The following is a 57,671-nucleotide window of genomic DNA, read 5'->3' as shown; positions in this document are numbered from 1 at the left end:
GATTTTGCTTATTTAATAATGTAGCAATCGCAGCAAAGCATGCTAAACGAAAATATAATTTAGAGCGTATTCTTGTACTTGATTGGGATGTCCACCATGGTAATGGTACAGAACAGGCATTTTACGAGGATGACAGCACATTATTCATCTCACTACATCAAGATCGCTTATTCCCTGCCGAGCGCGGTTATGTTGAGCATACCGGTGAAGGCAAAGGTGAAGGCTATAATGTCAATATCCCATTGCCAGCTGGTACTGGGAACGCTGGATATATGAATGCATTTGAGAAGATTGTTGGTCCAATTGTTGATCAGTTTAAACCTGAGCTTATCATAATATCCGCAGGACAAGATCCAAACTTCTTCGATCCATTAGCGCGAATGATGGTGACAGCAGACGGTTTCGGACGCTTTGCAAATTTTATGAAAAATCTTGCTGAAAAACATTGTGATGGCCGTCTAGTATTGTGTCATGAAGGAGGATACAGCGCTGCATACGTTCCTTTCTGCTCATTGGCTATTGTAGAAGCAATAAGCGGAATAAAAACAGATGTAGAAGATCCATTCATGGAAGGCTTCGGTTGTCCAGTTGAGACGTTATTTCCTCATGAAGAAGATGCAGTTCAAGCAGTAATTAAAGAGCAATCAAAATACTGGAAATTTGGATAATGCAATATCTTCTTATGTTCACTTGGTCCTAAAATATATATGTTATTAGTGCGTATATAGATTGCTCTATAATGAAGAAGTCGTTGTAAAAATTGGTAAGTATTCGATTTATTTTATTTATTAGAGGCCTTATAGTTAGTATGATTATCGAGTTATTAACTGTAAAAACTATAATTTTCCTTTAATATATTAATTTTATTTTTTTAAAATATTTATTTATATAAATAGATGATGCTTTCTAATTCACTTCGGAAAGCAACTTATTTGGTGCTTAGCGATATTTTAATGCTGCAAATGGAATTCAGCAATATAGTCAAACAAAAACAACCAAGGAGAGGGATTTTATGACTACTCAAAAATTAGACAATGAGTTGTCCGCAAGCCAACAAGTCACTAATTGGCTGCAAGATTTTGATCAAGCTTTGAAGACGAAAAATATAGACAAAGCAGTTGAGTGTTTTGAAACAGAAGGTTACTGGCGTGATTTAGTCTCATTTACTTGGAATATAAAAACGTTAGAGGGGCAAGATGACATTAAAGATATGCTTTCACATACCTTGGAAACTACTGAGCCGTATGAATGGCAGCTTGATGGAGAAGCAGTAGAAAGTGATGGTGTAGTAGAGGCTTGGATTAGCTTCAACACTAAAGTAGCTAGAGGATACGGCCACTTGCGCTTGCGTGATGGTAAAGCTTGGACGTTATTAACCACTATGACTGAGCTTAAAGATTTCCCAGAAAAGCGTAAGAAATTACGCTCAAAAGGTGCTGAGCATGGTGTTAATCCTGATCGTTTAACATGGCAGGAAAAACGTGAGCTTGAAGAAAAAAATCTTGGCTACAGCGATCAACCTTATTGCTTGGTTATTGGTGGCGGACAGGGTGGTATAGGTCTAGGAGCGCGCTTACGACAACTTGAGGTTCCTACAATTATCATTGATAAACAACCGAGGCCTGGTGATACGTGGCGTAACCGTTATAAATCGTTATGTTTACATGATCCTGTATGGTACGACCACATGCCATATATTCCTTTTCCTGAAAACTGGCCAGTATTCACGCCAAAAGACAAGGTTGGTGATTGGCTAGAAATGTACACTAAGATTATGGAGTTAAACTACTGGGGGTCAACTGAGTGTATCAGTGCTGCTTTCGATGAAGAATTACAGCAGTGGAATGTAGAGGTTAATAGAGCAGGTGAACGTTTAGTCTTACATCCTAAACAGTTAGTTTTAGCTACTGGTATGTCAGGATTACCAAACGTCCCTGAAATTCCTGGTATGGAAGATTTTGCTGGAGAGCAACAGCACTCTAGCCAACACCCAGGCGGTGAAGCTTATCGAGATAAAAAATGTGTTGTGTTAGGTGCCAATAACTCGGCGCATGATATTTGTGCCGCCCTTTGGGAAAACGGTGCAGATGTCACTATGATACAAAGATCATCGACTCATATTATTAAATCAAATACGTTGATGGATGAAGTGTTAGGGGGTTTGTACTCAGAAGAAGCCGTTGAAAACGGAATAACCACCTATAAAGCAGATCTGACTTTTGGTTCTATTCCTTTTAAAATTATGCCGCAATTTCATGAGCCTGTTTATCGTAAAGTCGCCGATTTAGATGCTGATTTTTATAAAAGACTAACCGATGCAGGCTTCATGCTCGACTTTGGGGAAGATCATACTGGTCTTTTTATGAAATACTTACGCCGAGGCTCTGGTTACTATATCGATGTAGGTGCTTCTGAACTTGTCGCAGAAGGTAAGATAAAGCTTAAACCCAAAGTAGGTATTGATCATATTAAATCTCATTCAGTGGTACTAACTGATGGCACAGAACTAGAAGCTGATCTAATTGTATATGCCACTGGATATGGCTCCATGAATGGTTGGGCAGCCAAAATAATTTCACAAGAAGTGGCCGATAAAGTCGGTAAGTGTTGGGGCATGGGCTCAGATACAGCTAAAGACCCAGGCCCTTGGGAAGGTGAATTAAGAAATATGTGGAAACCAACGCAACAACAGGCATTATGGTTCCATGGTGGTAACTTACATCAGTCTCGACATTATTCTCAATACTTGTCGCTGCAGCTTAAAGCCAGAATGGAGGGTATAGAGACCCCAGTTTATGGTTTGCAAGAAGTTCATCACTTAGAATAAGTTTAATATTACTGCTGTGAGTAGCTTATAAAAAATTATAAATTTGATGGCCATACTGGTTTTGCTCAGTATGGCCATTTTTGTATTAGGCCGTGTCATCAATTAGTATGGCTTATTCTGATATAAGCCATACTAATTATATGTATAGCAAACAGATTCAGTTAATGTTTACCATAGTGAAGATTGTAATGATTACTTGGACATGAAATGTACATTACATTTGAGCGGCTATTAACTAAACTGACTAGTTATTTATGATATAAACATAATCCCATGAACTTAATACTACATAGACTTCATTGGATTTATGTTTATCTAAAGCTTTATTCATATAAAAAATGTAAACATAAACCCTTGTTAAATATAATATCTATTTTTTTAGAAATTAAAAAAATTCGATTCATGAACTATTCGAAAATCGCAGTTTTTTGGCATTAATCCACGATTTTGATCACTCCACTTCATAAACCTAAACTTAGTATTTCATAACTTAGCGAATAGGCGATGATATCCATTATGTAAGTTTTGGACAAATAACTGTGCATATCGCCAAGTTGCAATCAAACCTGCTGATACTTTTAGTTCTAAGAGGCTCTTTACTTTATATTTCTCATTTATCGGCATAGATAATAAGTCTGATAAGCTGATATCTAGCTCAGATATTTTTGAATACAATATGGACAGTTAATTTAGTATTTTATGTTCGAATGAATTCAGTCTATTTTGATTAGTTCCCTTATGGCGGTCTGTTTTAAGTAGTCTATTAATAGGTTTGAAGGGAGAAATTACTGGTTCCCTTAGGGTATACCTAAATGGAACCAGTGAAAACTGATTTGTGACATCCAACGTCATAAACTCTGTTGTGAGAACATGATCGGTGCACTATACAGGCAACGAACTGCTAGTGTTAGATATGGACACAATGACTATAAAGTTAATAGTATAGATCATCGTGATCGAGCTGTCTGACTCCTCCCAAGTTTAGTTATACGGTTTCTTCAGCATACATCAGATGAAGACTTGAGGGTTTTTTAGACATAAAGATAAAGTGGTATTTGGGCTTAAGGTTAGCTTTTTGTCGGTAAGTTTAGATCTAGATATTACTTCGCAAATAGCTGGTCTATATTTTTAAAAGCCTTAAACTCCAGCGCATTCCCACAAGGGTCTAAAAAGAACATGGTCGCTTGCTCACCCGTTTCTCCTTTAAAACGAATATAAGGATCTATAACAAACTTAGTACTCAAATCTTTTAGTCTATTGGCTAACGCTTCCCACTGCTGCCAAGGCAATACTACTCCGAAATGAGGCGCGGGTACATCATGACCATCTACCACATTGGTGTGTGCGTGCTCTTGTGACTGAGTTTTAGGATGTTCATGGATGACCACCTGATGGCCATAAAAATTGAAATCAACCCATTGCTCACTAGAGCGGCCTTCTTCCAAATTCAGCACGTCTCTATAAAAAGTACGAGCAGTATTTATGTCGTAGACAGGAATGGCGAGATGAAAAGGTGATAAGCTCATAAGATCCTCTGAAGGTTATTAAATAAAGTAAAATCATCGTAACCGAGGATACTGAGTAAGAAAAACGTAAATATTTCATTCTCAGCTCAAATATTTCTTATACTTAATAAGTTACCATAAAAATAAGGTTTATCTATTAAGATAAAAGGCAAAAAAAACGGATTTCAAATCAAAGTGCTAACACCTGTTTTAAGGCATTTATTTTTGGCTGCTGACGATCGGTATAACGATAGGCAAGTACAATCTCTCTAACCAAATCATTATCGTCTAGATGATGAATTTGTATCGATACTGGGCTTCTAATCCATAGTCCAGCATAAGGAATCAACGCTACTCCTAAACCAGACTCAACCATCATAACGATGGCATCAAGGTCATCAAGCTCCATGATAGTATTTACCTTAATGTCTTGTTGTTTAAGGTATTTGCTTAATTGTACACCGGCTGATGACTTAAGACTATAATGAATAAAAGGATGCTGCTCAAGCATTTGCCGCAGACTGCAAAAAGTCCACTGCTTTGGACTAATAACGACATAAGGCTCGGTCATAATAGATTGAATGACAATATCTTTTGTTAAAACGAAAGGCGGATGTACGATTACAGCGGCATCGATAACAGCTGTTTCTAGTTTTTCGATCAACTCTATGGAGCGGCCAGGAATAATTTCTGTCTGCATTAACGGCGCTAATACGTTAATAGCCTTTAGAGCTTGCGGTAGCATACCGACTTGTACGGAGCTTATCGCACCAATCTTTAGCTGACCATAGTAGCTAGCAATGTCGGTGTCTGAAGGGAGTTGCATCGTCGCATAGAGAGCTAGAATTTCTTTGGCTATAGGTAAAATACGGCTGCCCTGTGGATTGAGCGTAATAGCTCGAGCGGAGCGGGTAAATAACGGCTGCCCTAAAGCATCCTCCAATGCTCTAATTTGCGCACTAACCGCAGACTGGGTCAGGTTTATTTGACGAGCAGCAGCGGTGAAACTGTCTAATTCACAAACCGCTACGAAAGTTTTAAGTTCTTTTATCATTCATGTCACCACAGTAGTTATTAGCATCTAGGCAAAATAGCTACTGCCGCTCGGCCTATTCCCTCTAAAGCTTTTTGGCTCAAACCATCACGAGCTTGAATAGACATGCCTTCCAATAACGTATTAAACGTATACGCCAATATATTCACATCAGTCCCTGCAGGCAGCTGCCCTGATTGCAAGCCTTGTTCTAATCGCGCTAAAAAGCAATCACGCCCTTCTTGACGCAATTTTTTGACTTCATTAAGCACCTCTTGTGAGTCAGCAGATACATTGATTGCTGCCAACACGACCATACAACCACAGGGCACTTCAGGTGTCGTCAATATCTTAGAAGCCTGTAAAAAGAAATCATTAATAGCTTTGGTTAAGTCGGGTTCTTGTACCATCTCTTCCCAAATATGATCCCAGTATTTGGCTTCATAATAGCGCATGGACTCCAAAAATAACTGCGCCTTGTTGCCAAATGCTGCATAAAGACTGGGAGGATTGATTTCCATAGCCGTACATAAATCATTAATAGACGCAGGCTCATAACCTTGTAGCCAAAATACATCTAGGGCACGAGTTAACGCCAGTTCCCTATCAAACTTACGCGGACGACCGCGGCCTGCTTTGACAGACTTTTCTATCTTCTCAGACATCATTCTTTACCTATTGCTAAAAAAAGAGTTGACAATATATGTAGTGGTTACTATACAATATACCTTAATTGTAGTGATCACTACATAATTAAAACTCATTGAATCAAGTTGAGCAGTACTATGACAAATATTATCACTGATAGCGATCTTTTTAATCCCGTGCAAATGGGCGCTCTACAAATGAGCAATCGCGTTTTTATGGCACCGGTCACGCGTAGTCGCTATGCTGAAGATGGTGTACCTAATGCCATGCACGCACTTTATTATGCACAGCGTGCGAGCGCAGGACTTATCGTTGCTGAAGCGACCAATATATCACCGCAAGGCCGTGGCTATGCCATGACACCTGGTATATGGAGCGACGAGCAGGTCGCTGGTTGGAAACAGGTGACCGACGCTGTTCACGCCGCTGGCGGCAAAATTGTTAGCCAGCTTTGGCATGTGGGCCGTTTTTCGAGCGTTGAACTACAACCCAATGGCGAATTGCCAGTGGCGCCCTCTGCGATTAAAGCGGAAGGCAAGACCTATACCGAAAAAGGGTTTGTGGATGTCTCTACGCCGCGTGCTTTATCAACGGATGAGATACCAGGCATTATCGAGCAATATAAGATTGCTGCCCGTAATGCTAAGCGAGCAGGTTTTGATGGGGTCGAAGTGCATTCTGCCAACAGCTATCTGTTGGATCAGTTTTTACGAGATTCAACCAATCAGCGTAGCGATCAGTATGGCGGCTCAATAGAAAACCGTACGCGCTTAACGCTAGAGGTGACTAAAGCTATTGTAGATATCTGGGGTGCTGATCGAGTTGGTATTCGTTTATCACCGGCATCACCAGATGCGGGTAATACTCCGCTAGACAGCAATGTCATGGCCACTTACGGCTATCTTATTAAAGCACTTAACCAATTTAATTTGGCATATTTACACTTTGTGGAAGGTGCGACAGGGGGCTCACGTACCGTTCCTGATGATATTGATTTAGATGTTTTGCGAGCGCTGTTTTCTGGACCTTATATTGGCAATAACAATTATGACTTAGATTTAGCGCTACAAAGACGCGATGAGGGCAAAATTGACGCCGTTGCTTTTGGCCGATTGTTTATCTCTAACCCTGATTTAGTGGCCAGATTTCAACATGGCGTTGAGCTGACGATTGCACCACAGGAGTCTTATTATGGTGGCGGTGCTGAAGGTTATACCGACTGGCCAAATGGTGATTATTAAGCAGCAACTATTAAAATATTTTATTTACGAAGCACTATAACCTTATCAGTACTTTAGATAAGTGAAAACGAGTAGAAACGAGCCTATTGCTCAATATAATAACGCTACATAAAAGTCAGTCTGAAGCTAGGCTTAGGTGCTTTAATCAAACCAAGGAGAACACCATGAGTAAACCTACTTACGTAGAAGAATATAACGCTATCGTTGCAGTATTAGATTTATACAATAATGGAGGTAAGCAAGCAGACAGCAGTATTATGCAACCTGCTTTTGCTAATCAAGCTACTATTTTTGGGTTAGATGCAAACGGTAATCTTGATGGCGGCCCCATCCAAAACCTCTTTGATACTATCGATAGCGATATTTTTTACTCTTCTCCTGAAGCCAAAAGCGCTATTGTTAGCTTAGACATCGTCGGTAATGCCGCTTCAGCTCGTATTGATACCAATGATATCTCAGGTTTTTGCTTCACTGACTTCTTTAATTTATTGAAAGTAGATAGTAATTGGACCGTGATTAACAAAATCTATCACACCCATGTTGCGCCTTAATAATAGCTTTGAGCCATTAGTTCAGACGGTTATCACTGGCTAAAGAGCTATGTTACAAACACAGATCATATGAGCATTAGTACTTTGCTAGTGACTTAAAAATTATTTATAGAATGATAAGGAAAACCTTATGTCTAAAGTATTTATTGTTGGTGGATCAGGCAAGGTAGGCCGCCATTTAGCCAAACAACTGGTCTCTCGTGGTCACGAAGCGTGGTCAATGTACCGTAACCCTGATCAAGCTGAGGCGCTAAAAAATCTGGGCGCAAGGTCTGTGTTAGGTGATTTGCTGAAACTTGATACCCAAGCGTTAGCTGAACTGATGGGTGAGTGTGACACCGTCGTATTTTCAGCGGGTGCTGGCGGTAAAGGTGGCAAAGAGATGACCGATGCTATCGATGGTAAAGGTCTGGAGTTGGCCGTAGCGGCCGCACAGCAAGCAGGTATTCAGCGTTTTTTATTGGTGTCAGCATTTCCTGAAGCCGCTAGAGGTAAAGAAGTGTCTGAGACCTTTGAAAATTATATGGCTGTCAAAAAACAAGCCGATGTACATCTAAGCGCTACTGATCTTGACTGGGTTATCGTGCGCCCAGGTCTGCTGCTTGATGATGCAGGCACTCAACACGTACATACCGGTTTAGCGATTCCTTATGGAGAGGTAGCACGCGAAGATGTGGCTTCTACATTACTCGAAATTATCGAGCATCCAGCCGTCAATAGAGTCATTATTGAGCTAACTCAAGGCGAGCAGCCGGTTGCTGAAGCGGTCGCAAAATTTGCTAAATAGCTTGATGGATTGGTCAGCATTTTTAGCTTGTAGACTAATAATAGACCACTTGAAGTGGTCTATTAGTTGATTGAGAGGTCTGTTTTGATGGTTCCCTAGTGATATACCCTCCTAAACTGTACTCTCTAGTCTTATGTAATCCGTATTACCAATGGCTTCTATAAACTTTTCGTCATGAGAAACTAAAATGAGAGCACCTGTGTAATCGTGTAATGCTTGCTGAAGCAAATTTTTTGATTCTATGTCTAAGTGATTGTCTGGCTCATCTAATAGTAATAATGCTGGCGCAGTAGCACCACAAAATAAGCACGCCAAAGCGACTTTGAGTTGCTCACCACCACTTAGGGTATGAACTGGTTTTATTGCAGCGTCACCCTTGATTCTAAGCTGTGCTAATCGGGTTCGATATAAGTCTTCTGTCCAGCCAGATGATTGCTGACGAAAATTATCTAGTGCTGATAACTCCTTATCAAGAAAAGAGAAATGCTGATCCATTAAACGATAGGACCCAGTCACTGCTATTTCACCTTGCTCTGCCTCAAGCTGACCTGATATTACTTTTAGTAGTGTAGATTTTCCGCTGCCGTTTTTACCAGTGATAGCAATACGTTCACCTTTATTCACAATTAGGCTAATAGGCGCTGTCGCACCAAACGGTAGAACGATGTTAGATAAATGCAAAAGAGGATTGCTCGCAGCTTCAGGTGGCGCGGTGACACTTGCTAGCGGCTCTATGATTTCTAGCTGAGCCTTAGCACTGGCTGCTTGATCAGCTGCATTTTGTGTTCGATCATCATGAAGCTTGGCTTTGCGTGATTGTGTAGCTTCAGAACGTCCTAATTCACGGTCTAAAATAATTTTGCTTTGGTTACTATCTTTGCGCTGATTTTTGCCACGACTTTGGCGCTGTTCTGTCTTTTCTTGAGCCATTTGCTGATCACGTTTAGCTTGCTGTAATTCTTTTTTCGTTTGAGCTGCATCTCTTTGAGCGCCCAAAAGTAATTGCTCCTGACTTTGTAGCCAATCATTCCAACCGCCATGACTAACTGATAGCCCTGTAGGAGTTAGCTCATAAACGATCTGTACTTGCTTTAGCAAGATGGTGTCATGCGTTACCAGTAAAACCCCACCGCTAAAGTTTTTTATCCATTATGCAAGCCACATACGCCCATCACGATCTAAATGATTGCTTGGCTCATCGAGTATTAAAAAGTCACAACCTTGCTTTTTGAGTGCCAGTAGCTTTAAGCGCGTCTGTTCGCCACCGCTTAGCGTCTTAAATGAACGATCAAGTATATCTAGTGTTAGCTCCCCTTCTGCTAAAAGCGCTTCTGTTTCAACCTCCCAATTCCATTTATCATCCATAAAGTTAAAGTCTTCAGGTGTACCTTCGCCATCTAGGACTCGGATGCTGATTTTCTGTATCTGACTTGTACCTAAAATATCACCTGCTGTTCCTGCTAATACTGTCTCACCTTGAGCCAAATAACCTATATTGCAAAAGCGATGTACGCTTCCTTCACTAGATTTTAATTTATCTGCTAGTATTGCTGCTAAATAGGATTTTCCTACCCCATTCCTACCAATCAGTGCTTGTAATTCATCAGTCAAGAATAGATCAATTCCTGAAAATAAGTGTAAAGGCGAATCAGGGAAAGTTAAGCTTATCTGTTTTGCTTCAATCAAATTTTGCATGTTTACTCTATTTCTTAGAATTATGGGATTTATGACTGACAATATACCTAGCATAATCAATGCCTAACATGCTTTTTAACAACTAACTACTGTCCAAGAGCACCACATTAGCGTTAAAGCCTAACAGCTGAGCGCTACAAGCTATTGATGGGATACAATGATCTGACAAACAAATAAGCCTCGCTTAACAGACGTTATGATAAATAAAAAGTAACTTGAAATACCGTCGAAAATCCCACTGCATGTACACACCGAAGTACACTTTAATTATCTAAATATCTCAAACCATTGTCATCATTAACCTACAGCCGAGTGTTCAAGTCCTCACTAGGGAACCAAACTTATTTAATCAGTTTAGCAATTATCAACTCATTAAATTGGGTCGGTGCGTTATATAGGCATCGATGTGGTAGATGGATGAGACACCTAGGAATTTCCATACTCTCTAAGATTGTTGAACCTCAAACAATCCCAGCGTGGTTCAGCAGACGCATCAAAGAAAGACTTTTTATGGTATTTATCTGCCCAATATGATATTGATAATGTCGCAAACCTAGAGAGCATAAAAATATTACTGCAAACCCCAGTATAAACCATAAAATATGCGGCATCTTTTTAGTGAAAAAACGGTACAGCCTTAAAAACGCAGTAAACCGTAACAGTGGAATGATTAGATAATTAAAATACTAAAAGAGTATCATGTGGGGATTATTTGCATAACGGATGGTAAAAAAAGGGGGGGGAGGGAGGTAATACCCGCTTTTTTATGAATGTTTTTTATTAGGAAAGGTCATGTTTCTTCGTTTTATTGCGCGTCATAGCACATTAATTATGCCAGTTTGCGCCATTGTGGGTTTTGTTTTTCCAAACTTATCCAATGCGGTATTGGTATATTTACCCCAAATACTGTTCTTCTTGATGTTTTTTACTTTACTGGGCATCGATCAGTATGCGCTGTTAAAGCGTATAGCGACAAGCTATGTGTGGGTTTTTGCCTTGCTACAAAGCGGGGGTATGAGTCTGGTTTTAATATTAATTGCCTATGCACTCGGTGTACGTGGCGATTGGCTACTGGCTATTGCAGGTCTTGGTGCCACCGCTCCATTGTTTGGTAGTGGTGCGTTGGTCAATGCGGTGGGGTTTGATGCACAACTGGCGACGGCAAAAACTATAGCTGCTACGCTCGTTATGCCATGTACATTATTAGGCGTACTGTGGCTATTAGGCGATGGAAACGCGCATTTAGACGTTGGTCTTTATATCAAACGCTTGTTGGTTTACATTGTTATGCCAATGGTGCTGGCTGTGGGGGTACGTCGGTTCGTTTCACCTGCTATTTTGACACGTTATTATCCCAAAATTGGACAGTTTAATATTTTACTACTGATGTTGTTTCCACTGGGACTGATGGCAGGGTTTCGTACTACCTTTGACCATAATCCGTGGCAAGCGTTATTATTACTAGTGCTAAGCTCTGTATTGGCCTTGGTGTTTTATTTTACCGCTTATATCATCTATCGGCGTTTTGGCTATGAGAACGCTATTGTCGCGGCGCTGGTGTGTGGTGGGCGCAATGTATTACTTGCTTACACCATAACTGTGCCCTTTATGGGTGCGGTATTTCTACCGTTACTGGGTGCTTTTCAATTACCAGCATTTTGCTTGCCCTTACTGGGTAAATATATGGCAAAACGCCATACAACATAAAACTCGATCTATGGATTTAAAATCAGGTTTCTGAGCTATGCTGAAGAAACCGTACAACTAAACTTGGTAAACTAAGCGTATTAACCGAAGTTTACCATGACCAAGAAAGTAAGAACTTATAGCGCCCAATTTAAAGCCGAAGCCGTCAAGAAGCTAGCAGATAATAACGGCAATATTTTAGCCACTGCAAAGCAGCTTGGCATCACCTTATCTAACTAGCATAACAAAGCTAATCAATGCAAGCTTGCAAGCTTGCAAGGACTGAGCAGTATGATCCTGAACTAATATAAGCGATAGTGTATTCCGTTCTTACGTACTTGATATACAAGGATCTCAGCCTTTATTATGAAGTTAATACCACATAGACTTTATTTAACATAATATACATTATGCGAAAACAAACCAATAGCTTTGGAGAGTAGACTAATAATATTTATACAGCTTCATTTGGAAACTTTCATGGTTATCTCTATGACTTTTATTAAAAATTTATAACCTTTTTATATCATATGTAGATATCAATAAAAATAACACTCATCACTGGCTAGCGACAGGTTTCTAGTAAATGCTTTCGTAAGGACTTGCTATCCTCATTTAAAATCACATCCGCCACTCGGCAACTAGCATCGTCATCGATGCCACTACATGACAACTCATAATAAACATTGCTGCCATGTGCCAAACTTACTTGTACCAATCCTTGGTTAGTCATCGAAAACTGTTTGTCTTGTGCATAATCAGGATCTTGCGAATCCCACAATACGTCATAACCAACATGACAAGATATTTGCTCTCTATCAAAATAATCCTGCTCAATTTGCATCGCTGCTTGTAAATCTGGGTCGGCATACTGTTGCAATACGATTGGATTATCCATGCCTTGATTGCTGACGTCTTGCTGATACATGTCGCTAATGGTCGCTATTTTTATGGCTGCATAGGTTTGAGTCGACTCTACTATATTCGCTATAGCAGAATTGGTTGCTATCAGTCCTATGATTAGCAGCGTCAATGAGTAATGTGTTGGCATAGCATTCTCTACGAGCTTCAATGATATAAGTGTTATAAACCATTACATCATAACCATATTATGACTCTGCTGTATTATCGTATCATTCCGGTTTATCTACTAGAAATAATCTATTACATAATAATTTTTACATAGTAACTTTGTAAAACTTGCTCATTAAGGATGCTTTATGACCATATTATCTACTTTTAAAGACCGCTCGTCTAAATTAACCGTTGGCGGCGCATTGGCTTTGGTGCTAACAGCAACGGGCTGTCAATCTTCTGCTGAATCCAATACAGCCATTACCAATCAATCTAATAGCCACTCATCAACGCCTACAGTCTCCGACATCAGTCAGCAAACCCTTAAGCAGCAAGCCGTACGTATTCAGCGCGCACTTGCGAATCAAGACTTTGCTCGCATCATCAATGATATTCATCCAACCCGTGGTATTAGTTTTTCGATGTATGCCTATGTGCGTCCTGAGACTGATAAAGTCTTTAGCCGTGAACAATTCGCGCAATATCTACAACAGTCCAAAGTGCGCTTTACTTGGGGTGAAAAAGACGGTACTGGCGATCTACTAGTCACGCCACTACCTGTATATTTAGACACATGGATTGATGCTAGAAAATTTAACAATGCCAGTATCAGTATTAATGAATTCCAACACAGCGGTAATATGATTAATAACCTAAAGAAGATTTATCCCAATTCAGAGGTTGTCGAGTTTTATCATAAAGGCTCAGAGGAATACGCTGGTATGGATTGGCGCATCATGCGCTTAGTGTTTGAAGGATATCAAGGCAAACGCTATTTGGTCGCTATTGTGAATGAGCAATGGACAGTTTAAATAATTTTTATCTATAAAAACATGTATTTAAATAAAGAATGAGTAATAAAAAAGGCAGTGTCACCGAAGCCATACACTGCCCTTTTTATTATTTTTCCGCCTGTATATTCAGTATTCAACATAAATGTTAAATACTAATGATCTTATTAAAGTGGCGTTTGGCGAAAAAACTTCACCATAATCTCATAGATATCTGGATAAGCATCTACCAATTTTTGCGGTGTTTCAAAAAACACTTCGCTCAGAACCGCAAAAAACTCCGCAGGATTGGTAGCGCCATAACGATCTAGTCCTGCCTTACGATGAGTCTGAAAGTCTTCAAAGTCATGTGTCATAATCTCAGTCCAGCGCGCAGGATCCATATCGGGTTGCAGTGGTGGAAAGCCATTGGCACGGCCATTTAACATATCAAGTTTATGCACAAATTCGTGGATGACAACGTTATGACCATCGCGCTCGCCTGAGTGTTTCGCATCTTTCCATGACAGAATAACGGGGCCGCGCAGCCACGCCTCACCGCTACGGTGCTGACTGCCCTCATGGACGATGCCCAGTTCATCGACAGTGGTTGTTTCGCTCTTGTAGGAACCAGGATAAATGATAATGGCTGACCAGCCAGCATACCATTCAAGGCTGAGATTTAAGATCGGCAGGCAAGCTTGCAGTGCAATCGATTGCCTGACAGCATCAGTAATCTCAAAACCTTGTGCACCTGTTATGGATTTATCTGCCAAAAACAACGTCGCCAGTTCAAACAAACGGTTTAGCTCGTCCTCGTTTAGCCGATCAAGTATCACGATCCGCTTGGCCGCTTGCATCCAGTCAGCATGAGTAAATTCGCTATTGTCCAGTATACGCTGCTCGCGCCAGTCTTTTATCAGGCTAAACATGGTTGTTATCCTTGGGTTTTGTGGTTAGACACTGACGATAAAACAGTTTATCAGGCCTCTAACGACAACATATTCATAATTAATTTAATCAGAGTGTCTTTTTGATTGGGGTTAGATTCAGCGACCAGTAGCGTTAATGCCGCAAGCCCTGTGTTATTGATGACCATATCACCTTTATCATTCAGCAGTCGATTATTCCGATGCAAAAAATCCACGAACAAAAAAGCGCCGCTGCGTTTATTGCCATCGGTAAAAGGATGGTTTTTCACCATAAAGTACAGCAGGTGCGCCGCCTTACTTTCGATAGTCGGGTATGCAGGCTCACCAAACACGGTTTGCTCTAAGTTACCAAGTACACTACCCAAACCGTCACCACGAGGCTTAGCAAATAACTCAGTCGCCTCGCCTCTTTCTATCAGCTGCGATTTTAAATTATTGAGTGCTGCCATCGCCTCAGCCGGGCTGGGTAATACACCGCCTTCCTGCCCTGATGGGTCATCTAACAACCCTTCATCATAGCGTTGTAGCCATAAAAACGTCTGTGTATAACGACTGATTATCTCAATTAAACCGCGACCTTGATCGGTATTGAGCTCAGGACTTTGTGCTGTTTTTTTGATTAAATTTAACGCTTGTTGTAACTCAGCAGAGTTTTTATCAAGGCGCTGTTGGTTAAGCGTATATCCTTGTACCAAGTATTCACGTAAACGCTGGGTTGCCCAACGTCTAAACTGAACACCTTGAGGTGATTTGATCCGATAGCCCACCGAAATAACCACATCTAAGTCATAAAAGGTCACAGGCCGATCGGAATTTGCAATATGCATTTTTTGCATATTGCTTTTTTCGGACACTTCTTCATCGCTTATGGCATTAGCAATATGACGTGAAATCACTGATTGATCGCGACCAAATAGCTCAGTCATTTGTGCTTGTGACAGCCAAACGGTCTCTTGCTCAAAACGTACGTCTACTTGCGCCTTTCCATCAGCACTTTCATAGATCTCAATGGTCGAGTTGTTATTATTTTGAGTAGCTTTCATTTACGTGGCTTCTACTTATAGATAGATTATATTGATCAATAACTACTAATAACATCACTTATTCAGCAATGGGCGCTCAATTATGACCATGGGTAGTTTTACTAACAAATCATGACGATGCGCAAAATCTACTTACAGATGAATTTTACCGCCTTTCTCATCTCTACTCTTCTTCTATTGGTCACGCCAACCCAGTTGAATATATTGAATCTGGGTTAAAGCTGTTCAATACCTATTATTTAACGCTTCTTGTATATTGTTTAGTATACGTTGTATAGTTTATATAAGACATGGACTACCTGTTGATCGTAATACAAGTGCTAGCCTGCTGAGTATAGACAGTGTATTTGTCATAAAGTATAACTTTAACAAGGATACGTGAGGTATTTATGAATCAAAAGTCATCTCAGCGCCAGAGTCAATATATAAGCAAGAACCAGAAACAAACAACTACGCACCTAGAAAAGCCTCAAAGCTTTGATGAACTACAAAGCGGTAAAGGGAACTACCGACCGGCTGCTAGATCTGTCGGTGACTGGCTCGACAATACCAGTATCGACGCGTTAAATCATCTTAATGAGCAAGCCGCTGATATATTCTATCGAAAAGGCGTAACTTTTACGGTATACAGCGATGCCAAGAACATCGAGCGAATGATACCGTTTGATATTATCCCCCGTATTATTGCTGCCAGTGAATGGCAACAGATAGAGGCTGGCTGTAAACAACGAATCACAGCTCTCAATGCCTTCTTGCATGATATTTATCACGACCAAGCCATTATGAGAGCAGGTATTGTCCCTGCCAGCTACGTTTATGCCAGCGGCTGCTATGAGCCATGGATGATGGGTATTGAACTTGATAAGCCCATTTATTCACACATCAGTGGTATTGACCTCATTCGAGATGAGGCTGGTCGGTTTTGTGTATTAGAGGACAATCTACGTACGCCATCAGGGGTCTCCTACATGTTAGAGAGCCGAAAAATATCAGAGATTCTTCTGTCTGACCAGTTTTCCCATACGTCTATATTGGGTGTTAGTGACTATCCAAAGCGCCTCAAATCCTGTCTTGCCAGCTCAACCAGTAAATATGATCCGCAGATAGCTATCTTAACGCCAGGACGTTTTAACAGCGCCTACTATGAGCACGCTTTTTTGGCCCATGAGATGAATGTTCCATTGGTTCATGGCTACGACTTAATCGTCGAAGATAGCAAGGTCTATATGCAAGGTATCCGTGGCAAAGTACAGGTCGATATTATCTATCGCCGTATTGATGACCCTTATATTGACCCGTTGGCATTTCGCTCCGACTCTATTTTGGGGGTGTCAGGCCTTATGAGCGCCTACCGTGCTGGCAATGTCGTCATTGTTAATGCTCCAGGAACTGGCGTGGCTGATGACAAGAGCTTGTATCCCTTCGTGCCTGACATGATTGAGTTTTATTTGGGTGAAAAACCCCTTTTGCCCAATATCGAAACCTATCAGTGCCGTAAGCCTGATGAGCTTAAATACGTACTGGACAATCTAGATAAATTGGTCGTAAAAGAAACACAAGGCTCTGGTGGCTATGGCATGCTCATCGGACCTACATCTACTAAGCAAGAAATCAGTGACTATCGCAAGCGCCTTTTGGCAAATCCAGCAGGCTTTATCGCTCAGCCTACCATATCACTCTCCACTAACCCCACGGCAGTCAGTGACGGTATTGCACCGCGCCATATCGACTTGCGACCATTTATATTAAGTCATGGCGATGGCTCAGTGGATATTGTACCCGGTGGTCTAACACGAGTGGCCATGGTCGAAGGCTCGTTGGTCGTCAACTCCTCACAAGGCGGTGGCATCAAAGACACTTGGGTCATCGATGACAGTAACTTGACCTCATCAACCAAACCGTCAGTGGCCAAAAAGCAAGATAACCAAATTGATAAGCAGCAGTCATCAGAGGCAATCACCGCAAATCACTCGCATTATCATGATCCCGTGCAGCCACTTGAAGCTGGCTATGAAAATCCTGACAACGCGCCCATGATATTACTGCTGTCTACCGCCAATCATTTGGTTTGGCTCGGTCGCTATAGCGAACGCTTATACTATTATGACAACATCATCAAACAACTGGTAAAAGGCAATATCAAAAAAGCACAGTTGCATCACCTGATTAATCACCTAGGTTTTAACGTTGATCCAAACCAGCCTTTAAAAACCATGAAAGCTCAAATGTTGCATGATTTGGAGCAAGAAAAAATATCCAATATTGTTCAGTCCATTGAAACCAATGTACAAGAAGCTAAAGGCGTCATCGGTAAAGACACCGCTGAGCTATACAACCTAATCAAACGGCTATCTAGCGCGGGAACATATCGGGCCGCGACGTTACAGCTACATGCTTGTAATGCCGCGATGGCACAAGAGCATCCTATCGTGACTTGCTTTTGGCAATTGGGACGACACTTTGAACAACTGGAGCGTACCGTATTCTTAAATGAAGACTCCGTCGCCATTAGTCTTGAATTTAAACATTGGATCAACAAGCTGCCAGAGAACACGCGTTGGCGCGAGCTGATTCGCCTAACCAACCAAATGATTAAATCTCAACAACTTAGCGATTTTCAGTTACTGAGTAAAGAGTGCAGCACGATATTGCAACAAGGGGTCTAGCGCGGCAGCATTTAATGATTAAAACACCGAGTGCTAAACAATCAGAGCAATAAGAATAGGAAGATGCTATGAAACTTCAAATCAGTCACCAAACTAACTATTATTACGATGAGCTGGCGCACCGAAGTGTGCAATATATCCGCATGACGCCCATGCAGCTACCACATCAGATCATTCATCAGTGGAATGTCATGTTGCCCAAAGTGGCTACCATTCAAAAAGATGGCTTTGGTAACGAGTGGCTCACGCTGAGTCGTAATGAGGCGCATAACAACCTGCAAATGCAGGCATCAGGTATTGTCGAAATCAACACGAGCACAGAGCGTCTAGAGGATATGAACAATGTCCCTTATTTGCTGTTTACCGTACAAAGCCCCTTAACTGAGTGCTCTGAAGCCATGCGTAAATTTGCAGAGCCTTATCTAACAACGGCTACTCATGACAGTCTAAAAGCACTGGCAGCTGAGCTGCTTATGAAAATACCCTATGTCAAAAACACAACCCATGTCGGCACGACGGCTGCCGAAGCTTTTGAGCTTGGGGCTGGCGTGTGCCAAGACCATACCCATGTATTTTTAGGCTGCCTGCGAGATCAGCAGATTCCAGCGCGCTATGTATCTGGCTATCTATATGATGATACAGAAAACCATATGGCAAGTCATGCGTGGGCAGAAGCATGGCTAGATGGCTACTGGTACACGTTTGATATCTCAAACCAGCTGTTTCAGCCAAGCTCTCATGTGTATGTTGCCATTGGTCGAGATTATCTAGACGCAGCTCCCTTACGCGGCGTACGGATGGGCGGCGGTTATGAAAACCTTTACAGTCAAGTGCTGGTTTCGAGATTATCATAAGGTGCTTTTTAAGTGTGGGTTCACCAAAGGGTCGCTAATGATAACTATAGCGGTACTTTCACCAGCTCATGCTTACTAGGTGGTCAAATCAAAGGACAGCCACCTGAGCTATATATGATCTATCCTGAGGGCAATTGTATTAAAGCCACACAAGACACGCCGTTTTTTCAGTTTGGTGAAAGCAAATACGGCAAACCAATCCTCGATCACTCAGTAAAATATGATACCGATGTCAATCATGCTGCCCAAGCGCTGATGCTCTCATTTGACTCTACCATTCATTCCAACTTATCCGTCGGTATGCCCATTGATTTTGTCATTTATGAAAACGATAGTCTCACGCTACCAAAAGGACGCCGTATCGAAGAAGATGATGAGTATTTTAAGACCATTAGTCGACAGTGGTCAGAAGCACTACGTAATACTTTGATTGAACTGCCAGAATGTCCCAATGATTATTGGGAATAACCTTTTCTAACTATCAAACCCAATCTAAAGACCCGTTCTTACACCAATAAAAATGGCGCGGTTCGGCTTGTTTTTGATTGGGCAACGTCATGTGGCGTACCTTGAGCGACAATCAGCCCACCCTCCTCTCCAGCCCCTGGCCCAACATCAATAATCCAGTCGCTATTGCTAGCCACTTGCATATCATGCTCAACCATAATGACGGTGTTACCAGCATCGACGAGACCATTTAATTGCGCCATTAGCATGGACACATCAGCAGGATGTAGACCTGTGGTTGGCTCATCTAATATGTAAAGTGTGTCGCCTCGTTGTGTGCGCTGTAACTCAGTGGCAAGCTTAATACGTTGTGCTTCACCGCCCGACAGTTCAGTGGCAGGCTGACCCAAGCGTAAGTAACCAAGTCCAACTTGTAGCAACGCGTCTAATGCACGCAAAATAGGCGCTTCATCGACAAAAAACTCATGAGCTGCTTCAACCGTTAAGTTCAAGACCTCCGCAATGTTTTTATCTCGATAAGTGATTGCCAACGTTTCCTCGTCATAGCGTTGCCCATGACAAACCTGACAAGGCGCATAAACGCTTGGAAGGAACAAGAGCTCAACACTAACGAACCCTAAGCCTTCACAATTTGGGCAACGTCCTTTTGTGGTATTAAATGAGAAACGACCAGCATCATAACCAGATGCTTTTGCTTGCTTGGTTGCAGCAAACAGCTTACGCACGTCATCGAATAATCCAGTATACGTTGCCAGATTCGATCGCGGCGTACGTCCAATCGCTTTTTGATTGATATTAATAAGACGACGGATGTGCGCCATGCCAGTGACGATTTCACCACCTGTGTCTGCTTCAAGCTCTTGTTCAAGTAAATCCGCTTCACCTACGGGTGCTTCCGCGACTGTTTTTTGACCCAATGCTTCATTGATGAGCTCTACCAACGCTTGGCTGACGAGGCTCGATTTTCCTGAGCCCGAAACACCGGTGACACTTGTCATCACCCCAAGCGGAAACGCAACGTCTAACCCTGCTATATTGTTGCGCTCGATGTTTGCAAGCTTGAGCCATGCTGTCGGCTGTCTTGTGTTAGATTTTGACTGAGCATTAGCCGTATCGTTGGCAAAGAGATATTGACCAGTATGCGACTGCGCAACGTCACGCAGTCCATCTACAGGTCCACTATAGACAATCTCGCCACCATGCGTGCCTGCCTTTGGCCCGACATCGACTACCCAGTCTGCATGCCTAATGACACTGACATCATGCTCAACGACAAACACGGAGTTGCCAGACGCGATTAGCTCATCCAGCGCTCCTAACAGCGCTTGAGTATCGGCAGGATGCAGCCCTGCCGATGGCTCATCAAGGACATAGACCACACCAAAAAGCTGTGAGCGAATCTGGGTTGCCAGTCGTAGTCGCTGCAACTCACCAGGAGATAGTGTTGGTGTGGTGCGCTCAAGCGAAAGATAGCCCAAACCAAGCCTTGTCAGTGCCTCAACACGAGAGAGAATATCACTGGCAATACGCTGGGCAACAATCGCTTTTTCACGGCTTGGTGTATCATTGGCTACCTTGGTGTGAGCTGTTTTTTCTAGTTTTAGCACCATTTCTGTTAGTGTTAGCTGTGACAGCTCACCTATATCCAATCCTGCAAACTTGACTGATAGCGACTCTTTTTTTAGTTTTTTGCCATGGCATTCTGGACACTCAGATATCTGCATAAACTGCGAGACGCGTTTTTTGGTACGCGGGCTTTGAGTGGTAGCAAAAGAGTGCAAAATAAAGTTTTTGGCACTGGTAAAAGTACCCATGTAGTTTGGCTTTTCACCACTCTCAATTGCCTCGCGCGTTTGCTCAATATTATATTCAGGATAGACAGGCACCGTTGGCGTTTCATTCGTAAATAAAATCCAGTCGCGGGTTTTTTTCGGGAGTGTGTGCCAAGGCTTATCGATATCATAACCCAGTGTGGTTAAGATGCGACTGAGATTTTGACCTTGCCACGCTGGTGGCCATGCCGCAATCGCACGATCACGTATGCTCTTGGTGCTATCTGGTACTAGCAGTTCTTCAGTGACTTCAAACACGCGACCGATACCTGAACAAGTCGGACAAGCACCGTCTGGTGTATTCGGAGAGAACGCATCGGCATATAGCATTTCTTGATTTTCTGGATACTCTCCTGCTCGTGAGTACAGCATACGCAGACCATTAGATATCGTAGTCACACTACCGACGGAAGAGCGTACTGAGGGCGTACCGCGCTGCTGCTGTAAGGCGACTGCTGGTGGCAATCTTTCTATGGTATCGACATCTGGCTCATCAACTTGATCAATCAGTCGTCTCGCATAAGGCGATACTGAATCAAGATAGCGGCGCTGTGACTCGGCAAACAATGTACCGAATGCCAAAGAAGACTTCCCTGATCCAGATATACCAGTAAAGACCACTAGCGCATTACGAGGTAAATCAATATCAACGTTTTTTAGATTGTGAACGCGCGCACCTCTGACCTGAATATTTTCTTGGTCGGAGTTATAGAGAGGATTCTTCACTGGGCTTGTCTTATTCACTTTTTCTTCTAATTTTTTTCGGTTCGCCATAATGCTATTTTTCCTATTGAGTCGTCGTTTCTTTCCAACGAGTCTGGGGGTATTTATACAATTGGGAGAAATGTTAACACGTACTTATGCAAGGCCATGGCGAGGCTTACGTATCAATATCATAGACAGACAAAACAATAACTTAAGTCACCCAATAATCAATAATAAAAAAACCCACATCAATGCGGGTTTTTTTAGCAATAAAGTATTGTTAGGATAATGGTGACTTAGAGATTAAGACACCACTAAGCGCATCAATTGGGTACTGATATAACCGCCAAATGTCCCTACTGCATAACCTAAAATACCCAAAAATACCCCAACAGGTGCAAGTGATGGATGAAAGGCCGTCGCGACAATCGGAGCTGATGACGCGCCACCAGTATTGGCATTGGAACCCACTGCCAAAAAGAAAAACGGCGCACGAATCATCCTAGCCACAGCAAAAATAATGACGACGTGAATGCTCATCCATAAAAAGCCGATGAGCAATAGCCGCCACTGAGAGACGATACCCGCCAAATTGATCTGCATACCAATCGCTGCGATTAATACAAAGATAAATACCGTACCAGTTTTGGATGCGCCCACATGATCAAGACGACGAATTTTGGTAAAAGAAAAGATAACACCTATCAAAGTAATAATCACCACCATCCAAAAGAACGAGCTGGCAAAACTATATTGTACTGCCCATTTGTACGGGGCAAAAAAGTCAGCAATTTGCCCACCAACAAAGTGTGCGACTCCTACCATGGCAAAGCACAAACCAAACATCACCATCAAGTCATTTAAAGTCGCTGGACGAGCATTATCACGCTCATAATTCTCAACTGCTTTAATCACTTTATCAATACTACTAGTATCCGCCCTCAATAGCCGATCTATCTTATCGCTATGCTTAGCCAATACCAAGATAGCCAATAACCATAATGAAGCGTTGGTGGTGTCGACCAAAATCATCATACCAAATAAATCATCACTGACGCCAAACAGCTCCTTCATCGCTGCTTGGTTAGCCGCGCCTCCGATCCAACTGCCCGCTACGGCAGAAAATCCTCGCCACAATGTATCATCGACAAACATTTCAGGCGATATCCACTTAGCGATACCTAAGCTAATGGGGCCACTGATGATGATAGCTATACTGGCAGCGAAAAACATTGCAATCGCCTTCCAACCTAAACCGAGTATCTTTGGTACGTCCATAGACAAGGTCATCAACAGCAAACTTGCTGGCAATAAATAAGTGGCGGTAAAGCCATAAATCTGTGAGCCAATACCGTCAGCGAAGATGCCTAAGCTATTCAGCGTCGCAGGTATAAAGCAACACAGTACAATACCGGGCAATACCGCATAAAAGCGCCGCCAGAATTTACCCGGTAATCCTTGGGTATAAAAAACCAAACCGATAATAGCCATAATGATGCCAAAGGCTAATGGCAAACTATCAATAGTTAAATGGGAAATGTTGGGCATCAACTGACTCCGCAGCACACGATGAATAAAAGCTTGTTAGTATAGACAAGGCAAAAAAGACACGCAAGCAACTCCCTATTATCCCCTACTCGATTTTAAGTATTTGTGTAGGTGCAAAGCAATCAATCATAAATACGAGACTGAGCATATCACGCAAGGTTTCAGTGAGGTTCAAGTCATAACTATTTGCAGATACTTTGACTGTCTTCGTCATTTTATATCGTTATTAATCTCAAACCTGTAAACACAAAAAAGCCAGATAACAAGTATCTGGCTTTTTTAGTGCTATCTTTAGACGATTAATGAATCAATAATTTTAATCGCCAAATATAACTGTATTACGAGTTGTTACCACGGTTGCCGCCGTTTGGACGACCTTGGCCACGGCTGTCAGAACGACCAGCTGGACGGCCTTGGCTGCCACTTGGACGACCACGACCAGTTGCAGCACGCTCACCACGTGGAACGCCAGTGCTGTCGCCACGACTTGGACCGCCAGTGCGCTTACCTTGATAAGGCTTGCCACCTGAACGCTCATTTGGTTTGCCTGACGTGTCACGTGGCTTACCTTGATAACCGCTGTCATTGCTAGCACGTTGACCAGTTGCAGCGCTGCTGTCACTTGAGCGACCACGAGCATTAGCAGGATTGCCTTGATAGCCACCGCTTGAGCGACCACGGCCTTGACCATTACCACCGCCGTTAGAGCGACCACGACCACGGCCACGACCATTACCTTTGTTTTCGCTAGGTACGTAAGTCTTCTTAGGTTCCATACCTTCGATGATGCATACTTCCATTTTGCGATCTAGATAACGGTTGATGGCGTTTAGCTGTGGACGATCATCCATGCTACATAGGCTGATAGCCACACCAGTACGACCAGCACGACCACAACGACCGATACGATGGACGTAATCTTCAGTTTGACGCGGAAGATCATAGTTAATAACGTGCGAGATAGCTGGAATGTCTAGACCACGAGCAGCAACGTCAGTCGCTACTAGGATTTTTACTTTGCCATTACGCAAGTCTTGAACGATACGGTTACGCTTGCTTTGTGGCAAGTCGCCATGTAGGAAGCTGGCTTTATGACCGGCTTCTTGTAGCTGTTTGGCCAGTTTTTCAGTGCTACGTTTGGTAGCAGCAAAGATAATGATCTGTTCCATATCTTGCTGGCAAACGATTTTGTCAAGTAAACGGTTCTTATGTTCGAAATCATCACAGTAGTACACTTTTTCTTCGATGTGTGCAGATTCTACTTTGATAGATACGCGCTCAGGGTTCTTAGTGAAGCTGGCAGCAATTTTACCTACTGGGCCATCCCAAGTTGCTGAACACATGATGGTTTGACGATCAGTAGGAGCAGCACGCAAGATGTCACTGATGTCATCAGCAAAACCCATGTCTAGCATGCGGTCAGCTTCGTCAAGTACCAATACTTCTAGGTTTGACAAGTCAACGCGGCCTGCATTGATATGGTCAAGTAGACGACCAGGGGTCGCAACGATAACTTGAACGCCTTTTTTCAGAGCAGTGATCTGACCATTGTATGGTGCGCCGCCAACTAGTGGCACACAGAACAAACCGCGCATGTCTTTAGAGTATGTACGTACGCTATCATGTACTTGCTGAGCAAGCTCACGCGTTGGCGTTAGGATAAGTGCTTTGGTTAGTTTGTCAAAGCTAGTAGCACGGCTCAAACGGTCAAGTACTGGGATAACGAATGCGGCTGTTTTACCACTACCCGTTTGCGCTGACAACAAAAGGTCACGACCTGCTAGAGCAAAAGGAATCGCTTGTGCTTGGATAGGCGTTGGGTTGGTATAACCACTGCGATCAAGTGCAGTTAGAATAGGCTTAGCGATGCCAAGATCAGTAAAAGTAACTTGGTTTTCGTCAACAGCGTCAGTAGTAGCCGCTTGATTATTAGTATCAGTATTTGGAGTGTCAGTGTTTTCGATGATGCCGTTTTCAGCGGCGATTGCAGATAAAATATCAGTCATGAGAATCCTTGGTAAGTATAAGTTGCTGTAAATTCAGCAAGCTTGATGCATACCACTGATAACCGTTCACCACGCTGCCTTTATTAAAGAATTATCGGACCACATGTAAGTGTCGATAATCAGAAGCCAAGCCAATAAAGCTTAGAGCCTCTACAATAAATGCGTTCGTGCTGTCTGACGTATTTTGGTGGTAGTGCCGAGTGTCTCATCCTTGTTTGATATAAGCGTATTATTGATGCTTTGTCCAAAGCAGATAATCGCGAATAACAACCAATTTAAACCATATTTATGGTTTGGTAGATAAGATATGAGTCAAAAATAACTGATATTTTCATTACAGGTTATTTAAGTACACAAAATCATCGGCAACAATTACTTATGGTCATCCTAGACCCAAAATCGCAGGCGATGTTATCAATCTCATAATTCACGAAAGCCTAAGCTAACGTGGCGACGCAGTATAGCACAATAAAATATTATATGTAGCGATTTATTCAAATTATAGGTAAATAAAGCAAATTTGCTTATAAATATGCGCATTCAATAAGCTTGGCAATGCGGCTAACGCACCATATTAACTTCAGTGACATACGTTGGCAGCTGCCAAGCACCGCCCGCTTCAATCATGCGACAAAGCCCTGTAGTGCTTTCATGACTTTTCTCAAACGCTTTGCCTGTCCATATCCAATCCGTCTTGCTTAAGCAGTCACCGATGCCGCGACCTCTTTGTATGGAAGTGATTTTGCCCTTATCGTAGCCAGTGGCGTTGGTGGTTACCAAGATCGGCTTATAAGGCTTACTGTCATTAATGACCCACATGCCTGCACCTGCATTATACGCACCCGTCCAGCAATCGTGTTGTGCTAATAATTGTGAGCCATTTAGTCGACTCACACGCCATGGTGATTTATCTGATAGATTGGGACAGTCACTATCTGCATCTTTCATGGTGCCTTTCATCAGCGCCGCTAGCTGCGACGATTTCATGACAAACTTTTTATTGTCGCTAGAGATGGCTTTCGGATTAGGCGTTACGAAGCGCAGTTTTGGTGCGGACTTGGGTGGCAATACAGTGCTATTTGGCTTAGCGGCACCATCAGTATTGATAAAGGCAGATGATGTCCCTACTCGACCTTGGGCTTCGTCTGCTTTTAGCATGACAGCACTAGCACCTTTATCAGAGAGCTGCCAGCGCGAGTTACGTAGCACCAGCTCAATTTTGCTTGATTTAGTCAGTGCCTCTAGTAGCGCTGTCACTTGTGTTGGGGTCAGCTCGGCATTTCCTGCTGCGGCTGAAAAAGGCTTGGTCTCACCATAGTCTCTACCATTGATAAACAATGATATACGGTGACGATTGCCAAGTTGCATCAAGGCTTTAGACGAGCTTTCTTTAGCACCGCCAAGCTTTACTTTGCCATCCACACCCGCATTTGCGCCTGCGCGGCGTATGAGCAATACCGATATAGGGAATTCGCTATTATTTTCTGCTTGATAGCCAGCCAGCCGGCATGTACGGGTATTATCACAGACTACTTGCCAGTCTTGATTGGTAAATTCAACGCCATTGCTGGCCATAGTCACTGTGCTAAATAAAGCTGCGCTGATAGCAGCAAACATAGGTAATCGTATTTTATTTTTTATCATTAACAAGAGTATCTTTTTTATTTTTTTAGGATGCGTGGTTAAGTCGGGTTTGTCTTGCAATATTGAATGTTGATCAGCGTCTATCTGTTGACAGTTCTGAATGGCGCTGAGTGTCGTATTGGCAACTTTTAAACCGTTAGTCATTGCCTGTAGTGAGAAGTTGATCCGTTTACGGTTATCATTCTTCATAATCGTTATCCATCAATATAGTCAACCACATCTCAATTCAATCGGATACGCTGGCAGACTCACTCAGCCTACTTTGGGTAGCACTATCACTCGCCTTACTGGTATCCAAACGATGTTAAATCGATTAAAGCAGCAGTGTAAATCCCTGCTTCTTAAGGTAATATCTGCTATCTTAACGCACTGATGTTTCTATCTGTTGTACTAATGTACCATTATGTAAACAGGTGAGTGTATATCTATTTAAATATAACTATATATGAATACAGAATAGCAAGATGGCTAAAAAAATCAAGGCTGATAAGCACATCGCCTATCAGCCTGGTTATTTTTATAGAGGTATCTGCTATCGGTTGCTTTAGTCAATAGGCTTCAATGATAAGTCTACAGCACGCTTAACAGCTGGACGTTCAGCAATTGCCTGTGCCCAGCGTTTCAGATGCTTGTAGTCATCAACTTGCAGGAACTCTGCGGCATCATAGAGCTTACCAAGCACCAATTGTCCATACCACGCCCAAATAATCATATCCGCAATATTATAATCAGCTTCGTTGTTGCCACACATATAAGTGCTGGCTTTTAGATGGGTATCTAATACATCAAGCTGGCGTTTGGTTTCCATTGTATAGCGGTTGATTGGGTACTCCAGTGGTTCAGGCGCATAAGCATAAAAATGTCCGAAGCCTCCACCTAAGAAAGGCGCACTGCCCATCTGCCACATGACCCAAGACAAACAATCTGCCCGTGCTTTACCAAGTGATAAAGGCATAAATTGGCCGAATTTCTCTGCAAGATACATCAAGATAGCGCCAGACTCAAAAAGTGCAATTGGCTCCTCGCTGCTAGAGTGATCAACCAAGGCTGGAATTTTTGAGTTAGGGTTTATTGCCACAAAGCCAGAACCAAACTGATCTCCCTGAGAGATATCAATCTTATAGGCATTATATTCCGCACCTTTAATACCAAGCTCGGCAAGCTCTTCTAACAGTATATTGACCTTGACACCATTTGGTGTATTCAATGAATACAGCTGTAAGGGCGCATCACCTACCGGCAGCGCTTTATCATGGCGCGCACCCGCTGTTGGACGATTGATGCTGGCAAACTTACCACCGTTATCTTTGTCCTGCGTCCAAACTTTGGGCGGTACATATTTATCACTTTGCCCATCGGTATCATTGCAAGCTTTGTTGTTTTCCTGACTCATAATATATCCTCAGTTTATCTTTATCTTTATCGTGTTGTTGCTACTTCTGTTTATGTTGGCTTCAGTCGTTAGCGAGGGTTTACTATAACGATAACTAGCCTTGGTATTAAAGTCTTCTCTTGTAAGCAATGTTAATACTATTGTCTCTAAACGCAGTATTCCATAACCTCAACGGCAAGCCGTTACTTTGATTCTCTTTTATTATGATTGAGTCTTTCTTATACTACTCGACTTATATAGCGAATTAGTCATCAATAGACTATTTTGCTCGTTTTATGATGGGATATCTAATGAGATTTACATGGTAACGCTAACCCCGACACAAGATAAATACTTGCCCTATGTGCTAGCGGTGGCGCTATTTATGCAAATTTTGGACGCCACTATATTAAATACGTCATTGCCGCAGATGGCACAGGCGTTGGGTGAGTCTCCTTTAAAGATGCAGTGGGCAGTGATTAGTTATGCGCTAACTTTGGCCATATTTATTCCTATCAGTGGTTTTTTGGCCGATAAATATGGCACGCGCCGAGTATTTTTGGCAGCGATTATTATTTTTTGTATTGGTTCGATGCTATGTGCCGCGTCGCCTACGTTAGATTTTTTGATTGGCTCACGGGTCATCCAAGGTATTGGCGGGGCGATGATGACGCCTGTGGCTCGCTTAATATTGGTCAAATCCTATCCACGCAATAAACTGTTGACCGTCATGAATTTTGCGGTGATTCCTGCCTTGGTAGCACCGCTAGTAGGCCCTGTCTTAGGCGGCTATATCGTACAATACACCAGCTGGCACTGGATATTTTTGATCAATATACCAATGGGTATTGCAGGTTTTATCTTGGGCAAAAAATTGGTGCCCGCATTATTTGAGGATACTAAGCGTCTTGATTGGACAGGGTTTTTGTTATTTGCGGCAGCGGCTTGTGGGTTTACCCTTGCCGTAGAATTCGGCTCACAGGCTGGTCGAGGGTTTTATGGTTTGTTACTTAGTTTGCTTGCCAGTTTATTAATAGGGGCCTACGTCTGGCACGCCAAGCGTCGTCAAGCACCATTATTCCCCTTGAGTTTGTTTGACATTCGCACCTTTCGTATTGGCATCACTGGCAACTTATTCACGCGCTTAGGCATCAGTGCGGTGCCATTCTTGTTACCGCTGTTGCTGCAAGTGGTGTTTGAATACTCACCGTCGCAGGCAGGTTGGCTACTTGCACCCATCGCGGTCGGTGCCATCGGTATCAAGCCGTGGGTAAGTAAGATTATTCAGCGTTATACCTATCGTAAGGTTCTGGTCTACAATACTTTGTTTATGGGCTCACTTATCATTGTATTGGCACAATTTAACGACGCCTCCCAGTGGCTGTGGTTTATCCCTATTTTGACCATAATGGGTGCTTGTAACTCAATGCAATTCAGTGCGATGAATACGATTACCATTGGCGACTTACAAGGGACACAAACCAGTAGTGGCAATAGCTTGATGGCGGTTAATCAGCAATTGGCCATTAGTTTCGGTATTGCCTTTGGGGCAGCGGTACTGACGCTGTTACGTGAACGCCTACAAATGGATACACTGACAGCGTTTCAAACCACCTATTGGATACTTGGGGTGTTAACTATCCTCTCAGGGCTGTACTTTTTGCGACTTAAGCCTGAAGATGGGCGCGGCTTATACTGAGACGCTTATATAGCAAGCATTGTCAAATATTAGACATAAAAATGCCAGCGTGTGGTGTGGTTTATAATCACTCACATGCTGGCATTTTTAGAGCATACTACGATTCATTGCAACAATAATAACGCATTAAGGCGCATCATCATCCATTTGTGATTGGATATAGCGCTCAGCCCCAATACTCTCTATTAGATCTTCCTGCGTTTCTAACCAGTCTTGATACTCTTCATTACCATCTTTTAGCGTCACTAATAGCTGGCGCGACACATAGTCAGACTTAGTTTCACATAGGGCTATTGCATCGGTAATGATATCGAATTTTTGTTTTTCTAAGCGCAAATTGCACTCAATAATCTCTGGCACATCTTCACCGATGAACATCTTGCCGTAATCTTGCAAATTTGGTAAGCCACCTAGCAATAAAATCCGTGCAATCAGCTCATCAGACCATTTCATCTCAGCGATGGATTGCTTATAAAAACTTTCATTAAGGGCTTCTAACCCCCAATGACGCGCAATGCGAGCATGTAAAAAGTACTGATTAATGGCAATCAATGACTGTCCGAGCACTTTGTTTAAAGCGCGAATGACCTCTTTATCCCCTTTCATTATGTCTCTCTCCCTACTATATGTGTATAAGCTAAATATTATGACCGTTCATATCTGTCGTGGCATTAGACAAGATTGGGAGTGACTTCAGCCATTTGGCTTTGTAGATAATTGGGCAGACCGATCATATCAATTAAGCGCAATTTTTGCTCAAGCCAATGCGCATGGTCTTCTTCAGTGTCTTTTAGTTGCTCTACCAACATCTCACGCGTGACATAATCACGCTCTGCTTCACAGAGAGCAATACCGTCTTTTAAGTGCTGCTGTACTTGATACTCTAGCTCAAGGTCCAGTTGCAGCATTTCAGGAACAGTGGCACCGATATTGATGGCATTGACCGTCATTTTTGGCGTACCGCTCAGCATTAGAATACGGCGAATGATAGCTTGGGCGTGTAGTGTCTCATCTTCCATCTCATGATGGATACGATCGTACAGTTTGCCATAATGCCACTCAGCATACATTTCTGAGTGAATAAAATACTGGTCACGCGCTGCCAGCTCACCGCCTAACAAAAAATTCAAATAATCAATGACTTTTGGGCTACCTATCATAACCTATACTCCCCTATTTATATTTTACAGACCACCATAAATTCATAATTATCCATATAAGGATAGTACTATTGGTAAACTGCTCAGTAAAGATCAAAATCAAAAAAAACGTCTTACAACGTGAGACAGATATAGTAGCATATAGGCGCTATACAGCTTGTAATGTTATGAACTAAGAATAAGATGCTAATTGAGAATCATAATTAGCTAGCTTTAGTTGGCGCTGGTTACCGTAATAATGGCTGCTAATGATGCTCATTATCATTTAAGTAGGTGTATGAGTAAAGTTATACGGACGCTAGCAACTTACCCTTTATATCTAATGAACAAAGGATAAGTGCGAAATAGAATGTATGTGGTGTCGAGGTGCATTAGTGATATTAGCGTGAGGAATATATGGATAGTAAAGCTCTAAATCGATAACCCTTAAACGGCGTAAGCCAAGACATCAAGTTTAGCGTGATGCTCATCTAGGTAATCGTTAACCATCGGCTCACAGCAGCCACAGCAAGTCGCAACATCGAGGGTATCTTTTAGACCGTCAAGGGTATCAATACCTGAAGCAATGGCTGCTTTGACTTGCTTTTCTTTTACGTCATTACAGATGCATACGTACATGGACTGGCTCCTCTGAATACCGCTATTCGGTAACTACTTTTATTGCTCATAAGTTCAATGCGTGGATGATAAAAATGATGAATAGAGTGTTTGTTTCGATATTCACGGTCATTTTTATTGACTGATATATAATAACGATAACTATTATCATTTGCAATAGTATTTGACATATTATTGAAGATAAAATCACCGTTATAAAAATACGCTTATATTACACGCGATTAATTGATGTAAGTGGATATAAGCGTGCGTGTAACCGAATATTATGAAAGGTAGTAAATTAACGACGAACTGTAATTTAGCTCATTTTTTAATCGATTTTGTAGATAACTACTGTTATATTGAACCCCTATTAACAAAGCTCAATTGGAATTGTTCTATGTCTGATAATAATTTTACGATACGACCTATCGAGTTATTTAAAGTCTTATCTGACCCGACGCGATTAAAAATATTTCAAATTCTATTTAATAAAGAATCACGCTGTGTGGGTGAGCTAGTAGAAATACTGGATCAACCGCAGCCGACGATATCGCGTCATTTGAACCATTTAAAGAAACTCGGTATCTTAAGCTGTGTTCGCGATGGTACTTGGATGTGGTATGAAGTCGCTGATGACTTGCCAGAATGGTGCCAAGAGATTTTGGATATTACTTATAAGCAAATATCTAGCAAAGATAGCGATATATCCAAGCCTGCTGAAGTATAATGACGATCTAGCATTATTGCTATCAACATTTGATCTCAATAATGCTAGATCGCCAAATGAAATTAAGGCATGCTTTAACCCATAAAAAAAGACCTACAATAAATAGGTCTTTTTTTATGGGTTATGATAGACGAACTGAAGCAAATTCCACTATGCCAAATCTAAAAAATCGCTGATAAATGCATTGGCAGGCTGGTGTATCAGTTCCTCTGATGTGCCTACCTGCTCTACCCGCCCTTGGTTCATGACCACAATCTCATCTGAGACGGCGCGAGCTTCTTCTTGATCGTGAGTGACCATGATACTGGTAATACCAAGCTCATGGTGAATGTTCTTTAACCAAGTGCGTAACTCTTTACGTACCTTGGCATCGAGGGCGCCAAAAGGCTCATCTAATAGCAATAACTTTGGTTTCACTGCTAAGGCTCGTGCCAGCGCAATTCGCTGACGCTGACCGCCTGATAATTGATGCGGATAAGCATTGGCCACTTGTGGTAACTGCACCAAGTCCAATAGCTCGGCAACGCGCTTATTGATATCTGCTTTACTCGGTCGCTCATTTTTTGGTAATAGCGTCAGCCCAAACGCAACGTTATCAGCAATGTTTTTATGGCGGAACAATGCGTAATGCTGAAACATAAAACCAATATGGCGTTTTTGCACCGGTGTATTGGTTACGTCCATCTCATCAAACAATATCTGGCCTGAGTCAGCATACTCTAAGCCGGCGATAATGCGTAACAACGTCGTTTTGCCACAGCCTGACGGTCCCAGCAAAGTGGTTAGCTTGCCAGTCGGTACCGTGATATTGATATTATCTAAGGCGGTAAACTGACCGAATTTTTTATTAACGTTGCGAATCTCGATGCTCATAATGGGTTCTCTTATTATATCTTTGGTATCGTGGCAGATTTTTGGTGGTTACCGCATTTATATTATTAAATTAAATGCCAGCCCTTGTTCAGACCAAGTTGAGATAATGTTGCTTATTACTTATTCAAATTTTCAACGGTCGTTGCATCAGTAGCATTGGCGCTTACCAGTAACTCAGGCGCACTAGCCAGCCGTTCGGACTTAGCAAATTTACGCTCTTGTAGCTTGGTCATGACTTGTTGAATAAGCAGCGTCACGAGCGCCAATGCAGCAAGTAAGCTTGATAAGGCAAAAGCGGCGGTAAAGTTATAATCATTATAAGCAATCTCGACCAGCAGTGGCATGGTATTGGTCTCACCGCGAATATGACCAGATACCACACTCACCGCCCCAAACTCCCCCATTGCCCGCGCATTGGTCAAAATCAAACCATAGAGTAGTGCCCATTTGATATTGGGTAGTGTGACATGCCAAAACGTCTGCCAGCCTGTCGCGCCTAAGGTCAATGCCGCTTGCTCCTCAGAGTCGCCTTGCGTCTGCATCAGTGGTATTAGCTCACGTGCAACGAAAGGAAAAGTAACAAACAGCGTCGCTAATACAATACCTGGAACCGCATAAATGACTTGGAATCCCATGCTTTCAAGCCAGCCACCAACGGTAGAATTGAGCCCGAATAGTAAAACAAACATCAAACCCGCAACGACCGGCGACACAGAAAATGGCAGATCAAGCAGGGTGGTCACCAGCTGCTTACCTTTAAACTGATAGCGCGTCACCAACCATGCAATTGCGATACCCATCACCATATTGATGGGCAAGACGATGGCGGCGGTAATTAATGTCAGTTTAATGGCTTGTAAGGCTTCTGGGTCGACTAGCGAGGCAATATACAGCTGCCAGCCACCTTTAAAGGCTTCATAGAACACAGCCAGCAACGGTATGACCAACATGATGACCATAAATAGCACTGCGATGACGATAAAGGTGCGGCGTATCCATGGCGTGTCTTTAGTCGCTGCGTTGCTTTGGTAGTCGTAGCTATTAGATATTTGCATTAGCGAGCTCCTACACGGCGCGACAGTTTCCACTGCATGATGTTAATGGTCAATAAAATCACAAATGAGATCAGTAGCATAAACAGTGCAACCGCAGAAGCACCTTGAACATCAAACTGCTCTAATTTACTAATGATAATGAGCGGTAAAATCTCTGATTGCATAGGGATATTACCAGCGATAAAAATCACCGAGCCATACTCACCAGTGGCACGAGCAAACATCATGCCAGCACCCATGAGTAAAGCGGGCAACAGCTCTGGCAAAATTACTTTGCGAAACGTCGTCAAGCGATTGGCACCTAATACCGCGGCTGCCTCTTCAAATTCAACCGATAGCTCAGCGAGTACAGGCTGTACCGCACGGACAATAAAAGGAAAGCTGACCACGACCAATGCCAGCCAAATACCTATGGGTGTAAAGGCGACCTGAATGCCAAATTTATCAAACCACTGTCCAATCAAACCATTAGGCGCATAAAGGGTCGCAAGCGAGATGCCCGTGACCGCCGTTGGTAATGCGAACGGCAAATCAACCAAGGCATTAATCAGTGACTTACCCCAAAACTCGTAGCGGACAAGCACCCAAGCGACCAATGTACCAAACACCATATTAGTGAGCATCGCTAAAAACGACATCCATAAGCTTAGCTTGATAGCAGCGGTGACTTGCGGTTGACTAATCGTCTCCCAAAAGCCTGTCCAACCCATCTGTGTGGTGGTATAGGCCATCATGGCAAACGGTAATACCACCAATAATGACAAGCTAAAGACAGTGATACCCATGCTCAGGCCGAACCCTGGCAGCACATTGCGTTGGCGCAACCGTGTTAGCCACCCTTTTTTTGCAAGGGCTTTGCTGGCAGGAGATGTTTTTGCACTCATAATGATGTCCTATTGCCTAACCAATCATACTTAGCGATGATTACTATTTATTGTTATTGCTTAACGTGGGTTTTCAATATTGATACTTAAAGAGAGTACTTAACAGAAAGCACTTAACGATGATGCTGTCCATACAACCATGCTGTCATGTAGTTATTAGTTTGCTTACGGTATAAAGGACATAGCGTATATGACCATGTCCTTTATGGGGTTCTGCATGACTAACGCTATGACTGACTGCACTTGCTAGCGCAGTAGCTACTCTTATGTGCTTGGCAATTGATTACTGAGGGACGTTAATGGCTAGCTGATCAAATACGCCGCCATCACTGAAATAAGTACCCATAATTTCATCCCACGTGCCAAAGGTATCATTTGGACGGAATGTTTCGATTGGTGGTAATTTATCACCATTTTTATCAAGGACGCTTTTGACGCTAGGACGTAGATATAGATTGGCTGCCAATTGCTGGGCAGGCTCGCTCCATAAGTAGTCAAGATAAGCTTTTGCGGCATCCGTTGTGCCTTTTTTATCTGTTACTGACTTTACAATCGCAACAGGACTTTCTGATTTAATAGAGTACTTAGGATAAACGATGTCTACTTTACCAGCACCGAAATCAGTCGCTGCCAAATTGGCTTCATTTTCAAAAGTTACTAAGACATCACCAATACCGCGCTGAACGAAAGTGGTTGTCGCGGCACGTCCACCATTCTCATAAACTTTGACATTTTTGAGCATGTCTTTTACATAGTTTTTGGCGTTGGTTTCGTTGTTATCAAAAGCGTGCAAGCCATAACCATAAGCGCCCAAGAACGCATAACGACCATTACCCGTCACTTTTGGATTGGCCATGACAATCTCAACGCCTTCTTTGGTCAAGTCTTCCCAGTCATTGATGCCTTTTGGGTTGTCTTTACGGACTAAGAAAACGATGGTGCTGGTAAAAGGAACGGCATTGTCTGGGAATTTGCTTTCCCAATCTGACTCAACCAAACCTTTTTTCTCAAGCAGCTCAATATCTGAGCCTTGGTTCATGGTAGCGACATCTGCTTGCAGACCATTAGCCACAGACAGTGCTTGTTTACTTGAGCCACCATGTGACTGCTTGATTAGGATATTGCTGTTTGGATTTTCCGCTTTATAGTGCTCAACGAATAATGGGTTGTAGTCTTTATAAAAGTCACGTGCCACATCATAAGAGACGTTCAGCAGCTCAATATTTTGACCCTCTGCGGCTGCTGTGCCATCTGCATTAGCAGTCGTCTCTGTCTCGCTATTGCTACAGCCAGCCAGCCCCAAGGTTAATGCAACGCCTGCAATGCTCAAGACGTTACGTTTTTTACTTTTTTGTTGATAGCGCAAAGCGTATGTCATAAATCCCTCAAAGGTATCTGTTAGGTAATGCAAGTATGCTAACAGCGCCATCTTATTATGTTTAATGATGAATATGCGTATGTTATTGCCAAAATGGAATAACAAGAATATAAATATAAGGTTATCAATCACTTAAATATCATCGTCAATGCATAATGCTGACACGCTATCAACTGACTGCTCTACTCGTACAAACTTACTGCTTTGAGCATGTATCAATCCATCTACTTCACTCTTGCTAGCTGATCGAAACGCCCGCCATCGACAAAGAAAGTGTCCATAATCTGCTCCCAAGAACCAAATACTGCTACCGGCTCAAAAGTCTCAATATCAGGTAAGGTTCCTTTGTGAGCTGCCAGCACTTGTGGATTACTTGGACGCATATACATCTGTGCCATAAGTTCTTGTGCTGGGGTGTCCCATAAGCCTTTTAGATAAGCATTCGCCGCTTCCGTCTTGCCACCTTTGTCAGTCACTACCGTTACAACCGCTACTGGGTTAGCAATCACAATAGAGTAGCTTGGGTAAACAATGTCAACTTTACCCTTTGCAAATTGCTGGGCGGCTAAATGTGCTTCATTTTCAGTCGTAATAAGTACATCCCCTAGCCCGCGCTGAGTAAAGCTGGTCGTTGCTGCACGCGCACCATTGTCATAAGTGACCACATTTGCCAGCAGTTTTTTGATAAAATCATTTGTTTTGGCAGGACTTTGCACCGTTTCTTTAAATTGATGTAATCCGTAACCGTAGGCACCCAAAAACGCATAACGCGCGGTGCCACTGGTTTTTGGGTTTGGTATCACGACATCGATATCATTACGCGCCAAGTCAGACCAGTCTTTGATATTTTTTGGGTTACCATCGCGCACCAATAGCACCATCGTACTGGTGTAAGGAACGGCATTGTTCGGGAATGCTTGCTGCCAATCAGAAGCAACCAAGCCTTTTTCGACTAACAGATTCATATCACTTTCTTGGTTTAAGGTGACCACATCTGCCTGCAAACCATTGGCGACCGACAGCGCTTGTTTGCTTGAGCCACCATGTGATTGATTGATATTGACCTGACTGTCTGAATGCTTTTGCTGATAATCTGCGCTAAATAAAGCGTTATAGTCTTTATAAAAATCGCGCGATACATCATAAGAGACATTCAACAGACTGATATTTTTCTCATCACTCGCTACTTTTGTTCCGTCTTGTTGAGTGACTTCGGTAGGATTACAGCCTGTCATTAGCATGGCAAACGCCAGTACGCTACCCACTTTAACACTGACATTGGTTAGCTGTGTCGGCGTATTTTTATTTTCAATAAATGTATGTATGTTCGCAAAACGAAGCTTTTGAGATATTTGCTGAATACTTTTGTTATGTGGTTGCATGAGTGCTCTCTATAATGTTGTTAGAACAGTTTTCCATAGTATTAATAACCTTATTAATACTTATAATCCTTTGGATTTAGTTCTATAGATAATGAGAAATATGCTAACAGCATGTGAGCCAAACGCTTAGTGACAAATCCGCTTATCGAGTGATTAACTTGGCATAAGTAATGTTATTAGTTATTCTGCAATGCTTATTTTCTCCAAGTATTTTTGCGGTATAGTGATAAGCAGACACTTTTGAGTAAGTTATGGTATTGCTTACTATATAGACGAGCCTTTATGTAAACGATACTATCTCTGACAACCTGACAACCATGCTTGTCAGGCGTTGCGTTTAGATAGATAACGACCATTCCTATTAACCACTCCTTTATCAAAGGTATTTAAATGATCATGTCTCCACCTTGTTACGCTCGTCACTCACGCTTTTTTGCGGTACTTTTCACAACATCTGCTGCTTTGTTTGCCCTAAGTGGCTGTAATAACGTGACGCCCAGCCTGAAGCACCAAACCATAAAACAGCCGATAGCTGACGTTACGCCAGCTGTGCAAGCAGTTGTTGGAGACTATGCTGATGAAGATTATGAAAAGCGCGCGCAAGGCTATGATTGGGTTGGGGTGATCATACGAGCAGATGGGAATGATAAAATTAATATTAAAGTACGAGCGCGTAGCGATGTGAAAAAACCGACGTGTCAGTTTGATGGACAAGCAACCTTGATGGGTCAAGACGATGCGCACGGTATTATTTTCCAAAGCAAAGTCAATGACAGCATGGCATTCTTTCAGTTTAAGGATGATAAACTGACTATTGATAGTCAAGATAAATACGCGCTGAACTATTTTTGCTCAGGTGGTGGTTCGTTCGTTGGAGAGTATCAAAAGCTAGCAGGTAACCTAGAATTGAATTAAATATTTAAGTATTGAAAAGAAATTTAGATATACTCCGGAAGATAAAAAAAGGGATCAGATTTATTGTCTGACCCCTTTTTTTTATGGGTATTTTTTAATTTTGCGCATCAACTAAAAAGCATCAACTGAAAAATAATATTTACACTGCAGAGGCACCGACTAATTTCACTTCAGCACGCTCCTCTCTTGCGATACCCGCATAATAATCACGCAAAATCTGTAAGACTTCTGGACGGCTAAAGTTATCTGGTACCTCTTCGTCTTCTGACAGCGCTTTGCGCAGCTTGGTACCTGATACTTTAACGTGTTCAGAGGCATCATGCGGGCAAGTCTTGTCAGATGCCATGGCGTTACAAGCATTACACCAGAACGTCCAGCCAATTTTTAGCGGCTGAGTGATCAGATCGTCCTTGCCAACCTGTTCAAAAATGGTTTGCGCATCAAATGCACCATAGTAATCGCCCACACCAGCATGATCACGACCAACAATAAGGTGGCTACAGCCATAGTTTTGACGGAATAGTGCATGTAGTAGCGCCTCACGTGGACCTGCATAGCGCATGTCTAACGGATAACCCGCTTGAATAACCGTATCTTGTCTAAAATAGTTATCAATGAGCGTTTTAATAGCTTCTTGACGTACTTCGGCTGGAATGTCGCCTGGCTTTAATGCACCTAATAAGGAATGAATCAACACACCATCACAGATCTCAATCGCAATTTTGGCAAGGTATTCATGTGAGCGGTGCATTGGATTACGCGTTTGGAACGCAGCAACTGTTTTCCAGCCCTTAGCATCTAATATTTCACGCGTTTCTGCTGGGGTTTTGTAGATTTCTGGATATAACGTTGGGAACTCGCCTTCGCTCAATACCTCCACGCTACCGGCAATATTGACTTCTTCTTGATTCAATACTTGCTGTACACCCGGATGTTCTGGGTCCGTGGTCGTAAATACTTGCTGACACTCGTGTTCTTTATCAATGGTATAGGTCTCTTCTACCGTCAAGATACCCATGACTTCGCCATCTTGAGCGACCAATGCTACTTTGTCGCCTTGACTCAGACTATCCGCCGTCGCTTTTGGCGCAGACAAGGTGATAGGAATGGGCCAAAACAAACCCGCATTATCACCGCTTTGCAAGCGCATGTTATCAACCACACCTTGCCAATTGGCTTGATTCATAAAACCATTTAATGGGGTAAAGCCACCGATACCGAACATGATTAAATCACCACGCTCACGTGAGCTGAGGGTAATAGATGGTAATGTGCTGGCAATTTTTAATGCTTGAGCACGTGCTTCATCATTTAACAATAACGGCTTAAGCTCTGCACTACCATGTGGAGGAACGAGTTTTGACTGGGTTTGGATTTGGGTCTGAGACATATAGTTATTAAAACCTCTTAAAAAAGAATGGTCGAAGAAAATCAGAAACAAAGCAAAAAGCTACTAAGCGTAAAAAACTAGTAAGGAAGCCCTCGATAGACGATAAATACAGCACTACAGTCAGGCATTAAATTTGATAAGCATAGGCTACCTAACTTTCGTTATGAAAATTTATGCTGTGTTTGGATATGGATATGTCTGAAAGGAATTTATGTTTCTAAGTACAAGCTTATATGATGTATAGCTGAATTGTTTATATTGCGATTTGTGATAAAGTTTATCGCACACGAGCACACAGATGAGATTGCTTACATCGCTGCTTTTAAGACTAAAAACAAAACTGAGATTACGTCATGTATCAATATAATTACGCTGACCAGACGTTGGTAGAGGAACGAGTTGCTCAATTTCGCGACCAAACCGAGCGATTTCTAGCGGGTGAGCTGCCAGAAGAGCAGTTTTTGCCACTACGGCTGCAAAACGGTCTGTATATTCAGCGTTATGCGCCGATGTTGCGTATCGCCATTCCTTACGGTCTACTTGCCAGCTATCAGTTGCGCAAATTGGCAGAGATTACCCGCAAGTATGATAAAGGTTATGGGCACATGACTACCCGTACCAATATTCAGCTGAACTGGCCAAAACTAGAAGAGGTGCCAGATATTTTGGCAGAATTGGCAACGGTACAGATGCATGCCATCCAAACCTCAGGCAACTGTATCCGTAATACTACAACGGATCCTTACGCTGGTATCCATAAAGAAGAAATCGCTGATCCACGTCCCTACTGTGAAATCATTCGTCAGTGGTCAACCTTCCACCCTGAGTTTGCTTTTTTACCGCGCAAATTCAAAATTGCGGTGATCGGTACCGAAGCGGATCGCGCTGCAACGCAAGTACACGATGTGGGTCTGCACGTCATTACCAATGACGCAGGCGAGCTTGGCTTTGAAGTGATCGTTGGTGGTGGCTTAGGACGCACCCCCGTTATTGGCAAAACCATTCGCAAGTTTTTACCTCGTGAGCATTTGCTCAGCTATCTCGATGCCATTTTGCGCGTTTATAACTTACACGGTCGCCGTGACAATAAGTATAAAGCCCGTATTAAAATTTTGGTCGATAGCTTAGGCGGTAGTCAGTTTGCCAAATTGGTGGATGCTGAGTGGGAAGCACACACTAAAGGTGGCCCGCTTACTTTGACTGAAGATAATTTTGACACCGCTACCAGCTACTTTAGTATGCCTGATTATCAGTCATTTGATGCGCTGCAAGTACAGTCTGAGCTACAACAACAACTAAACACTGATAAAGACTTTGCCAACTGGTACAACCAGAATACCGTCGCACATAAGGTGGACGGTTACCGTGCGGTAGTGATCTCTTTAAAAGCTGGTCTGGTCGACGGTAGTTACGTGCCTTCAGGGGACTTGACCGACTCACAAATGGACGCTCTTGCTGATCTGTCTGATCGTTATAGCTTTGGTGAGTTGCGCGGTACGTATCAGCAAAATCTGGTATTCGCTGATGTGCAAACCAACGACCTTTATGAATTGTGGCAGCAATTGTCAGATCTGCATTTAGCACGCGCCAACATCAATACCTTGACCGACATGATTGTCTGCCCAGGTTGGGACTACTGCTCACTGGCCAATGCGACCACGTACAATATCGCGGAACAAATCGAAAAGCAGTTTGATGATTTGGACTATTTATATGACTTAGGCGATATTCGCTTAAACATGTCAGGCTGTATGAATGCCTGCGCCCATCATCACACAGGTGACATTGGTATCTTGGGTGTGGACAAAAAAGGTGAGCATTGGTATCAGATCAGCCTTGGCGGCAACTCTAGTGACGATGCCAAACTGGGCAAAATCTTAGGAAAAGCGGTGCCAGCTGATGATGTGGCTAGCACTTTACAAACCATTTTAGATGTTTATCTGGATATACGCGGTACTAACGAACAGGATGTTGAGGGTTTTGGTGACGTGATTGACCGCGTTGGTATCGCCCCCTTTAAGGAGAAGGTCTATGGCTAATCATCATGTGCTCGATAGCCATGGCGCAGACATCAGTGGCGAAGATACTTGGCAAGCGCTAGCGACGGAGCAGCTGCCTGATGGTATCGCGTTATCAAACCTTACCTTGCTTGAGCTATTGCACAAACAAGAAAAAGTTGATGTACTCGTACCATTAGCAGATTTATTAAATGCTGATGGCCAACTGGCAAACGGTTTGCTAGAGCAAGTATTTGATATCCTCAAGCAGCACAGTAGCCGTCTAGGTGTTTGGATTACCTCTAACACCGATGCTGACGCCTTAGCTGAGGTTAAAGACTTTTTATTGACGCAAGATTTGATCGTGATTCATGTCCCAAGCTTTGTGGATGGTCGCGGTTTTAGCTTTGCACAAACATTGCGTCAGCTGGGCTATGAGGGCGAGATTCGTATGGCTGGTAATTTTGGTCGCGATCAAATTGCTTATCTACTGCGGGCAGGTGCCACCAGCTTTGTGCTGAATGAGCATGACTTGCAGTCCATCTCTGATATCAGTCAAGCCTTTACTGCTCTAGCCAGCAGCTATGACGGTAGAAATGCTGCAGCATTACCGATGTTTGCTAAACAGTCAGAACCCTCAGTCGCACAGCTTTAGCACTGACCATAATTTTTTAATCGAAATTTTATACTAACAACCATTAAGGAACGTATCATGAGCCAATTACATCCAAACCTAGATCTTGACCAAGCCAACCAAGACTTGCAAGGCAAATCGCCTGAGCAAATCGTTGAATGGGCGTTAACTCAAGCAAAAAACCCAATCATTACGACCAACTTTCGACCATACGAATCAGCCATTCTGCATTTAGTCGCTAAACAGCGTCCTGACATCACGGTACTTTGGGTAGATTCAGGCTATAATACCGACGCGACCTATCAGTTCGCTAATAAAGTCATCCGTGACTTAAACTTAAACGTCATCACTTATATTCCTAAGCAAACGGCAGCTTATCGCGATGCAACGATGAATGGTATTCCTGGCATTGACAATCCACAACATGATGAGTTCACTGACCAAGTAAAACTTGAGCCATTCCGCCGTGCGTTAGATGAGCTAAAGCCAGATGTTTGGTTCAATGCCATTCGTAAAGATCAAACCGAGTTCCGTCAAGGGTTGGATGTATTGAGTCTATCAAAAGACGGCGTGTTAAAAGTAGCGCCATTATTTGAGAAAACTGATGCGGATTTAGATGTATATCTTGAAGAGCATAATCTACCAAATGAGTTTGATTACTTTGATCCGACTAAAGTAGAAGAAAGCCGTGAGTGTGGTTTGCACACGCAGCTATAATTACTTAGCCAGTAATGGCGCACTGAGTGATTAAACGTATTAAAAAAAGAAGCGATAACTTTAATAGTATCGCTTCTTTTTTGTGCTTATTATGCCAGCTGATACGTACTAGAGACGTTGTTATAACGGTTTCAATTGAATAAATAACGTTGTTATAACGTCTTATTGTCTAACATTAAGGTATTCTATGGCTTATCTTTGAAGACAGCAGGCCATTAAACTGAATCTTTAAAACTAATTATGGACGAATTTGCCTGTTCTTGCGGCTATTTTTGCTCATTTGTACACTTAAGCTTGGTAGTGGTTTTGCCATCATCCTCAATATGGATATTTGTTATGCCCTTTATAAAAAAAATAGACTCACTCTATGAAAAACTGCACGATAAGCTGCCATCTGTAGGCAAAGCAGCGTCTTTCTTGACCGGTACTAGCGTCCTCACTGCCAATAGTGCGATGGTTGGTCTGCCCATTTGGACGCTGGGAGCGGTAAAAGTACTGACAGGAGCGAAAGCTGCGGATGATGCGCTGATTGCGATTACCAAATACTGGATTAATAGTAATAACGCCGTCATTGATCATGCGCTACCCCATAAAGACTGGCGCATTAACCTGCCTGACGATCTGAGCGAAGACAAGCAGTATCTATTGGTAAGCAACCATCAATCGTGGGTTGATACCAGTATTGTGCAATATATCAGCCAAGACAGACTGCCTCTGACACGGTTTTTCACGAAGTTTAATCTGATTTATATCCCCGTTATTGGTCAAGCTTTTTATTTTTTAGACTTTCCGATGATGAAGCGCTTTTCTGCCAAAGCGATGGCCAAGAATCCAGAACTTAAAAAACAAAATTTGCTGGAGGCTAAGCGCGCCTGTCGTCAATTAAAAAACAAACCCTTTGCCCTATTGAATTACTTAGAAGGGACGCGTTTTACCCCAGAAAAACACGAACAGCAAAAATCCCCTTATCAGCATTTATTAAAGCCACGCGCTGGCGGTTTGTCATTAGCACTTAATGCGTTAGGCGATGAATTAGATTCTATTTTAGACGTCACCATCGTCTACCCAGACGGTGCGCCTGATTATGATGATTTATGGAAAGGCAATATTCGTCGTTTGGGTGTCGATGTGACTCGCTTAAAGATACCCGACGAATTATTCGCTGCCATCATGGACGGTGGCTATGACCGTGATGAATCCACCAAAAAAATGATGTTTGATTGGTTAGAGGATATCTGGCAACAAAAAGATGCCCGTATGACTAAGATGCTGAGTGAGTTTGAATAGGTTCTTGTACGTGGTCAAATCTCGTTATTGCTAATAGCCAATGCAAAAATCTAATCTAAATGACAGCCACAAGCTTTGACGTAAGCCTGTGGCTTTTTTAATCCCGTATTTCATCTCTCCTCACCTATTCCACACCCCACTAAAAACCCTCACCAACATGACAAAAACGAATATGCTAATGCCAATTCACTACGTGAGCCTGCCCGCCTGATAACTCATAATAGCTTTATATATTCCATTGAATGATTGGTCATGCTATGAACACCTTCCCATTATTTTTTAAATTAGAAGACCGAAAAGTGCTGATCGTTGGCGGCGGTGATGTGGCGCTACGTAAAGCTGACTTGCTCAGTCGTGCGGGTGCTGTTATCACTATCCTTGCGCCAAGTATCAGTGTTGAGCTACAAGCCTTGCTCAGTGATAGCAAGCACCAACTGATTTATGAAAATTATGATAAAACTTATATGCCAGGTGCGCGCGTTATCACTGCCGCGACCGATGACGAAATGCTTAATCATCAAATTCACGCAGATGCTACTGAGCTAAATATTCCGGTCAATGTGGTCGATACGCCGCATTTATGCGACTTTATCTTCCCTGCGATTGTTGATCGCAATCCAATTGTGATTGGTATTTCATCTAATGGCAAAGCACCAGTGCTGGCACGTCTATTGCGCGCTCGCCTTGAAACCTTGATTCCACAAGGCTACGGAAAATTGGCCAAATTAGCAGGTGACTTCCGTAGCGAAGTGAAAACTAAAATACCAACGCTTACTGGACGCAGGCAGTTTTGGGAAAAGGCATTTGAAGGTTCAGTCAGTCAGCTGATGTTTGCTGGTAATGAAGATGAAGCGGCGGCACAATTACAAGCCGATTTAGATAAAACAGCTGCTGCTATCAGTGAAAAAAGTGCAGTAAAAGATAAACCCACAGAACTCCAAACTATGCAAAATGCAATAGGCGAAGTTTATATCGTTGGTGCAGGCCCAGGTGACCCAGAGCTGCTCACATTTAAAGCGCTGCGTCTCATGCAGCAGGCTGACATTGTTTACTATGATGCGCTAGTCTCGCCGCAAGTCTTGGACTTATGCCGCCGCGATGCTGATAAGGTATTTGTTGGCAAAAAACGTAGCAACCATGCGGTAGCGCAACTTGGTATCAATGAGTTGTTGGTCAATAGCGCTAAAGAAGGTCGCCGTGTGGTGCGTCTAAAAGGCGGTGATCCTTTCATATTTGGGCGTGGCGGCGAAGAAATTGAGAGCTTGCGTGCGCATGGCGTCCCGTATCAAGTGGTGCCTGGTATTACCGCTGCCAATGCTGCCGCTAGCTATGCTGGCATTCCGCTGACCCATCGTGACCATTCGCAGTCAGTACGTTTTGTCACTGGATTTTTAAAAGCGGGTGCGCCCAACAGTAACTTCAAAAACTTTTTGAATACTGATGAAACAGTAGTATTTTATATGGGACTGCATTCACTGGCACGTTTGACTGAAGGCTTGATTAATGCTGGTCGTAGTAGCGATACTCCGATTGCTATTGTATCTAATGCTAGCATGCCCAATCAGCAAGTATTAACGGGAACGCTTGCTGACATCGTTGAGTTGCAAGAAAAAAACCAGCTACCCACGCCAGCCTTGCTCATTATGGGAGACGTGGTCGCGCTTCATCATGATTTGGCTTGGTATAATTTGCAAAATCAGCAGAAAAATAAAAATAGTGACACTACAGCTAATAACTGGTTACGTGGTGGTACAGCGGCTACCCCAAAAACTGACCATACTAGTCAGCAAGCCCATGCCTTATCTATGGTAGCCAACTTAGCAACGGCTGATGATGGGTTGGAGCAGTTAGTAATTGGTTAAATCAAGGCTTTTAACTCGCACAAAAAAACCTACCCTTAATTGCTGGTAGGTTTTTGTATTTAACGCTATTGATCTTTTATGAGCTGTTCGTTTTTAATAATTAAGATTTGGTCTTTTGTTTCTCAATGACTTTTATTAGCGTGCTATGAATTGATGATGCGTCAGCAGGCGAATTGCTAATAGGTGTATTTTTAATGAGCAAAATGTATTCATAATTAGGTTCAAAATCAAAACCTTCTATACCGCTATATCGATACTCCCAGTCTGCGCTGGCTTGTTCAGCAGGCTTAGTTAGTAAGCATGATTGCGGCGCAACACCGACACAGTCTACTTGATGGTCAGCGATGATGATTTTACGTAAAACATAAGGCATTGCATGGACAGTAATTTGGTGCTTACTAACTAAGCCTGATTGTGATGTCGATTGCTCTCCCATCACTTCAACATAATCACCTATAGTTAATTTCTGCATTTGATGGGCATTTTTCTGAGCAAAATTAGCTTTATCTGATAAACGACATAACATACCCTTGTTGATAATCTATATATTACTGATGAATGCCTTGTTAATACATTTGCATACTAAGTAATGCTGTGTGATTTTCGTACTAGTCATTTCTGCTATAAGCAATATAAGTCATTAAAAAAAATTATCATGCTTTAAGTTATTCTTATTTAAATTATGGCTAAATGTCACTACTCATTCTTATCTACTTTGCTTTACTAGTAAGTTTATAGCAAAGCAAAACCCACCAATTCTTGCTAGAATAATCGCTGTCTTTTATTCATTATGAAGTTCAATTATGCCTGTATCCGTTACCAAACCTCTCACTATCCTCCATACCTCCGACTGGCATTTGGGACGCAGGCTTTATGGACGCATGCGTTATGATGAATTTGAAGCATTTTTAGGTTGGTTGCAAGATGCCATTAGCTTGCAGAAAGTGGATATATTAATCGTTGCTGGTGATATCTTTGACACCATGACCCCAAGCAATAGAGCTCAAGCGCTATATTATGAATTTTTAGGAAAAGTTTCAAAATCATGCTGTCAACATATCGTTATCGTCGCTGGCAACCACGATTCCCCGACATTTTTAGATGCACCAAGCAAGGTGCTGAAGTTTCTCAATGTCCATGTTATTGGTACGGCTTGTGAAGACTTGAATGATGAAGTTTTGGTATTAGATGATACAGACGGCACACCACATTGCATTATTGCGGCTGTCCCCTATTTGCGTGATCGTGACGTACGTGGCAGTCAGGCTGGCGAGTCAGCTCAAAGCAAAGACGCTAATGTCATCGCTGGTATCTGCGCACACTACGATGACGTTGCAGATATTGCAAAAGCCAAACAAACTGAATTAATCGAAACGTATCAACGGCATATTCCTATCATTGCTACAGGGCATCTATTTGCGGCTGGCGGCACTACCACGGATGATGATGGTGTTCGCGAGCTTTATGTCGGCTCACTCGGCAAAATCTCTGCTGACATGTTCGATGAAAGTTTTGACTATGTCGCACTTGGGCATTTGCACGTGCCGCAGCGTGTCGGTGGGCGTGAAACCATTCGCTATTCAGGCTCGCCTATCGCGATGGGTTTTGGCGAGGCTAAGCAACAAAAGCAAGTTTTGCTGGTGCAGTTTGGTGAAATAGAAAATGATGTTAGCAATCAAGAATTGGCATCAAATAGTACAGCTGAAAGCACTATGCAGCAGCTTGCCAATACGGTTACCACGATTGAAAAATCAGTAGAAAAAGCTACTAAAAAAGTAGCCTGTCAAGCGACTGAATTTATGGATGACTTGTTTGGCTTTGACGAGCCATTAGAAAATGATGAAGTGACAAAAACTGCTGCTATAGAAAACATCCCTGATCAGCAAGATCAAAACAACCAATCAATGCCTAACAATCTCGATACTCCCAACAAAATACTGCATCGCGATAATTTGACGCAGATGCAGGTAATCTCCCTCCCTATTCCAAAATTTCAAAAGTTAGCACAAGTTTCAGGTGATTTGGAGTGCATTAATCAGGCTATAGATAAAGTCATTCAATCTCTTGACGCAACAGAGTCTGTGTGGCTAGAAATTATTTATACGGGTGAGGAGATTATCAGCGAGTTACGTGAGCATATCCAAGCGATGGTAGATAATTTGCCGTGCGAGGTGTTAAAAATTAAAAACACCCGTACCTATAATAAAGTCCTAAATCAACAACAAAGTTCCGAGACGCTACAAGATTTAAATGAGGAAGAAGTATTCGATCGTTGCTTGATCGCTCATGATATTCCTGATGAGCAAAAATCATCTTTACGTGACGCCTATGATCAAATCGTTTATAACTTACGTCATGAAGACACTCAGGCTGAATAGTATTATTTAATCATAAACGCTTTTGATCGAAGCTAACTAGAATAAAGGTTTCATTTCTCATTATTGCCTTTATTGCCTTTTTTATTACTACCTATAAAAATAAGACCTGCGCATGCGACTGATTGAACTACGACTTAAAAATTTGAATTCTTTAAAAGGCGAATGGCACATTGATTTTAGTGATCCTGCTTTTCTTAATGAAGGCATCTTTGCCATTACTGGGCAAACGGGTGCTGGCAAGACGACCATATTGGATGCGATTTGCTTAGCACTCTATAGCCAGACGCCAAGACTGGGCGATATCACTGGTTCAACGAACGAGATAATGACCCAAGGTACGGGCGAATGCTCTGCAGAAGTCATTATAGAGATTGATTCCAAGCGTTATCAATGCTACTGGTACCAACATCGCGCCCACAAAAAAGCCAAGGGCAATTTATTACCGATTAAGCATGAGATTAGCGAGGTGAAGACCGGCAAGATTTTAGAAGAGAAAAAGTCCAAAACTTCCGCCTATATTCAAGACCTCATAGGCATGGATTTTAATCAATTTACCCGCTCCATCATGCTTGCTCAAGGCAGTTTTGCGGCATTTTTAAAGTCTGATATTGGCGATAGAGCCGCGATTCTAGAGAAAATAACGGGTACTGCTATTTATGCCAAGATATCGTTAAACGTTCATGAAAAGAAACGCTTTGAGGAAGACATACTTGGCAAGCTACAGGTAGGCGTGAATAGCTTATCGTTATTAAGTATTGAAGACGAAAAGCTACTGAAAGCTGATTTAGAGAGCCTTAACCAGCAGCAGAGCACACAGCGCCAAACATTCAAAACCCTAAGTGAACAGCTACAGTGGCTGGATAGTGTTCAGCAGCTACAGCAAAATCTCTCAACCTATCAGACCGATTTTACAGCGGCGCAGCAGGCACAGCAAACCTTTATTCCAGAAGCGCAGCGCTTAGCAGTGGCTAATAAAGCCTTAGAGATTGACAGCCAATTTCGAGAGCTTAGCTATAGCCGAGACACGGTCAAGAGATTGAATCTCGATCAGCAAGATTTGCTTAATAAGATTCCAGCTCAGCAAGAAGTACTGGCACAAGCTTCAACCCATTTAGGGAATATCAATACCATTGCAAAGCAAGCCACGGACAACCTCCAGACCACCTTGCCTGTCATTGCAAAGACGCGTGCATTGGATGCTGATATAAAGCAGCAATCTTATTCTTTACTCAATGATAATCAACGTAAAGACGCATTAGTCAATAATACGCAAAGATTACGCCAAGAAATAGCCAGCCATGGACAAATAGAGCAGAAGACTAAGGCTCAGCTTAGCAGTATAGAAAAGCACTTCCACGATTACCAAGAGCTAAATGATCTTGATAAAGATATGGAGAACTTTGATAACAGCTGTCGCCAATTAATGGCGCTGTTGGAAGATAATGCCAACCTAACAGCGGACAAACTTACCTATAGCAATCAAGCTCGCCAGCTACAAGCTGATTTTGATAAATTATCTAAGCAGCAAGACGCTGATACGTTATTAATAACACAACAGCGTGAGCAACTTGCCAACGTACAACAGCAACAAGCAATACTCATTCAAAACCAGCCCATTGCTAATATGCGTAGCGAACAAGAGCAAATCGATCAAATCAGCACTGAGATTGCGCAAGCCAATATTAAGCTAGAACAGCTGTCTGAGCGTACCAATCAAATCCAACACATCAACGCAACGTTACCCAAACTGAATCAAGAGCTTAAGACTCTAGAAGGTTTGATTGCCAGTCGCAAGATAAATATTCAAGACGCTAAGATCAAAAAACAAGATAGGCAAGAGCATTTACATCTACTACAAAAGGTCGCTAAGCTTGAAGATTATATAGTAGAGCTAGAGGATGGGTCGCCCTGCCCGCTTTGCGGCGCACATGAGCATCCTTATGGTAAACATCATCCACTATTAGACAATAGTAATTCCAAAGGCAATGCCGAGCAAAACCAGTCGTCTACAATAAAACAGACTAAGGCGCAATTAACTCAGCAGCACATAGCTGAATTAGACACTATTATTGATAATCTTGAGCAGACTTTATCTAAACATCATATCGACCATGCCACCAAAAAAGAAGCCATCAATAATCAACAGCAGCAGTTAGCGACCTTGCAGCAGCAATCTAAAATCTTAAACGCTGATATTCAGTCTAACCTTTCCTCGCTATTTAACACTGAAAATAGTTATTCGGAATCGACTGTGGCAATTATCAATCCACTTGCGCAGACTAAGAACGATACTGATATTAATATTGATCACGGCTTGTCCTTATTAGACACGATCAAACATAAACTAACTGAGCATAAACAGTCTCTTAAAACGATAGTAGTCAAATATGACAACCTAGCTGAAAGTACTGCAACGCTCAGTATTGCCATCGAAGTCGATGAAAAGCAGCAACAGGTACTTAGTCGCGACATTAATAATCTAACCACTGATATCAAGCTAAATGCTCAAAAAATTGAAAGTGTCGAAGATAAGATTGCCACTAATTTTTCTGAGCTAATACCCATGATGACCAATATTTCATCTTTGGTGAGTAAGTACCCAACAGATAAATACGAGAATCATTTAACTATAGCGCTCAAAGCGACTGACGTTCAAGGCGTACTGAAGCTACTCATTGAAAGTATTCATAAGCAAGCAGTATTAGCAAGCGCAGATTATGATGAGCATATTGACCAATTGCGGGCACAACGTAATGCTTTGAAGCAGTTAAAGCAATATCACCATGAGCAAAGTAGCCGCCAACAGCAACTCACAAATACTCTGAGCAGCCTGACTGCGAATATTGAGAGTAAGCAAGCACAGCTCGCCAATGATGAGACAGCACTCAAAGGATTAGAGAAATTAATTGATAACAAAACAGATGATATCGAACAATTAAAGAAAGCCAGAAAAGAGCTATTCGCAGATAAAGATACAGACCATGAAGAAAACCAGTTACGCAGCGCTGCTGATGAAGCTAAAGCCAAACAAATCATAGCGCAAAGACAGCTAGATTCTATACAGCAATTTTTAGAGCAATTAAACATTAGAGAGCAACAGCTAGCCACAGAGCGACAGTCGGCGACTACTACCCTGAATACACAGGACAGCATTTTTATTAACTTACTCGCAGAGTCAAAGTTTATCGATGAAGCAGATTTTTTGAGTGCGCGTCTGCCTAAAGAAAAGCGTGAAGCATTACATGTACGTAAATTGACGATTGATAGTTCCCTACAACAGGCTAAGTTGCAGTTAGACAATACCCAGCAAGCGTTAGAGCAAAAACTTGCCACACCTATGACAGATGAAGAACGAGAAACACTTGCTGGCAAGCATCATCAAATACAGACGGATATCGATGAGTTAAGTCAAAAAATTGGTGCGATTGACCAAAAGCTCAAGGATAACGACAGCCAAAAAGGGCAACAAGCTACACAGCTGATTGCAATCGATGAACAAAAACAAAAACTACAAGTTTGGCAACAGCTACATACGTTAATTGGTTCTGCTGATGGCAAAAAATATCGTACCTTTGCTCAAGGCTTAACGTTTGAGGTCATGATTAGCCATGCTAATACGCAATTGCAAAAAATGAGTGACCGCTATTTGCTCATTCATGATGACAGCAATCCACTTGAGCTTAATGTGATTGATAACTATCAAGGCGGTGATATTCGCAGTACTAAGAATCTATCGGGCGGCGAAGGATTCATTATCAGCTTGGCGCTCGCACTTGGGTTATCGCAGATGGCGAGTCACAACATTCGCGTGGATTCACTATTTTTGGATGAAGGGTTTGGTACGCTTGATGAGGAGTCGCTTGATATTGCGCTCGACACTTTAACGAGCTTACAACAAGAAGGTAAGCTTATTGGCATTATCTCTCACGTACAGGCGTTAAAAGATCGCATCTTGACTCAAATCAAGGTTGAAAAAATATCGGGTGGTTTTAGCCAAATCAGTGGTCAAGGATGTCGCCGAGTGGTCAATATTGCTAATGAAAAAGCCTCGTAAGTTAAAGTGGTCATCAAGAGTCGAACTTTCACGCTTAGCCAGACAATAAAAAACCACCGTTAACTAATAACGGTGGTTTTTTTTGAAAAGACGTTTATCTTGTTTTTCACTCAATGAATAGTTACTTAGTCACTAAACCGCTTAGCTCACTCATTAGTACTGAGAGCGTAGACAGACTGATTTTACTGTCTGCATCATTAGCATAAAGCTGATCTAACTTGCTCATCTCTGTGGTGACTGACTCCAAATGATCTAAGTGACGTGAACGCCATTCACCAAATGCTTGCTTCGCATCTGGTTTAGATAATATGGCATCCATCAGTAGACGTAGACTACGTGACAGCTCATTCATCAACGCATGGCGCGCGCGGCGATCCCAGTAGTCTTGCTGTGGTAAAGTGGCGATATTGTCCATCATCCAATCTAACTGCAAGACGTGATAGGCATCAAAGTACAACGTTGCAATCTCATCAACAGGACGCTCATATTGCTCAGCGAGCAGTGCGGCATCAAGTGCATCGACATGATAAGGCAGCATCGCAAACAATGCGGCATCACTATTAGACAAATCATTTTGCATCAGGCTAGTTGTGTCTTCTTGCAAGTATTCTGCAAATTGTTGCTCAATAAAGCCACCTGATTTGGTTAATTTCTCAACACTATCGCTAAAGCGACTGATCATGTCAGCGACTTGCAAGTCTTGACCAAAGGCATTGATAAACCAAACCACACCATGCTCAAGCGCGTCACGTAGACGTAGTTCAAGATTTAGCAGTAATTTGGCATCGACTTGATTGTCCAGCGCTTCAAGTGTTTTCCAAGCTTTTGATACATTGAAGACATCACGGCTAATCGCATAACCACGCACGATGGTCGCCAGCGATTGGTCTGTTTCCTCATAAAGACGGAACAGTGCTTCAATGCCTAAACGATTGACCACGCTATTGGTCAAATACGTGCTGATAATTTCGCGATGTAAGCGGTGTTCTGTCATCTCATCAAAGAACCGCGTAGCCAGCTCATCAGGGAAGTACTTGCGCAGCTCATTGATAAAGTACGCATCATCTGGCAAGTCTGATGATAATAAGTTGTCATACACCCACATTTTGCCATAAGCCATGACAACTGCCAGCTCAGGGTTGGTCAAGCCAGTATCTGATTTTTGACGTTTGGCAATTTCTTCATCTGATGGCAGATATTCAATCGCCCGATCAAGACGTCCTTCACCTTCTAACATCTGAATGAAGCGCTGATGATCACTTAAGTTAGCCGCTGCACGAATGTGGCTAAGCTCAATGGCTTGTGGTTGCAGATAGTTTTGGCGCAATACCAGCTCTGCCACATTATCGGTCATACTCTCAAGCAACTCATTACGCTGCTTTAAGGTCATATCGCCTTGCTCGACTACTTTGCCAAGTAAGATTTTGATATTCACTTCATGATCTGAGCAATTTACGCCGCCTGAGTTATCGATAGCATCGGTATAAATGCGACCACCCGTTTGTGCATATTCGATACGCCCTTGCTGGGTAAAGCCTAAGTTACCACCTTCACCAACGATAGCCGTACGTAGCTCATTACCGTTGACCCGTACTGCGTCATTGGCACGGTCACCGACGTCAGCATGACTCTCATTCACGCTTTTCACGTAAGTACCAATACCACCATTCCAAATAAGATCAACAGGCGATTTTAACAGCGCACTGATTAACTCATTAGGTGCAAGGCTATCTTCAGCGATATCAAAACGCTGTTTCATCTCGGCACTGAGCGTGATGCTCTTATCTTGGCGGGAGAATACCCCACCTCCTTGGCTGATGAGCGATTTTTCATAGTCATCCCACGTCGAACATGGCATATCAAATAAGCGGGCACGTTCAGCGTATGAAGTGGCAGCATCCGGATTAGGATCGATAAAGATATGTAGATGGTTAAATGCGGCAACCAGCTGGGTATGGGTTGAGAGTAGCATCCCATTGCCGAATACGTCACCACTCATATCACCAATACCAACCACGGTAAAGTTATCATGGTTCTGAATGTCCATGCCACGCATACGGAAGTGGCGTTTGACCGACTCCCAACCACCGCGTGCGGTGATACCCATGGCTTTGTGGTCGTAACCAACCGAGCCGCCTGAAGCAAAGGCATCGTCGAGCCAAAAATCATATTCAGTAGACAATGCATTAGCAATATCCGAGAAGCTGGCGGTTCCTTTATCAGCTGCGACCACTAAGTACGGATCATCTTCATCATGGCGCACGGTGTTGGCTGGCGGGACAATTTTTCCATCGACGATATTATCAGTCACATCGAGCATACCGCGTAGGAATGCTTGATAACAAGCAATGCCTTCGGCTTGGAATTCGTCACGACCATCTGCCATGGTTTTGGTTTTGACGATAAAGCCGCCTTTTGAACCAACCGGGACGATCACAGCATTTTTGACCATCTGTGCTTTGACTAAACCAAGTACTTCGGTACGGAAATCTTCCATACGATCTGACCAACGCAGACCACCTCGGGCAACTTTACCACCACGCAAATGCACCGCTTCAACACGTGGCGAATACACGAATATCTCAAACATCGGTTTTGGTTTTGGCAGATTAGGAATATCTGCTGCCAAAAATTTAAAGGATAAGCGATCTTTACGCTGACCATTGCTATCGGTTTGATAGAAGTTGGTGCGTACCATTGCATTAATTAAATCTAAGTACCAACGCAAGATACGGTCTTCATCTAGGCTATCCACATCTGTCAACGCAGCAGTGATCTGCTGTTGAATCTGCGCGGTTTTTTCTGTGCGCTCATCTACACTGTACTTAGGATTCATACGGGCATCAAACAGACAGCCTAGCGCCACGCTAATATCGCTGTTTTTTACCACAGTTTGCTGAATATACGTACTAGAGAATGGGGCTTTTGCTTGCATCATATAGCGTGATAAGGCTCGTAGCACCACCACATCATAAGTATCTAGATTGGTCGTCAATACCAACTCGTTAAATGAATCACTCTCAACATGTCCTGCCCAAATCTGTTTGAGACTGTCTTCAAACTGACCACGCACCACTTGCATGTTAACAGTATCAACGTGTTCTAACGTTAGCTCATACTCTTGCATCCAAATGGGCTGCTCAGGCAGATCAAACTCATAGGTTTGTGCTGAAATGACAGACACACCAAAGTTTTCAAGGATTGGCAGGACTTTGGATAAGATTACAGGCTGTTCACGACCATAAAGCTTCAGGTGGAGTTGGTTGCTGGCATCGCCCGTTGACTGGTATAAATGCCAAATCATCGGCTGCTCTGCTGTTAATACAGCCAAACGCTTGGTATCTTCAACCGCAGTACGGGCATCAAAACGCTCTTGATAAGCGGCAGGGATATAATTCAAAAAGCGACGGTTTAAAGCATTGGCTTGCTGCTCACCCACATTATCCAATAGCATTTTTTGATAGCTGTCGCTCCATGATTGCATTAACGCAGCCAACTTGGCTTCAAGCTCAGCAGTGTTAACATCTTTTACCTGACCTGGCACCGTACGCACGTGGACATGAACACGTGCATGAGCAGATTCATTAAATTCGGTGGTAAAACCTGATGATGTGCCACCGTAGGCTTCTTTTAGGACATTTTGTACTTTGATACGTAGCTCAGTGTTGAACTTGTCACGCGGGATATAGACCAAGCAGGAGACAAAACGCTGATAATGATCAATACGACTGAATAGGCGTAGACTCTTCTTGTCTTGTAACTGGCTAATACCAGAAACGATAGGATATAGCT

The 57,671-nt window shown here is 42.6% G+C and carries 43 protein-coding genes and 2 pseudogenes (2 of these 45 running past the window's edge); 21 read left to right on the top strand and 24 right to left on the bottom strand.

Translation table 11 applies throughout. The annotated features are described in order from the left end of the window. Positions 1-668, top strand: partial view of a class II histone deacetylase gene (locus tag JFC10_RS03200; RefSeq protein ID WP_198331631.1) — the 3' portion only. 442 nt of this gene lie to the left of the window's left edge; the window shows 668 of its 1,110 coding nt (coding positions 443-1,110); its start codon lies off the left edge, out of view; the stop codon is at positions 666-668. A 344-nt stretch (positions 669-1,012) separates the two neighbouring features. Continuing rightward, on the top strand, positions 1,013-2,827 hold the full coding sequence (locus JFC10_RS03195) for an NAD(P)/FAD-dependent oxidoreductase (RefSeq protein ID WP_198331630.1): 1,815 nt from the start codon (positions 1,013-1,015) through the stop codon (positions 2,825-2,827). Positions 2,828-3,927: 1,100 nt separating this feature from the next. Here JFC10_RS03195 and JFC10_RS03190 read toward each other — a convergent pair. The 3 genes from JFC10_RS03190 to JFC10_RS03180 all read right to left on the bottom strand — a co-directional run bounded on the left by JFC10_RS03190 (position 3,928) and on the right by JFC10_RS03180 (position 6,030). Beyond that, positions 3,928-4,353 (bottom strand): VOC family protein, encoded by a 426-nt coding sequence (locus JFC10_RS03190; RefSeq protein WP_198331629.1) that lies wholly within the window; start codon positions 4,351-4,353, stop codon positions 3,928-3,930. Positions 4,354-4,522: 169 nt separating this feature from the next. Further along, positions 4,523-5,386 carry a LysR family transcriptional regulator gene (locus JFC10_RS03185; RefSeq protein WP_198331628.1) on the bottom strand — a complete coding sequence of 288 codons (864 nt, stop codon included), beginning with the start codon at positions 5,384-5,386 and terminating at the stop codon, positions 4,523-4,525. A gap of 20 nt (positions 5,387-5,406) precedes the next feature. Beyond that, positions 5,407-6,030: a TetR/AcrR family transcriptional regulator gene (locus JFC10_RS03180; protein WP_198331627.1), complete on the bottom strand. Its 624-nt coding sequence runs from the start codon at positions 6,028-6,030 to the stop codon at positions 5,407-5,409. A 120-nt stretch (positions 6,031-6,150) separates the two neighbouring features. On the opposite strand from JFC10_RS03180, the gene JFC10_RS03175 reads away from it, so the two are divergent. From JFC10_RS03175 to JFC10_RS03165, 3 genes are all read left to right on the top strand, one after another. Beyond that, positions 6,151-7,254: an alkene reductase gene (locus JFC10_RS03175; protein WP_198331626.1), complete on the top strand. Its 1,104-nt coding sequence runs from the start codon at positions 6,151-6,153 to the stop codon at positions 7,252-7,254. A 164-nt stretch (positions 7,255-7,418) separates the two neighbouring features. After that, positions 7,419-7,805 (top strand): nuclear transport factor 2 family protein, encoded by a 387-nt coding sequence (locus tag JFC10_RS03170; protein WP_198331625.1) that lies wholly within the window; start codon positions 7,419-7,421, stop codon positions 7,803-7,805. A gap of 130 nt (positions 7,806-7,935) precedes the next feature. After that, the gene (locus tag JFC10_RS03165) at positions 7,936-8,592 is read left to right on the top strand and encodes an NAD(P)-binding oxidoreductase (protein ID WP_198331624.1); all 657 of its coding nucleotides are present in this window, start codon (positions 7,936-7,938) and stop codon (positions 8,590-8,592) included. A 111-nt stretch (positions 8,593-8,703) separates the two neighbouring features. On the opposite strand, the gene JFC10_RS03160 is transcribed toward JFC10_RS03165, so the two are convergent. After that, positions 8,704-9,690 carry an ATP-binding cassette domain-containing protein gene (locus JFC10_RS03160; protein ID WP_198331623.1) on the bottom strand — a complete coding sequence of 329 codons (987 nt, stop codon included), beginning with the start codon at positions 9,688-9,690 and terminating at the stop codon, positions 8,704-8,706. Positions 9,691-9,741: 51 nt separating this feature from the next. Then, positions 9,742-10,287 carry an ATP-binding cassette domain-containing protein gene (locus tag JFC10_RS03155; RefSeq protein WP_198331622.1) on the bottom strand — a complete coding sequence of 182 codons (546 nt, stop codon included), beginning with the start codon at positions 10,285-10,287 and terminating at the stop codon, positions 9,742-9,744. 792 nt (positions 10,288-11,079) lie between these two features. Here JFC10_RS03155 and JFC10_RS03150 point away from each other — a divergent pair. Both JFC10_RS03150 and JFC10_RS03145 read left to right on the top strand, forming a co-directional pair. After that, complete coding sequence (locus tag JFC10_RS03150; protein WP_193013101.1) at positions 11,080-11,994, top strand: lantibiotic ABC transporter permease; 915 nt, start codon at positions 11,080-11,082, stop codon at positions 11,992-11,994. Positions 11,995-12,090: 96 nt separating this feature from the next. Next, positions 12,091-12,281: pseudogene (locus JFC10_RS03145) on the top strand (transposase); the annotation flags it as partial. A gap of 257 nt (positions 12,282-12,538) precedes the next feature. Here the strand turns inward: JFC10_RS03145 and JFC10_RS03140 are convergent. Next, positions 12,539-13,024 carry a hypothetical protein gene (locus tag JFC10_RS03140; protein ID WP_198331621.1) on the bottom strand — a complete coding sequence of 162 codons (486 nt, stop codon included), beginning with the start codon at positions 13,022-13,024 and terminating at the stop codon, positions 12,539-12,541. Positions 13,025-13,193: 169 nt separating this feature from the next. Between JFC10_RS03140 and JFC10_RS03135 the strand changes: the two genes are divergently transcribed. After that, positions 13,194-13,859 carry a hypothetical protein gene (locus JFC10_RS03135; protein WP_198331620.1) on the top strand — a complete coding sequence of 222 codons (666 nt, stop codon included), beginning with the start codon at positions 13,194-13,196 and terminating at the stop codon, positions 13,857-13,859. Positions 13,860-14,005: 146 nt separating this feature from the next. Here the strand turns inward: JFC10_RS03135 and JFC10_RS03130 are convergent, their stop codons facing one another. Then, the gene (locus JFC10_RS03130; protein ID WP_198331619.1) at positions 14,006-14,749 is read right to left on the bottom strand and encodes a M90 family metallopeptidase; all 744 of its coding nucleotides are present in this window, start codon (positions 14,747-14,749) and stop codon (positions 14,006-14,008) included. A gap of 50 nt (positions 14,750-14,799) precedes the next feature. Continuing rightward, a complete protein-coding gene (rhuM, locus tag JFC10_RS03125) occupies positions 14,800-15,792 on the bottom strand; it encodes a RhuM family protein (RefSeq protein ID WP_198331618.1) in 993 nt (330 codons plus the stop codon). Positions 15,793-16,181: 389 nt separating this feature from the next. Here rhuM and JFC10_RS03120 point away from each other — a divergent pair, with 389 nt between their 5' ends. From JFC10_RS03120 to JFC10_RS03110, 3 genes are all read left to right on the top strand, one after another. After that, positions 16,182-18,458, top strand: coding sequence for a circularly permuted type 2 ATP-grasp protein (locus JFC10_RS03120; RefSeq protein ID WP_198331617.1), 2,277 nt, complete (start codon positions 16,182-16,184; stop codon positions 18,456-18,458). A gap of 68 nt (positions 18,459-18,526) precedes the next feature. Next, a complete protein-coding gene (locus JFC10_RS03115; protein ID WP_198331616.1) occupies positions 18,527-19,312 on the top strand; it encodes a transglutaminase family protein in 786 nt (261 codons plus the stop codon). A gap of 12 nt (positions 19,313-19,324) precedes the next feature. Next, a complete protein-coding gene (locus tag JFC10_RS03110) occupies positions 19,325-19,780 on the top strand; it encodes an Ntn hydrolase family protein (protein ID WP_198331615.1) in 456 nt (151 codons plus the stop codon). Positions 19,781-19,818: 38 nt separating this feature from the next. Here JFC10_RS03110 and uvrA read toward each other — a convergent pair whose 3' ends face one another. The 5 genes from uvrA to yghU form a co-directional block, all read right to left on the bottom strand. Further along, entirely contained in the window at positions 19,819-22,386 is a 2,568-nt protein-coding gene (gene uvrA, locus JFC10_RS03105) for an excinuclease ABC subunit UvrA (protein WP_198331614.1), read from the bottom strand. 234 nt (positions 22,387-22,620) lie between these two features. Next, positions 22,621-23,865, bottom strand: a complete 1,245-nt coding sequence (locus JFC10_RS03100) for a DUF819 family protein (protein WP_198331613.1) — start codon at positions 23,863-23,865, stop codon at positions 22,621-22,623. 338 nt (positions 23,866-24,203) lie between these two features. Then, on the bottom strand, positions 24,204-25,871 hold the full coding sequence (locus JFC10_RS03095) for a DEAD/DEAH box helicase (RefSeq protein WP_193007387.1): 1,668 nt from the start codon (positions 25,869-25,871) through the stop codon (positions 24,204-24,206). Between the two features lie 561 nt (positions 25,872-26,432). After that, positions 26,433-27,704, bottom strand: a complete 1,272-nt coding sequence (locus tag JFC10_RS03090) for a DUF1176 domain-containing protein (protein ID WP_227686012.1) — start codon at positions 27,702-27,704, stop codon at positions 26,433-26,435. A gap of 355 nt (positions 27,705-28,059) precedes the next feature. Then, positions 28,060-28,908 carry a glutathione-dependent disulfide-bond oxidoreductase gene (yghU, locus tag JFC10_RS03085; protein ID WP_198331612.1) on the bottom strand — a complete coding sequence of 283 codons (849 nt, stop codon included), beginning with the start codon at positions 28,906-28,908 and terminating at the stop codon, positions 28,060-28,062. 301 nt (positions 28,909-29,209) lie between these two features. Here yghU and JFC10_RS03080 point away from each other — a divergent pair, with 301 nt between their 5' ends. Beyond that, positions 29,210-30,586, top strand: a complete 1,377-nt coding sequence (locus tag JFC10_RS03080; protein WP_198331611.1) for a DHA2 family efflux MFS transporter permease subunit — start codon at positions 29,210-29,212, stop codon at positions 30,584-30,586. Positions 30,587-30,712: 126 nt separating this feature from the next. On the opposite strand, the gene bfr (JFC10_RS03075) is transcribed toward JFC10_RS03080, so the two are convergent. The 3 genes from bfr (JFC10_RS03075) to JFC10_RS03065 all read right to left on the bottom strand — a co-directional run bounded on the left by bfr (JFC10_RS03075) (position 30,713) and on the right by JFC10_RS03065 (position 32,364). After that, the gene (bfr, locus tag JFC10_RS03075; RefSeq protein WP_193011480.1) at positions 30,713-31,192 is read right to left on the bottom strand and encodes a bacterioferritin; all 480 of its coding nucleotides are present in this window, start codon (positions 31,190-31,192) and stop codon (positions 30,713-30,715) included. Positions 31,193-31,257: 65 nt separating this feature from the next. Continuing rightward, the gene (bfr, locus tag JFC10_RS03070) at positions 31,258-31,746 is read right to left on the bottom strand and encodes a bacterioferritin (protein WP_198331610.1); all 489 of its coding nucleotides are present in this window, start codon (positions 31,744-31,746) and stop codon (positions 31,258-31,260) included. Between the two features lie 426 nt (positions 31,747-32,172). Beyond that, positions 32,173-32,364: a (2Fe-2S)-binding protein gene (locus tag JFC10_RS03065; protein ID WP_198331609.1), complete on the bottom strand. Its 192-nt coding sequence runs from the start codon at positions 32,362-32,364 to the stop codon at positions 32,173-32,175. Between the two features lie 379 nt (positions 32,365-32,743). Between JFC10_RS03065 and JFC10_RS03060 the strand changes: the two genes are divergently transcribed. Then, on the top strand, positions 32,744-33,073 hold the full coding sequence (locus JFC10_RS03060) for an ArsR/SmtB family transcription factor (protein ID WP_198331608.1): 330 nt from the start codon (positions 32,744-32,746) through the stop codon (positions 33,071-33,073). A gap of 153 nt (positions 33,074-33,226) precedes the next feature. On the opposite strand, the pseudogene JFC10_RS03055 reads toward JFC10_RS03060, so the two are convergent. The 5 genes and pseudogenes from JFC10_RS03055 to JFC10_RS03035 all read right to left on the bottom strand — a co-directional run. Beyond that, positions 33,227-33,946: pseudogene (locus JFC10_RS03055) on the bottom strand (sulfate/molybdate ABC transporter ATP-binding protein); the annotation flags it as partial. A gap of 116 nt (positions 33,947-34,062) precedes the next feature. Further along, the gene (gene cysW, locus JFC10_RS03050) at positions 34,063-35,001 is read right to left on the bottom strand and encodes a sulfate ABC transporter permease subunit CysW (protein ID WP_198331607.1); all 939 of its coding nucleotides are present in this window, start codon (positions 34,999-35,001) and stop codon (positions 34,063-34,065) included. Continuing rightward, positions 35,001-35,885: a sulfate ABC transporter permease subunit CysT gene (gene cysT, locus JFC10_RS03045; RefSeq protein ID WP_193011486.1), complete on the bottom strand. Its 885-nt coding sequence runs from the start codon at positions 35,883-35,885 to the stop codon at positions 35,001-35,003. The genes cysW and cysT overlap by 1 nt, the downstream gene beginning before the upstream one ends. Before the next feature lie 283 nt (positions 35,886-36,168). Further along, the gene (locus JFC10_RS03040; RefSeq protein ID WP_198331606.1) at positions 36,169-37,263 is read right to left on the bottom strand and encodes a sulfate ABC transporter substrate-binding protein; all 1,095 of its coding nucleotides are present in this window, start codon (positions 37,261-37,263) and stop codon (positions 36,169-36,171) included. A gap of 224 nt (positions 37,264-37,487) precedes the next feature. Further along, positions 37,488-38,645, bottom strand: a complete 1,158-nt coding sequence (locus tag JFC10_RS03035; RefSeq protein ID WP_227686011.1) for a sulfate ABC transporter substrate-binding protein — start codon at positions 38,643-38,645, stop codon at positions 37,488-37,490. Between the two features lie 390 nt (positions 38,646-39,035). On the opposite strand from JFC10_RS03035, the gene JFC10_RS03030 reads away from it, so the two are divergent. Continuing rightward, positions 39,036-39,560: a hypothetical protein gene (locus tag JFC10_RS03030; protein ID WP_198331605.1), complete on the top strand. Its 525-nt coding sequence runs from the start codon at positions 39,036-39,038 to the stop codon at positions 39,558-39,560. Positions 39,561-39,699: 139 nt separating this feature from the next. Here JFC10_RS03030 and sat read toward each other — a convergent pair whose 3' ends face one another. Beyond that, positions 39,700-40,950, bottom strand: coding sequence for a sulfate adenylyltransferase (gene sat / locus JFC10_RS03025; protein WP_198331604.1), 1,251 nt, complete (start codon positions 40,948-40,950; stop codon positions 39,700-39,702). Positions 40,951-41,303: 353 nt separating this feature from the next. Here sat and JFC10_RS03020 point away from each other — a divergent pair, with 353 nt between their 5' ends. The 5 genes from JFC10_RS03020 to cysG all read left to right on the top strand — a co-directional run bounded on the left by JFC10_RS03020 (position 41,304) and on the right by cysG (position 47,447). After that, complete coding sequence (locus tag JFC10_RS03020) at positions 41,304-42,989, top strand: nitrite/sulfite reductase (protein WP_198331603.1); 1,686 nt, start codon at positions 41,304-41,306, stop codon at positions 42,987-42,989. Continuing rightward, complete coding sequence (locus JFC10_RS03015; protein ID WP_198331602.1) at positions 42,982-43,602, top strand: DUF934 domain-containing protein; 621 nt, start codon at positions 42,982-42,984, stop codon at positions 43,600-43,602. Before JFC10_RS03020 ends, JFC10_RS03015 begins: the two co-directional genes overlap by 8 nt. A 57-nt stretch (positions 43,603-43,659) precedes the next feature. Then, positions 43,660-44,298 carry a phosphoadenosine phosphosulfate reductase domain-containing protein gene (locus tag JFC10_RS03010; RefSeq protein WP_198331601.1) on the top strand — a complete coding sequence of 213 codons (639 nt, stop codon included), beginning with the start codon at positions 43,660-43,662 and terminating at the stop codon, positions 44,296-44,298. A 336-nt stretch (positions 44,299-44,634) separates the two neighbouring features. Continuing rightward, positions 44,635-45,585, top strand: a complete 951-nt coding sequence (locus JFC10_RS03005) for an acetyltransferase (RefSeq protein ID WP_198331600.1) — start codon at positions 44,635-44,637, stop codon at positions 45,583-45,585. A gap of 257 nt (positions 45,586-45,842) precedes the next feature. Further along, complete coding sequence (gene cysG / locus JFC10_RS03000) at positions 45,843-47,447, top strand: siroheme synthase CysG (protein ID WP_198331599.1); 1,605 nt, start codon at positions 45,843-45,845, stop codon at positions 47,445-47,447. A 100-nt stretch (positions 47,448-47,547) separates the two neighbouring features. Here the strand turns inward: cysG and JFC10_RS02995 are convergent, their stop codons facing one another. Further along, entirely contained in the window at positions 47,548-47,919 is a 372-nt protein-coding gene (locus JFC10_RS02995) for a DUF4377 domain-containing protein (RefSeq protein ID WP_198331598.1), read from the bottom strand. A gap of 331 nt (positions 47,920-48,250) precedes the next feature. Between JFC10_RS02995 and JFC10_RS02990 the strand changes: the two genes are divergently transcribed. Together JFC10_RS02990 and JFC10_RS02985 are read left to right on the top strand one after the other, a co-directional pair. Then, the gene (locus JFC10_RS02990; protein ID WP_198331597.1) at positions 48,251-49,825 is read left to right on the top strand and encodes an exonuclease SbcCD subunit D C-terminal domain-containing protein; all 1,575 of its coding nucleotides are present in this window, start codon (positions 48,251-48,253) and stop codon (positions 49,823-49,825) included. A gap of 112 nt (positions 49,826-49,937) precedes the next feature. Then, entirely contained in the window at positions 49,938-53,879 is a 3,942-nt protein-coding gene (locus JFC10_RS02985; RefSeq protein WP_198331596.1) for an AAA family ATPase, read from the top strand. A gap of 121 nt (positions 53,880-54,000) precedes the next feature. Here JFC10_RS02985 and JFC10_RS02980 read toward each other — a convergent pair whose 3' ends face one another. Continuing rightward, positions 54,001-57,671: the 3' portion of an NAD-glutamate dehydrogenase gene (locus tag JFC10_RS02980; protein ID WP_198331595.1), read on the bottom strand. 1,177 nt of this gene lie beyond the right edge of the window; the window shows 3,671 of its 4,848 coding nt (coding positions 1,178-4,848); its start codon lies off the right edge, out of view; its stop codon occupies positions 54,001-54,003.

The sequence above is a fragment of the Psychrobacter aquimaris genome (genome assembly GCF_016107525.1).
In the GTDB taxonomy this organism is placed as follows: domain Bacteria; phylum Pseudomonadota; class Gammaproteobacteria; order Pseudomonadales; family Moraxellaceae; genus Psychrobacter; species Psychrobacter aquimaris.
This window is presented reverse-complemented; position numbering and strand designations above follow the sequence as displayed.

Bases quoted from the DNA above. Each gene is read 5' to 3' on its own strand.
- JFC10_RS03195 (WP_198331630.1), top strand. From the start codon at position 1,013: ATGACTACTCAAAAATTAGACAATGAGTTGTCCGCAAGCCAACAAGTC.
- JFC10_RS03190 (WP_198331629.1), bottom strand. From the start codon at position 4,353: ATGAGCTTATCACCTTTTCATCTCGCCATTCCTGTCTACGACATAAAT.
- JFC10_RS03185 (WP_198331628.1), bottom strand. From the start codon at position 5,386: ATGATAAAAGAACTTAAAACTTTCGTAGCGGTTTGTGAATTAGACAGT.
- JFC10_RS03180 (WP_198331627.1), bottom strand. From the start codon at position 6,030: ATGTCTGAGAAGATAGAAAAGTCTGTCAAAGCAGGCCGCGGTCGTCCG.
- JFC10_RS03175 (WP_198331626.1), top strand. From the start codon at position 6,151: ATGACAAATATTATCACTGATAGCGATCTTTTTAATCCCGTGCAAATG.
- JFC10_RS03170 (WP_198331625.1), top strand. From the start codon at position 7,419: ATGAGTAAACCTACTTACGTAGAAGAATATAACGCTATCGTTGCAGTA.
- JFC10_RS03165 (WP_198331624.1), top strand. From the start codon at position 7,936: ATGTCTAAAGTATTTATTGTTGGTGGATCAGGCAAGGTAGGCCGCCAT.
- JFC10_RS03155 (WP_198331622.1), bottom strand. From the start codon at position 10,287: ATGCAAAATTTGATTGAAGCAAAACAGATAAGCTTAACTTTCCCTGAT.
- JFC10_RS03150 (WP_193013101.1), top strand. From the start codon at position 11,080: ATGTTTCTTCGTTTTATTGCGCGTCATAGCACATTAATTATGCCAGTT.
- JFC10_RS03140 (WP_198331621.1), bottom strand. From the start codon at position 13,024: ATGCCAACACATTACTCATTGACGCTGCTAATCATAGGACTGATAGCA.
- JFC10_RS03135 (WP_198331620.1), top strand. From the start codon at position 13,194: ATGACCATATTATCTACTTTTAAAGACCGCTCGTCTAAATTAACCGTT.
- JFC10_RS03130 (WP_198331619.1), bottom strand. From the start codon at position 14,749: ATGTTTAGCCTGATAAAAGACTGGCGCGAGCAGCGTATACTGGACAAT.
- rhuM (WP_198331618.1), bottom strand. From the start codon at position 15,792: ATGAAAGCTACTCAAAATAATAACAACTCGACCATTGAGATCTATGAA.
- JFC10_RS03120 (WP_198331617.1), top strand. From the start codon at position 16,182: ATGAATCAAAAGTCATCTCAGCGCCAGAGTCAATATATAAGCAAGAAC.
- JFC10_RS03115 (WP_198331616.1), top strand. From the start codon at position 18,527: ATGAAACTTCAAATCAGTCACCAAACTAACTATTATTACGATGAGCTG.
- uvrA (WP_198331614.1), bottom strand. From the start codon at position 22,386: ATGGCGAACCGAAAAAAATTAGAAGAAAAAGTGAATAAGACAAGCCCA.
- JFC10_RS03100 (WP_198331613.1), bottom strand. From the start codon at position 23,865: ATGCCCAACATTTCCCATTTAACTATTGATAGTTTGCCATTAGCCTTT.
- JFC10_RS03095 (WP_193007387.1), bottom strand. From the start codon at position 25,871: ATGACTGATATTTTATCTGCAATCGCCGCTGAAAACGGCATCATCGAA.
- JFC10_RS03090 (WP_227686012.1), bottom strand. From the start codon at position 27,704: ATGAAGAATGATAACCGTAAACGGATCAACTTCTCACTACAGGCAATG.
- yghU (WP_198331612.1), bottom strand. From the start codon at position 28,908: ATGAGTCAGGAAAACAACAAAGCTTGCAATGATACCGATGGGCAAAGT.
- JFC10_RS03080 (WP_198331611.1), top strand. From the start codon at position 29,210: ATGGTAACGCTAACCCCGACACAAGATAAATACTTGCCCTATGTGCTA.
- bfr (WP_193011480.1), bottom strand. From the start codon at position 31,192: ATGAAAGGGGATAAAGAGGTCATTCGCGCTTTAAACAAAGTGCTCGGA.
- bfr (WP_198331610.1), bottom strand. From the start codon at position 31,746: ATGATAGGTAGCCCAAAAGTCATTGATTATTTGAATTTTTTGTTAGGC.
- JFC10_RS03065 (WP_198331609.1), bottom strand. From the start codon at position 32,364: ATGTACGTATGCATCTGTAATGACGTAAAAGAAAAGCAAGTCAAAGCA.
- JFC10_RS03060 (WP_198331608.1), top strand. From the start codon at position 32,744: ATGTCTGATAATAATTTTACGATACGACCTATCGAGTTATTTAAAGTC.
- cysW (WP_198331607.1), bottom strand. From the start codon at position 35,001: ATGCAAATATCTAATAGCTACGACTACCAAAGCAACGCAGCGACTAAA.
- cysT (WP_193011486.1), bottom strand. From the start codon at position 35,885: ATGAGTGCAAAAACATCTCCTGCCAGCAAAGCCCTTGCAAAAAAAGGG.
- JFC10_RS03040 (WP_198331606.1), bottom strand. From the start codon at position 37,263: ATGACATACGCTTTGCGCTATCAACAAAAAAGTAAAAAACGTAACGTC.
- JFC10_RS03035 (WP_227686011.1), bottom strand. From the start codon at position 38,645: ATGCAACCACATAACAAAAGTATTCAGCAAATATCTCAAAAGCTTCGT.
- JFC10_RS03030 (WP_198331605.1), top strand. From the start codon at position 39,036: ATGATCATGTCTCCACCTTGTTACGCTCGTCACTCACGCTTTTTTGCG.
- sat (WP_198331604.1), bottom strand. From the start codon at position 40,950: ATGTCTCAGACCCAAATCCAAACCCAGTCAAAACTCGTTCCTCCACAT.
- JFC10_RS03020 (WP_198331603.1), top strand. From the start codon at position 41,304: ATGTATCAATATAATTACGCTGACCAGACGTTGGTAGAGGAACGAGTT.
- JFC10_RS03015 (WP_198331602.1), top strand. From the start codon at position 42,982: ATGGCTAATCATCATGTGCTCGATAGCCATGGCGCAGACATCAGTGGC.
- JFC10_RS03010 (WP_198331601.1), top strand. From the start codon at position 43,660: ATGAGCCAATTACATCCAAACCTAGATCTTGACCAAGCCAACCAAGAC.
- JFC10_RS03005 (WP_198331600.1), top strand. From the start codon at position 44,635: ATGCCCTTTATAAAAAAAATAGACTCACTCTATGAAAAACTGCACGAT.
- cysG (WP_198331599.1), top strand. From the start codon at position 45,843: ATGAACACCTTCCCATTATTTTTTAAATTAGAAGACCGAAAAGTGCTG.
- JFC10_RS02995 (WP_198331598.1), bottom strand. From the start codon at position 47,919: ATGCAGAAATTAACTATAGGTGATTATGTTGAAGTGATGGGAGAGCAA.
- JFC10_RS02990 (WP_198331597.1), top strand. From the start codon at position 48,251: ATGCCTGTATCCGTTACCAAACCTCTCACTATCCTCCATACCTCCGAC.
- JFC10_RS02985 (WP_198331596.1), top strand. From the start codon at position 49,938: ATGCGACTGATTGAACTACGACTTAAAAATTTGAATTCTTTAAAAGGC.